This window comes from Paracoccus aminovorans (genome assembly GCF_001546115.1).
Taxonomy (GTDB): Bacteria; Pseudomonadota; Alphaproteobacteria; order Rhodobacterales; family Rhodobacteraceae; genus Paracoccus; species Paracoccus aminovorans_B.
This window is the reverse complement of the sequence record NZ_KQ955209.1, coordinates 1,116,375-1,173,228: the sequence shown is the minus strand read 5'-3', so window position 1 is coordinate 1,173,228 and position 56,854 is coordinate 1,116,375. Positions and strand designations below refer to the sequence as shown.

Here is a 56,854-nt window from a genome sequence, read left to right as displayed (position 1 = left end):
GCCGTTCTTCAGCACCTTCTTGAACACCTGGCGGCTTTCGCAGCGCTCGGCGGCATGGGTGATGAAGACGGTGTCGTCGTGGTGGAAGGCACCCTCGTCGCCATCGCCCAGAACGGCGGCGGCGATATGGGCCACGGCATCGTCGCCGGCGATCTCGATCACGCCCTCGTTGCGCATCATCCGGCCGTTGACCGACAGCGCGAAGGACTTGAACAGCGCGCCCTCGCCCACGCGGGCGAAGATGTGGCCGATGCCCAGCTTGGCGTCATCGGCACGCTTGCTGGAGATGTGGTGGAAGCGCGCGCCCGCGGCCAGATCCACCTCGAGCATCGTGTTCGAGCGGGCGCCGATGCCGCCGGTTTCCAGCAGCGTCAGCTCGGCGCCGGGTTCGAGCTTGACGACATGGTGCAGCACCACGTCCGCCGCCGCGTCCTGGCGGCGGTAAAGCACATGCAGCGGGCGCGAGACCGGGCCGGTGACACGGATCAACAGCCCGTCGCGGGCGGCGAGCGTGTTCAGCACCGCGAAGGGCCGCTTGACCGGGACCTGGCCGGCGGCCTCCAGCGTGCCGTAAAGCCCGACCGCCCAATGGTCGGCACCCCTGTCGGCAGCGGCGAGGCTTTCGATCTGCAAGCCCTCGGCCGACAGATCGTCCGAGGCGGCGGCATCGAAGACGCCGTCGACGAAAACCAGCGTCAGCCGGTCGATGTCGCTGAACAGCGAGGCATCGCGCGCCGGCACCGACAGCGGTTCGGGGCGCGGGGCGTTGAAGGGCGCGGGGTCGGTATAGCGCCAGTATTCGTCGCGGGCGCCGGGCAGGCCCATGGAAGCGAGCCGCTCGGCCGCATCCCGGCGCGCGGCTGCGGTGAACCCGCCCTGCGGCAAGTCCAGCGCCTCAAGCCGGGCCGACAGCGCCGAGGCGCCGGGCCGTGCCTTGCCCTCGACCGCCGGGGTCTGGGCCGACAGAACAGCCGTGTCCGCCATCAGCCGACCTCCGCCAGCAGGTCGCCATAGCCGTTCCGCTCGACCTCCAGCGCCAGCTCGGGGCCGCCGGTCTTGACGATGCGGCCGGCCGACATGATGTGGACCACGTCCGGTTTGATATGGTCCAGCAGGCGCTGGTAATGGGTGATGACCAGGAAGCTGCGCTCGGGCGAGCGCAGCGCGTTCACGCCATCGGCAACCAGCCGCATGGCGTCCACGTCCAGGCCCGAATCGGTCTCGTCCAGGATGCACATGCGCGGCTCCAGCATGGCCATCTGCAGGATCTCGTTGCGCTTCTTCTCGCCGCCCGAGAAGCCGACGTTCACCGGGCGCTTCAGCATCTCGCCGTCGATCTTCAGCGTCTTGGCCTTTTCGCGCACCAGCTTCAGGAACTCGGCCGAGCTGAGCTCTTCCTCGCCGCGCGCCTTGCGCTGCGCATTCAGCGCCGTGCGCAGGAAGGTCAGGTTGCCGACGCCGGGGATCTCGACCGGATACTGGAAGGCCAGGAACAGGCCAGCGCTCGCGCGCTCCTCGGGCTCCATGTCCAAGAGGTCGTGGCCGTCCAGGCTCGCCTCGCCCTCGGTCACCTGATAGCCGTCGCGGCCCGACAGCACATAGGACAGGGTCGACTTGCCCGAACCGTTCGGGCCCATGATCGCATGGACCTCGCCCGCCGGCACGGTCAGGTCGACGCCGTTCAGGATCTGCTTGTCCTCGTCTTCAAGTTTGACGTGCAGGTTCTTGATTTCCAGCATTTTTATTCCCTCAAACGGTCGTGGCGGCGCGCGCGGCGGGCGCCCTTGTGTTCATGTCGCGGCGGCGGCCGGTCATCCGACCGAGCCTTCGAGGCTGATCGCCACCAGCGATTGCGCCTCCATGGCGAATTCCATCGGCAGGGCCTGCAAGACCTCGCGGCAGAACCCGTTCACCACCAGCGCCACGGCGGCCTCCTCGTCGATGCCGCGGGCGCGGCAATAGAACAGCTGGTCGTCGTCCACCTTCGAAGTCGTCGCCTCGTGCTCCACCCGGGACGAGGTATTCTTCACCTCGATATAGGGGACGGTATGGGCGCCGCATTGATCGCCGATCAGCAGGCTGTCGCATTGCGTGTAGTTGCGGCTGTTGGTGGCGCGCGGGTGCATCGACACCAGGCCGCGATAGGTGTTCTGCGCCTTGCCGGCGGAAATCCCTTTGGAAACAATGCGCGAGCGGGTGTTCTTGCCAAGATGGATCATCTTGGTGCCGGTATCCGCCTGCTGCATGTTGTTGGCGATGGCGATCGAATAAAACTCGCCCTGGCTTTCCTCGCCGCGCAGGATGCAGGAGGGGTATTTCCAGGTGATCGCGCTGCCGGTTTCCACCTGCGTCCACATCACCTTGGCGCGGGCCTCGCGGCAATCGGCGCGCTTGGTGACGAAGTTGTAGATGCCGCCCTTGCCTTCCTCGTCGCCGGGGAACCAGTTCTGCACGGTGGAATATTTCACCTCGGCATCCTCGAGGATGACGATTTCCACAACCGCCGCGTGCAGCTGCGCCACGTCGCGCTTGGGCGCGGTGCAGCCTTCCAGATAGCTGACATAGGCGCCCTTGTCGGCGATGATCAGCGTGCGCTCGAACTGGCCGGTATTTTCGGCATTGATGCGGAAATAGGTCGAAAGCTCCATCGGGCAGCGCGTGCCCGGCGGCACATAGACGAAGCTGCCGTCCGAGAAGACCGCCGAGTTCAGCGTGGCGAAGAAATTGTCCGATTGCGGCACGACCGAGCCGAGGTATTTCTTCACCAGTTCGGGATGCTCGCGGATCGCCTCGCTGATCGAGCAGAAGATGACGCCGGCCTTGGCCAGTTCGTCCTTGAAGGTGGTGCCGACGCTGACGCTGTCGAAGACCGCATCGACCGCGACCTTGCGCCCTTCGGCCGGCGCGCCCTCGGCGCCCTCGATCCCGGCCAGGATCATCTGTTCCTTCAGCGGGATGCCCAGCTTTTCATAGGTCGCCAGCAGCTTCGGATCGACCTCGTCCAGCGACTTCGGCTTTACCGCCATGCTTTTCGGCCGGGCATAGTAATACTGGTCCTGGTAGTCGATTACCGGATAGTTCAGCATCGCCCATTTCGGCTCGACCATGGTCTGCCAGCGGCGGAAGGCGGCCAGGCGCCATTCCAGCATCCACTCCGGCTCGGCGTTCTTTTCCGAGATCAGCCGGACGATGTCCTCGTTGATGCCCTTGGGGGCATAGTCCATCTCGATCTCGGTATCCCAGCCGTATTTGTAAGACCCCATGTTCTGGACGGTCTCGACGGTCTCGCGGTCTACGCCCTCGCGGACTTCGATGGCCTCGCCGGTCTCAACAGACATCTCACACCCTTCCCGCGGTTTCCCGCTGATCATTCCTTTGCCGCCAGCGGTCGCGCGCCGCCAGCCAGGCATCCGCGAAACGCTGAACGTCCCGAGGGTCCGTCGTCGGACCGATCGAGACGCGGATCGCATCGCCCGCCCATTCCGGCGCGATCCCCATGGCCGTCAGGACGGAGCTTGGCCGGACCTTGCCCGAGGAACAGGCCGAGCCTGCCGAAACGGCAAATCCGGCGAGGTCCATCTGCATCACCTGCGTCTCTCCGCGCCATCCCGGCGTCAGGATCGACAATGTATTCGGCAGGCGGCGGGATTCGCGCCCCGGAAATGTAACCATTTCTGTCCGGGATTCCAGAGCACCCATCAGTGAATCGCGGATTTCACCCATTTTTTCACCGATTCCTTGATCCAGATCATTCTGCGCCGCCTTTGCGGCCGCGGCAAAGCCCAGAATGCCGATCAGGTTCTCGGTCCCGGCGCGGCGACCCTGCTCTTGCCCGCCGCCCTTGATGCGCGCCTCGATGTCGGTGCCGCGCCGGACGACCAGGGCGCCGATGCCGCGCGGACCGCCCAGCTTGTGGGCCGAGACGAAGCCCGCCTGCACGCCCAGCCAGTTGAAGGCAAAGGGAACTTTCCCGAAGGCCTGGGTCATGTCGCTGACCGCCAGCCCCTCGGGCAGGTCCTGGATCACCCCGGTCTCGGCATTGGCGAGTTGCAGCGTCGCGCCGGCCGGGTTGGGCACCGCCACGGTGCCCGCCGCATCGACCTGCAGGACGTCGCGGCACCAGGCCAGCACGGCGGCATGCTCGACCCCGGCGCAGGCCAGGTCGCGCCCGCCCAGGATCAGCGCCGCGCTTTCCGTCGCGCCCGAGGTGAAGATGACATCCGCGCCTTCGGCCCCCAGCGCCGTGGCGATCTCCTCGCGCGCGCGCTCCAGCGCCGATTTCGCCGCCCGCCCCTCGGCATGGACCGAGGACGGGTTGCCGACGATCTCGCTCGCCTCCAGCATCGCCGCGCGCGCCTCGGGGCGCAGCGGCGCGGTGGCGTTCCAGTCCAGATAAACCCTGTTCATGCCCGATCCCCCGGCAAGGTGTCGCCCGCATGGTTCAGGGCATCGGCCAGCCGCGCCGCCAGCCGGCGCGCCACCTCGTCCTTGCCAAGCCGCGGCCAGCTTTCCGTCCCGGCGGCCGAGATCAGCGTCACCGCATTCTCGGCCCCGCCCATGATGCCGGTCGAGGGGCTCACGTCATTCGCCACGATCCAGTCGCAACCCTTGCGCATCAGCTTGGCGGTGGCATTGGCCAGCACATCGTCGGTCTCGGCCGCAAAGCCCACGACCAGTTCGGGCCGGCCCTGCCGCAACTGGCTGATCCAGGCCAGAATATCCGGGTTCTCCGCGAATTGCAGCTCGGGCAGCTGGCCCGAGCCGTCCTTCTTGATCTTGCCGTTGCGGGCATTGGCGACATGCCAGTCGGCCACGGCGGCGGCCATCACGGCGGCATCGGCGGGCAGCGCATCCTCGACCGCGTCGCGCATCTGGCGCGCGGTCTCGACGGCGATCACCTCGACGCCCTCCGGCGGCGGCACCTCGGCCGGGCCGGTGACGAAGCTGACCCGCGCGCCCAGGTCGCGCAGCGCGGCCGCGATGGCCGTGCCCTGTGCGCCGCTGGACCGGTTGGCGATATAGCGCACCGGGTCGATCGGCTCATGCGTCGGGCCCGAGGTCACGATGACATGCCGCCCGGTCAGCACCCGCTGCGGCAGCGACACCACCGCTTCGGGCGGCAGGCGCAGCGGCTTGTCGTGGCCAAGCGCGCTGCGGATCGCCGAAAGAATCGCCTCGGGCTCGGCCATGCGGCCGGGGCCGTATTCGCCGCAGGCCATGTCGCCCTCGTCCGGGCCGACGAAGCGGATGCCGTCGTTCTCCAGCGTGTCGAGGTTGCGCTGCGTCGCCGGATGCTGCCACATGCGCACGTTCATCGCCGGCGCCACCAGCACCGGCTTGTCGGTCGCCAGGAGCAAGGTCGAGGCAAGGTCGCCCGCCAGCCCCGCCGCCATCTTCGCCAGCAGGTCCGCCGTGGCCGGCGCCACCACGACCAGATCGGCGGCGCGCGACAGCTGGATATGGCCCATCTCGGATTCGCGGGTCAGGTCGAAAAGCGCGGTATGGCACGGCGATTCCGCCAGCGACGACAGCGTCAGCGGCGTCACGAACTCGGCCCCCGCTGCGGTCAGCACCGGCACCACCGCGCCGCCCTCGCGCCGGATCATGCGGATCAGCTCGGGGATCTTGAAGGCGGCGATTCCTCCGCCGACGATCAGCAATATGCGGCTGCCCTGCATGGTCGCTTCCTTTGCCGTGACGCTTGGCAAGGACATAGGCCGAAGCGGGGGCCGGAACAAGCGAGCCGCGCCCGTTAACCAATCTTTAAGCCTTGCTGGGTTAATCCGGGCCGGGGTGACGTGGGGACGACGATGGTGGCGATTGCCTATACCGTGGCCTTCGACGGGGTCGAGGCGCGGCTGGTCGAGGTGCAATGTTCGGTCTCAGCCGGGCTGCCGGGCTTCGGCATCGTCGGCCTGCCCGACAAGTCGGTCAGCGAGGCGCGCGAGCGAGTCAAGGCCGCCTTCGGCGCGCTGTCGATCGCCATGCCGTCGCGACGGGTGACGGTGAACCTGTCGCCGGCCGACCTGCCGAAAGAGGGCTCGCATTTCGACCTGCCCATTGCGCTCGCGGTGCTGGCCGCGCTGGAGGTGGTTCCGGCCGAGGCGCTGGAGCGCGTGGTCTCGCTGGGCGAGCTGGCGCTGGACGGCCGGCTTTCGCCGGTGACGGGCGCCCTGCCCGCCGCCATGGCCGCGGCCGAGGATGGCCGGGCGCTGATCGTGCCGCGCGCCTGCGGCCCCGAGGCGGCCTGGGTCGCCGCCGTCCCCGTGCTTGCGCCGCGCACGCTGCGCGAGGCGGTGGACCACCTGACCGACCGCGCACCCCTGCCCCGCGCCCAGCCGGGCGAACTGGCCGAGACCGCGCGCGCCGCCGATCTGTCCGAGGTCATAGGCCAGGAACGCGCGCGCCGCGCCATCGAGATCGCCGCCGCCGGCCGCCACCACCTGCTGATGGTCGGCCCCCCCGGCGCCAGCAAGTCGATGCTGGCGACGCGGCTGCCCGGCATCCTGCCGCCGCTGACCCCGCAAGAGGCGCTGGAGACCTCGGTCATCCATTCCGTCGCCGGCCAGCTGGCCGAGGGCGGCATCTCGCGCAGTGCGCCCTTCTGCCAGCCGCATCACACCGCCTCGATGGCGGCCATGGTCGGCGGCGGGCGCGGCGCCCGGCCCGGCCAGGCCAGCATCGCCCATAACGGCGTGCTGTTCCTCGACGAACTGCCGGAATTCGAGCGCCGAGTCATCGACGCCCTGCGCGAGCCGATCGAAACCGGCGAGATCCATGTCTCGCGCGCCAATGCCCATATCCGCTATCCGGCGCGCTTCCTGCTGGTCGCCGCCGCGAACCCCTGCCGCTGCGGCGAGATCGCCGATGCCGGCCAGACCTGCAGCAAGGCGCCGCGCTGCGGGGCGGATTACCTGGGGCGGATCTCGGGGCCGATGATGGACCGCTTCGACCTGCGCTCGAGGTGCCGCAGGTTTCGATTGCCGACCTGGGCCTGCCCGCGACCGGCGAAAGCTCGGCCACGGTCGCCGAGCGGGTGACGGCGGCCCGCGGCATCCAGGCCCGGCGCTTTGCCGACCACCCGCGGGCGCGGGTCAATGCCGACGCCTCGGGCCGGCTGCTCGAGGAGATCGCGCCGCTCGACAGCGAGTGCCGGTCGCTGCTCGCGCTCGCGGCCGAAAAGCTGGGGCTGACCCCGCGCGGCTACCACCGCATCCTGCGCAGCGCCCGCACCATTGCCGACCTCGACGATTCGCCGGCGATCCGCCAGCCGCACCTGGCCGAGGCGCTGTCCTATCGCCTGCCCTTCGGCCGCCCCGACTGACGAGAGTTGCGGGATGGCTGGCAGGGCGCTCCGAAGCCACCCGGTTGCCACCCGCTATGACCGCTGTCCGAAGGTCTTCTTTCCGCCATAGCCCGCGCCGCCACCGTCATGTTCTGGCTATGACACGTGAACGAGATGCCGTAACGGGGCCTGCGTCGCGACCCGCCCGTTACCGTTGCAAGATTGAGGGCAAGCTGGCGCCATTCCCGTATCGGATCTACATGGAGGACTGCGGGATGAAGCTGTTTGTCGGGCTGGATGTGTCGCTGGAGAAGACCGCGATCTGCGTGATCAGCGAGCATGGGAAGATCGTGAAGGAGGCGCAGGTGGCCAGCGAGCCCAAAGCGCTGTCGTGCTGGATCTGCGACCAGGACGGCGCAATTGCCGCCGTCGGGCTTGAGGCTGGCCCCTTGTCGCAGTGGCTGCATCGCGGGTTGTCAGATGCGGGACTACCTGTCGTTCTAATGGAAACCAGACAGGTAAAAGGCGCCCTGAAGGCCATGCCGATCAAGACGGACCGGCGGGATGCAGAGGGTATTGCACGTCTGATTCATCTTGGTTGGTTCCGACCCGTTCATTGCAAATCGGTGTCTGCACAGGAGGTTAGAGCGGTGCTCAGCGCTCGTAAGGCTGTGCAACAAGGGTTTATCACGCTGGAAATGTCACTGCGCGGGCTGCTGCGGAACTTCGGGCTCAAGGTTGGCACCATATCCCGCGGCAGGTTCGAACAGCGTATCCGCGAACTGGCGGCGGGCAACCCGATGCTGGAAGCGGCAACCGAACCCATGCTTCGCGCGCGCGCGGCGCTGCGGCGAGAGCTGGCGGGTCTTGAACGCAATGTCCGTCAACTCTCCCAGGAAGATCCGGTCTGTCGTCGGCTGATGTCGATGCCCGGGATCGGCGCCGTCGTGGCGTTGACCTATCGATCCGCTGTCGATGATCCCGCCCGCTTCACATCCTCGAAGAAGGTCGGACCATGGGTCGGCCTGACGCCGTCTCGCAACCAGTCGGGCGAGCGCGACATCTCGGGCGGGATCACCAAGGCAGGCGACGTCAACCTTCGACGCGCGCTGTGCCAGGCCGCAACCGTCATGATGCATCGTGGACGGGCGAGCTGGCTGCGAACCTGGGCGGCAAAACTTGCGCGCCGTCGGGGTGCCAAGCGCGCGATGGTTGCGCTGGCCCGCCGCATCGCCGTGATCCTGCACCGGATGTGGAAGGATGACACCGACTTCCGTTTTGACATTCCCGTGCTTCATGCCGGCTGAAGACACAGATTCCAGACTGCTGCCCGCCTGATCGCGGGCCTTCGAGGTCCCCACGGGACGCGGTTCCGGTGATGCCGTGCTCAGGACTGATGCCGATCGTATCGAGCACGCCAATGAGATGGGCACATCGGAATTGCATTGAACCAGCATCATGTTGGCAGCCACAGCGCTGACCACGGACCGAAGCATGCACCCGGGTCGATCTCAGGCGAAGGCTGCCGAACAGGGAAGCAGATCACTTTCTCAAAGAACAAGACCGCGCGCTCCGGCGGCACATCCCGTATGCGCAAAACCGCTTGACTGGGACGACCCCGTTACCGAAGTCCTGACACTAGCGATGGGCCTGGGCTTGCGGGCGGGGTTGCTTCAAACCACCGCTTGGATATCCGCGCTAAAGCGATGCACGATGCTCGGGTTACGAAAACGGCATCCGAATCATTCCGGCCGTCAGCCTTGAGGCGCTTGCCCACGGGCAGCCAGCCTGCGCTCGATGGCTTCCCAGATCAGCGCGGCGGCATTGATGCCGTCGAACCGCTCCAGTTCCTGGATGCCAGTGGGCGAGGTCACGTTGATTTCGGTCAGCCAGCCGTCGATGACGTCGATGCCCGTGAAGAGTAACCCCTTTTCGCGCAGGACCGGGCCGATGACCGCGCAGATCTCGTGTTCGCGTGCGGTCAGGCCGATCTTCTCCGGACTGCCGCCGACATGCATGTTCGAGCGGACCTCGCCGGCGGCAGGCACCCGGTTGATGGCACCGACCGGATCGCCGTCGACAAGGATGATGCGCTTGTCGCCCTTGACCACGGCGGGCAGATATTTCTGCGCGATGATCGGCTCGCGGCTGCTCGCGAGAAAGGTCTCGACCAGAGAGGACAGGTTTGGATCGTCCGGCCGCATGTGGAAGATGCCGACGCCGCCATTGCCGTAAAGCGGCTTCAGGATGAAATCGCCATGCCGCCGCCGGAAATCGCGGATCTGCGCCAGGTCGCGGGTAATCAGGGTCGGCGGCGTCAGTTCGGGGAAATCCAGAACCAGCAGCTTCTCGGGGCTGTTGCGGACCCAGAACGGGTCGTTCACCACGAAGGTGTCCGGATGCACGCGGTCCAGCAGATGGGTCGTGGTGATGTAGCCCATGTCGAAAGGCGGATCCTGACGCAGCCAGACGACGTCGAAATCGCCCAGGTCGACATCCGCCCAGTCGCCGAAATCGACGTGATTGCCCTGTTCGCGGCGCAGGGTGACCGGCCTGCCCCGGGCGACGATGCGACCTTCGACATAGCTCAGCCGGTCGGCAGTATACTGGAACAGCCGATGGCCGCGCGCCTCGGCCTCGAGCCCCAGCCGGAAGGTGCTATCCCCATCGATCGAGACATGCTCGATCGGGTCCATCTGCAGGGCCACGTAAAGACTCATGCGATCATCTCCCGCCTGTTCCAGCGGAGTTCTGGCCCGGCTATCGGGCCATTGCAAGCGTGCCGTCAGTTGCCGCCGAAGGCATTCTCGTGAATCTCCACCCGCCCGAACTGGTCGACCAGCGCGGCATCGAATCGCATCGGGGTCAGCAGGCCGGTCGACAGGCGGCCGCAGAATTCCATCGCGGCGTTGCAGATACGCATGATCTGCCGGCGTCCGATCCGCTCGGCCGCCCAATGGTGAAAGCTGGCCTTCTTGACCTCGACAAAGACATATTCGCCGTCCTTGCACAGGATCAGGTCGATCTCGCCGCCCTGGCCGCGCCAGCGTTCGGCGATGAGATCATAGCCGCGCATGCCGTATTCCCGCGCGACGGAGTCCTCGGCCATCCGGCCGCCCGAGCAGGCCACCGTGCCGCGCCAGGCCCGGGCATCCAGGGCCACCGCCGGCGTGAAATCCCTTTCATGCTTCATTCCCGTTCCTTCCTCATCTGCACGGCCAGCGCATAGACATCGCGGCGCGGCAGGCCGAATCTCGTGGCGATCTCGGTCGCGGCGGCCTTGACCGGCATGTCTTCGGGCAGGTCGGCCAGCGCATCGCGCAGATTAGCTTCGCTGGGCGCGAGAGGCTGCGGATGGCCGAACAGCACGACGATTTCGCCGCGCAAGCCTTCCTCCGGTATCCGTTCCGCCAGTTCCGCCGCCGTCCCGCGCATCACCTCTTCGAATTTCTTGGTCAGTTCCCTGCAGATCACTGTAGCCCGATTCGCCTCAGCATCGCAGACATTCTCCAACAATTGCTTAACGCGCCTGGGGCTTTCGAAGGCGATGACCGTGGCCTCGACCGCGCGCCAGCTTTCGATCCATTTGCGCCGTGCCCCGGCCGCCGCCGGCGGAAAGCCGACGAAAAGGAAACGGTCGCTGGGCAGGCCCGAGACCGAGAGCGCCGCCAGCGCCGCCGAGGGGCCGGGCAGCGCCCGCACCGCATGACCGGCCTCGGCCGCGTCGCGTGCCAGCCGGTAGCCCGGATCGGCAACCAGCGGCGTGCCCGCGTCCGAGGCATAGGCCACCGACTTCCCCTGCTCCAGCGCCGCCAGCACCGCCGGGCGGGCCCGGTCGGCGTTATGGTCGTGATAGGCGATCAGGCGCCGGCCGCGCAGCGCGATGCCATGGATGTCCATCAGGTGGCGCAGGTTGCGGGTGTCCTCGGCCGCCAGCACGTCGGCGGTGTTCAGCACGTCGAGCGCCCGCAGCGTGATGTCGCGCGCCGCGCCGATCGGCGTCGCCACCAGATAGAGCCCGGCTTCGGGCGCACTGGCCGAAATCGAGAGCGAGACCGCCCGCGCGCCCGTCCCGGTTGTGCTGGCGCCATTCTCCATCGCGGATCCTTTCTGTCTGCCCACAAACGGGCCGCCCGCATGGGGCAAGTTGCCTTGTCCGGAATATGCCAATAACCTGCCCCCATCAAACCCCCAGCCTCGATCCAACAGGGAATCACGCCATGACCGTCCTGAAAACGATCCGCGGCGCCTTCGATCTGCGCCGCCCGGCCGCGCGTATCGCAGCCGTGCTTGCCGCCATGACGCTTGCCGCCTGCGAGCCGGTCGGGACGGGGGCCTCGGGTCCGCAGACCGGCCAGGCCATCGACCCGTCGCAGCCGGTGCCGGTGGCGCTGCTGGTGCCGGGCGGCAATGCCGACCTGGACTGGCTGGCGCGCTCGCTGACGAATTCCGCCAGGATGGCTGCGGCCGATGCGCGCGGTGCCACCATCGACCTGCGCGTCTACAATGCCGGCTCCGAGCCGGGCGCCGCCGTCGCTTCGGCCAACCAGGCGGTCAGCGAAGGCGCCAAGATCATCCTGGGCCCGCTGTTCGCCGACAGCGCCAATGCGGTCGGCAATGCCATGGCGCCCCGGGGCGTCAACGTGCTGTCCTTCTCGAATAACACCGACATCGCCGGCGGCAATGTCTTCGTGCTGGGCAATACCTTCGACAATGTCGCCGACCGGCTGGTGAAATACGGCGTCCGGAATGGCAAGCGCCGCATCCTGATGGTGGCCGAGGACGACGCGGCGGGCCAGGTCGGCGCCCGCGCCATCGAGCGTGCCATCCAGCGCAATGGCGCGAGCCTTGCCGGCAGCGCGGTGCATCCGGTGTCGAAACAGGGCATCGACGGCATCATCCCGAATGTCACCGCGGCGGCGCTGTCGGGCAATGTCGACGCGGTCTTCCTGACCGCCAACCAGGGCGCGGTGCTGCCCTATCTGACCGACAGGCTGGCCGATGCGGGCGTCACCTCGGCCTCGGTGCAGATGATGGGGCTGACGCGCTGGGACCAGCCCTCGGCCCGGTTGCAGCTGCGCGGGGTGCAGGGCGGCTGGTTCGCTATTCCCGACACGACGATGAAGGCGCAGTTCGACCAGCGCTATCGCGCCGCCCATGGCGAGACGCCGCACGAGCTGGGCTCGCTGGGCTATGACGGGGTCGCGGCCATCGCCGCCCTGGTCCGCGCCGGCAAGCGCAATGCGCTGACCACCGCCGGGCTGACCCAGAACTCGGGCTTCGCCGGGATTCAGGGCGCCTTCCGCCTGCGCCGCGACGGCACCAACGAACGCGCGTTGGCCGTGGCCACGGTGCGCGGCAACCAGCTGGTGGTGCTGGACCCGGCCCCGCGCAGCTTTGGCGGCTTCGGGTTCTGATCTTGAGCGCAGGCAAGACCGAGACCCTGCCGCAAAGCGCCCCGGCCCTGCCCGGGGCGCATTCCCTCTTCGCGCCCGAGTCCTTCCTGCCGGCGCTGACTGCCGCCCTGCAAGGCGCGGGCGACCCGCGCGAGATCCGCGCCCGCGCCGTCGCCCTGCTGACCCAGGCCCGCACCGCCGCCATGGCCGACATCGCCGCAGGCTTCATGTCCCACCCGCGCGCCGCGCGCGAGACGGTGCGCGCCATCGCCAGCCTGACCGATGCGACCGTCATCGCCATCCACCACGTCGCCACCACCATCCTGCACCCGCTGGCCGATCCGACCGATGCCGAGCGGCTGTCGGTGCTGGCCATCGGCGGCTACGGCCGCGCCGAGATGGCGCCGCAATCCGACGTCGACCTGCTGTTTCTGACCCCCTGGAAGATCTCGGGCTGGGTCGAGAGCGTGGTCGAATCCATGCTCTACATGCTGTGGGACCTGAAGCTGAAGGTCGGGCAATCCACCCGCTCGGTCGACGATTGCATCCGGCTTGGCGCCGGCGACATGACGATCCGCACCAGCCTTCTGGAGCACCGGCTGATCTGCGGACATGCCGCCACCGCCGAGACGCTGCGCGACCGGCTGTGGAGCGAGCTCTTCGACAAGAGCGTGCCGCAATTCATCGAGGCCAAGCTCGCCGAGCGCGCCGAGCGCCACCGCCGCCAGGGCGGCCAGCGCTATGTGCTGGAACCGAACGTCAAGGAGGGCAAGGGCGGGTTGCGCGACCTGCAGACCCTCTACTGGATCGCGAAATACATCCACCGCGTCGACCGCGCCGTCGAGCTGGTCGACCTGGGCTTCTTCACCAAGGAAGAGCACCTGACCTTCTGGCAGGCCGAGGATTTCCTGTGGGCGGTGCGCTGCCACCTGCACCTGATCGCCGGCCGGCCGCAGGACCAGCTGACCTTCGACATGCAGGTCGAGGTGGCAATGCGCATGGGCTATCGCGACCTCGGCGGCCGGCGCGCGGTCGAGATCTTCATGCAGGACTATTTCCTGCACGCGACCAAGGTGGGCGAGCTGACGCGCGTCTTCCTGGTCGCGCTCGAGGCGCGCCACCTCTACCGCGCGCCGATCATGAACCTGCTGTTCCAGCGCCGCCGCCGCATCCGGCCCGGGTTCCGGCTGGACCGCGGCCGGCTGAACTTCGTCGATGAAAAGCAGTTCCTGTCCGACCCGCTGAACATCCTGCGCCTGTTCGAGGAGGCCCTGCGCACCGGCATCCTGATCCACCCCGACGCCATGCGCGCGGTGGCGGCGAACCTCGATCTGATCGACGACCGCATGCGCTCGGACCCCGAGGCGGTGCGGATCTTCCTGGACCTGCTGCTGAAGCACGGCAACCCGGAACGCTCGCTGCGGCGGATGAACGAGCTTGGCGTTCTGGCCGCCTTCATTCCGGAATTCGCCCCGGTCGTCGCGATGATGCAGTTCAACGTCTATCACCATTACACGGTCGACGAGCACCTGATCCAATGCGTCGCGGCCTTGGCCGCCATCGAGCGCGGCGACGATGTCGAGGATCTGCCCATGGTCAGCAAGATCATGAAGGGCAAGGTCAACCGCCGGGTGATCTACCTGGCCGTGCTGCTGCACGACATCGGCAAGGGCCGGAGCGAGGATCACTCGATCCTGGGCGCGCGGCTGGCGCGGCGGATCTGCACCCGCTTCGGCCTGCCGGTGGATGAGATCGAGACCATCGAATGGCTGATCCGCAACCACCTGCTGATGTCGGACGTGGCGCAAAAGCGCGACATCGCCGATCCGCGCACGCTGCGCGACTTTGCCAAGGCGGTGAAGACGGTCAAGCGGCTGGACATGCTGCTGGTGCTGACGGTCTGCGACATTCGCGGCGTCGGGCCCGGCACCTGGAACAACTGGAAGGCCATGCTGCTGCGCAAGCTGCACCGCGAGACGGCGCTGGCGCTGCAGAACGGCCTCGAGGAGCTGAACCGCGACAAGCGCACCGGCGAGGCGAAACGCTCGCTGCGCCACCTGCTGGCCGCGAAGTCCTGGGAGCCGAAGGCGATCAAGGCCGAGCTGGCGCGCCATTACGACGCCTATTGGCCCGGCCTGCCGACCGAGACGCAATCGGTCTTTGCCCATCTGCTGGCGGGCGTCGGCGATGACGAGATCCGCATCGACCTGCACCCCGACACCGACCGCGACGCGACCCGCGCGGCCTTCGTGCTGGCCGACCATCCCGGCATCTTTTCCCGCATGGCGGGGGCCCTGGCGCTGGTCGGCGCCAATATCGTCGATGCGCGCACCTATACCACCAAGGACGGATTCGCCACCGCGGTCTTCTGGCTGCAGGACGCCGACGGCCATCCCTATGCCGCCGACCGCCTGCCGCGCCTGCGCAAGATGATCGAGCGCACGCTGAAGGGCGAGATCGTCGCGCGCGAGGCGCTGGCCGGCCGCGACAAGCCGAAAAAGCGCGAGGCGGCCTTCCGCTTCCCGACGCATATCACCTTCGACAACGAGGCCTCGGACGTCTACACGGTGATCGAGGTCGACACCCGCGACCGCCCCGGCCTGCTTTACGACCTGACCCGGACCCTGGCCGAGAACCACATCCAGATCGCCAGCGCGGTCATCGCCACCTTCGGCGCCCAGGTCGTCGACACCTTCTATGTCAAGGACATGTTCGGGCTGAAGCTGCACCAGCAGGGTCGCCGCGACACGCTGGAAAAGAAGCTGCGCCAGGCCCTCAAGGACGGGACCGAGCGCGCGGAAAAGGCCGAGCGCCCGCTTGGCGGGACGTTCTGAAGGGACAGCGATGCAACCGATAAGACTGATCCGGGGCTTCCTCTCGGTGGGGGCGTGGACGCTGGCCAGCCGCGTCGTGGGCTTTGTCCGCGACGTTATGATGGCGGCCTATCTGGGCGCCGGCCCGGTGGCCGAGGCCTATAACGTCGCCTTCCGCCTGCCCAACATGTTCCGCCGCTTCTTCGGCGAGGGCGCCTTCAACACCGCCTTCGTGCCGATGTTCGCCAAGCGCCTGGAGGGGGAAGAGGATGCCCGCGCCTTCGCCGAAGAGGCGTTCTCGGGCCTGTTCACCGTGGTGCTGGTCGTCTCGGTCATCGCACATTTCGCCATGCCCTGGCTGGTCTTTGCCATGGCGGCCGGGTTCTACGGCGACCCGCGCTTCGACCTTGCGGTGATGTATGGCCGGATCTGCTTTCCCTATATCCTGTTCATCTCGCTGACGGCGCTGCTTTCGGGGCTGCTGAACGCGGGCGGGCGCTTCGTCGCGGCGGCGGCGGCGCCGGTGCTGATGAACTTCATCCTGATCGCCGCCATGCTGCTGGCGCATCGCTATGGCTGGGACATGGGCGGTGCCATGGCCTGGTCCACGCCGGTCTCGGGCATCGCGCAATTCCTGACCGTCTGGTGGGCGGCCAAGCGCATGGGCTTTCCGCTGCGGCTGCGCCTGCCCCGGCTTTCGCCCGACATGAAGCGGCTGATCGCGGTGGCGGGACCCGCCGTGCTGGCCGGCGGCGTGGTGCAGATCAACCTGATGGTCGGACAGCAGGTCGGCTCGTTCTTCGACGGCGCGGTGGCCTGGCTGACCTATGCCGACCGGCTGTATCAGCTGCCGCTGGGCGTGGTGGGCATCGCCATCGGCATCGTGCTGCTGCCCGACATCTCGCGCCGGCTGAAGGCGGGCGACACCGGCGGCGGCCGGCACGCCTATAACCGCGCCGCCGAATTCGCGCTGTTTTTGACCGTGCCGGCGGCGGTGGCGCTGGTGGTGGCGGCCGGGCCGCTGATCGCGGTCCTGTTCGGGCGGGGCAAGTTCCTGGCCTCGGACGTCGGCCCGACGGCGCAGGCGCTGGCGATCTATGGCCTGGGCCTGCCGGCCTTCGTTCTGCAAAAGGTGCTGCAGCCGCTGTATTTCGCGCGCGAGGACACGAAGAAGCCGTTCCGCTTTGCCGTCTGGTCGATGGTGGTGAACGCGGTGCTGGCCTTGGGCCTCGCGCCGCTGATCGGCTTTTCGGCCGCCGCCTGGGGCACGACCGTCGCCGGCTGGACCATGGCGGCGCAGCTCTGGCACGGCACCCGCGCCTTTGGCGAGGCGGCCGAGCTCGACGATCGGTTGCGCCACCGCCTGCCGCGCATCGCGCTGGCCTCGGCGGTGATGGGCGTGGTGCTGTGGGGGCTGATGGCGGCGCTGGACCAGGCGCTGGTCACGCCTGGCACCCGCTACCTGGCGCTGGCCGCACTGGTCCTTGGCGGCATGGCGGCCTATGGGCTTGCAGCGGTGGCCTGCGGCGCCGTGCGCCTGTCGGACCTGCGCGCCGGCTTCCGGCGTCAGCGCTGACGGATCTGGCGGACCACCCGGGCGATTCCGCCGGGCACCAGCACGAAGGACAGGATGAAGCCGGCGGCAAAGCCCGCCACCTCGGCGATCCAGGTCAGGCTGCCGTCCTGGAACAGGATGCCGAACACCAGCTGGAAGGCCAGCAGCATGCCGATCAGCGTGAAGGCGCGCAGCCGGTTGGCGTTTTCCTGGCCGAGCCGGGTCCACAGCAGGAAAGTGAAGGCGCCGACGAAGCCATAGACCGCCGGATAGCCGCCGATCAGCGGCTGGAACCGGAACTGCGGCAGAAGGCCCGCGCAAAGCGTATAGACCAGCGCCCCGCCGATGGCCGAGCCGAAGAACAGCGCGATCACCGCCCAGGGCCGGAACTGATGCGCGATCAGGTTGCCCAGGGCCAGCGTGAAGACGATGACGAACAGCGCATGCGTCAGCGACAGATGGACGAAGGGATAGGTCAGCACGCGCCAGCTCTGGTCCAGCAGGAAGACCTTCATCTGCCACAGCCGCAGCACGAAATCGGGGATATAGGCGGTGCGCTCGACCGCGATCTGGCGCATGGCCATGCCGCCGCCCTGGCCGCCGCCCAGAAAGCCCAGCTGGCCCAGCCCGAACACCGCCTCGCAGGCGATCATCGGCAGGGCGATCATCCAGACCACGGCGGGCACGGGGTTCAGCGGCGATTCATCGTAACCGGGGCGCATCTTGCTTCCTTCCATTGCGGGCAGTTGCGCCCGAACCGGCCAAGGGGTAAGCCAGCCCCCGGGATTTTCCAAGCAGGTAGTGCCATGACCACGAGCTTCACCAAGCGCATCTTCTCCGGCATCCAGCCCTCGGGCGGGCTGACGCTGGGGAACTATCTCGGCGCGCTGAAACGCTTTGCGGACTATCAGGGCAAGGGGGCCGAGACGATCTATTGCGTCGTGGACCTGCACGCGATCACCGTCTGGCAAGACCCCGAGAAGCTCAAGCACAACACCCGCGAGGTCGCGGCGGCCTTCCTGGCCTCGGGCGTGGACCCCGAGGTTTCCATCCTGTTCAACCAGAGCCAGGTGCCGCAGCATGCCGAATTGGCGTGGCTTTTCAATACGGTGGCGCGCGTTGGCTGGATGTACCGGATGACCCAGTTCAAGGACAAGGCCGGCAAGAACAGCGAGAATTCGTCGCTGGGCCTGCTGGCCTATCCCTCGCTGATGGCGGCCGACATCCTGGCCTATCACGCCACCGCCGTGCCGGTGGGCGAGGACCAGAAGCAGCACCTGGAGCTGACCCGCGACATCGCCGCGAAGTTCAACCACGATTACGGCCAGGCGTTCTTCCCGATCACCGAGCCGCTGATCGAGGGCACCGCCACCCGGGTCATGTCCCTGCGCGACGGCAGCAAGAAGATGTCGAAATCGGATCCCTCGGACGCGACGCGCATCAACCTGACCGATGATGCCGACGCCATCGCGCAGAAGATCCGCAAGGCCCGCACCGATGCCGACCCGCTGCCCGGCACGATGGAGGGCCTCAAGGACCGGCCCGAGGCGAAGAACCTCGTCAATATCTATGCCGCGCTTTCGGGCGAGACCGGCGACGAGGTGCTGTCGCGGTTCGAGGGCCAGGGCTTTGGCGCCTTCAAGCCGGCGCTGGCCGAGGTGGCGGTCGAGGCCTTGGCGCCGATCACCCGGCGCATGACCGATTTCATGGCCGATCCGGCCGAGATCGACCGCATCCTGGGTCGCGGCGCCGGCCAGGCCCAGGCCATCGCCGAGCCCATCGTCGAGCGCACCAAGGAGATCATGGGCATGATCCGCTCGCGCTGAGCGGGTGCCCAATGTTTCAATGACTTCCGCGCAGGATCGGCTATGATTCCTCGATCCTGCCGGCAAGCCGGGCCCTCTCCAGACGGGAAAGACCATGCCTGACCAGCTTTCGCGCGCGCTCGGCGAACGCCCCTGGCTTCTGGCCGACGGCGCCACCGGGACCAATCTCTACAACATGGGGCTGGCGCCGGGACAGGCGCCGGATCTGTGGTGCGAGACCCATCCCGACAAGGTGCGCGAGCTGCACCGCCGGATGATCGCCTCGGGCGCCGACGTTATCCTGACCAACAGTTTCGGCGCCAATGCCAGCCGGCTGCGGCTGGCCGGCGCCGCCGACCGCGTGGCCACGCTGAACCGCGCCGCCGCGCGGCTGGCGCGCGAGGCCGCGGCCGAGGCACGCCGCGCGGTGGTCGTCGCCGGCTCGATGGGTCCGATCGGCGAGATCATGGCGCCGATGGGCCGGCTGACCGAGGCCGAGGCCACCGCCATGTTCACCGACCAGGCCCAGGCGCTGAAGGACGGCGGCGCCGACGTGCTGTGGATCGAGACCATCAGCGCCGCCGAGGAAATGCGCGCCGCCGCCCGCGCCGCCCAGACCGTCGGCATGCCCTGGTGCGGCATGATGAGCTTCGAGCCGGGCGGGCGCAGCATCATGGGCGTCAGCCCGCCGCAGCTTGCCGCGCTGATCGAGCGGCTGCCGCATCCGCCGCTGGCCTTCGGCGCCAATTGCGGCACCGGCCCGGCCGAATTGCTGCACGCCATCGCCGGCTTCGCGGCCTCGGGGAACGAGCGCCCGCTGATCGCCAAGCCGAATGCCGGCGTGCCGCGCTATCAGGACGGCGGGCTGGTCTATGACGCCACGCCCGAGGTGATGGCGGAATTCGCCGTGCTGGCCCGCGACCTCGGCATCCGCATCATCGGCGGCTGCTGCGGCACCACGCCGGCGCATCTGGCGGCGATGCGCGACGCGCTGGTCGGCGCGCCGCGCGGGCCGCGGCCGACGCCGGATGCGATCTCGGCCCGGATCGCGCAGGTCATGGGGCCGGGAGAATAGTCAGAACAGCGACAGCTGGTCGCCCTCCCGCGGCGGCGGGCCGAAGCGGCTGCAATCCAGCGCCTCGGCTTCGCGCGTCAGGCCCAGCCGCTTGCGGGCCAGGCGGAAGCGCTGGTGCAGAAGCTCCGCCTCGACCCCTTCGCCGCGCATGCGCGAGCCGAAGCGCGGATCGTTGTCGCGCCCGCCGCGCATGGCCTGGATGCGGGCCATGACATGCGCCGCCTTGCCCGGGTGGTGGCGTTCCAGCCAGTCGCGGAACAGCGGCGCCACCTCCAAGGGCAGGCGCACCGGGATCATGCTGGCGGCCGTCGCGCCGGCGTCCCGCGCCGCCTGCATGATCGATTCCATCTCATGCGCGGTCAGCACCGGGATCATCGGCGCCACCATCACCCGCACCGGCACGCCGGCATCGGCCAGCACCCGGATCATGCGCAGCCGGGTCGCGGGCGCCGGCGCGCGCGGCTCCATGGCCCGCGCCAGCGCGGCATCGAGCGTGGTGATCGAGACCCCGGCCATCGCCTGCCCCCGCGCCGCCATCGCCCCCAGCAGATCGGCATCGCGCATCACCGTGGCGCCGCGCGTGACCAGGCTCAGCGGGTGGTTCCAGTCATGCAGCACCTGCAGGCAGGCGCGCATGATGCCAAGGCCCGCCTCGGCCGGCTGATAGGGGTCGGTGTTGGTGCCGAAGGCGAGCGGCGCCACCTGATAGCCGGGCTTGGCGATCTGCGCCGCCAGCACCTCGGCCGCATTGGGCTTGGCGGTGATGCGGGTTTCGAAATCCAGGCCCGGCGACAGGCCGAGATAGGCGTGGCTGGGCCGGGCGAAGCAATAGATGCAGCCATGTTCGCAGCCGCGATAGGGATTGACCGAGCGGTCGAAGGGCACGTCGGGCGAGGTATTGCGGGTGATGACCGAGCGCGCCCGCTCCATCGCGATCTCGGTGCGCAGCAGGTCCTGGTCCTCGGGGATGTCCCAGCCGTCATGCTCGCGCTCGGCCCGATAGGGCTCGAACCGGCCGGCGGGGCGCGAGTCGGCACCGCGGGCGCGCAGGATCTCGTCGGGGTTGCGGGGCGGCAGGGTCATGCCCCATGCTAGAACATTCAGCGAACATTGACCAGCGCCGCGTGGCGCTGCGCCGGATTATCGCCGATTTTCCGTCCCGGGGCTTTTCGCCGCCGCGCCGGCGGCCCATATTGAAGGGAACGGAGGATGTCATGCCGCTGCCGCATTTCCTGATCCTGATGCTTGCCGTGATCCTCGCCGCCGGGCTGACGATCTGGGCGGCCAGCGCCGTGGGCATTCCGCTGTTCGCGCTGGCGCTCTTGGCGCTGGCCGCCGCCGGCATCGCGCATCTGAGCACGCGCGACGATCACCCGCATTAGCCGGCGTCCAGCAGCCGCGCGATCTCGGCGCGCAATTCGTTCAGCTCGAAGGGTTTGGCGATGAAGCCGTCGGCACCCAGTTCCAGGCCCTTGCGCCGCTCGACTACCGAGCCGCGCGCGGTCATCATCAGCACGCGCATGCCGCGCAGGGCGGGATCGGCGCGCAGGGTCTCGATGATCTCATAGCCCGAAATGTCGGGCAGCATGATGTCCAGCAGCACCAGGTCGGGGCGGGCCTCGCGGATGCTGGCCAGGGCGTCGCGGCCCCGGGCGACCCGGCGATGGGCATAGCCCTGGCGGGCCAGCACGAATTCGATGGCCAGCGCGATGCTGTCCTCGTCCTCGACGATCAGGACCGAATGCCTGTGCGAATCAGCCGTCATCCCGTCCTCGCGATGCTGCGGCAAGGCAGAAGGCCGGGGCGCGCGCGCGTGGGCACGCCCCGGCCGATCTTGCTTAGTGCGACGAGGCTTCGGACGCGCCGATCCCGGTTTCCGAGCGCACCTGCTGGGCCAGGAAGCCCGCGCGGTCGATCTGCGCCCGACGGCTGTTGTCCAGCTTCGAGAACAGCCAGATCCCCACGAAGGCTAGCGTCATCGAGAACAGCGCCGGCGAGGTATAGGGGAAGGGCGCCGAGCCTTCAGGATTGCCCAGCGTCGCTTCCCAGACCGAGGGCGACAGCACCGTCAGCACCACCGAGGAGATCAGCCCCAGGAAGCCGCCGATCACCGCGCCGCGCGTGGTGCAATCCTTCCACAGCACCGACATGAACAGCACCGGGAAGTTGGCCGAGGCGGCGACGGCGAAGGCCAGCGACACCATGAAGGCGATGTTCTGGTTCTTGAAGGCGATGCCCAGCACCACCGCGACGATGCCAAGCGCGATGGTGGTCATGCGCGACACGCGCAGCTCGCTGCCCGGCTCGGGGTTGCCCTTCTTGATGACGGTCGCATAGAGGTCATGGCTGACCGCCGAGGCGCCCGAGAGCGTCAGGCCGGCGACCACCGCCAGGATGGTGGCAAAGGCCACGGCCGAGATGAAGCCCAGGAAGACGTTGCCGCCGACGGCATGGGCCAGATGCACGGCCGCCATGTTGTTGCCACCCATCAGCTTGCCGTCCGCGCCCAGGAAGCCCGGGTTGGTCAGCACGAAGGTGATGGCGCCGAAGCCGATGATGAAGGTCAGCAGGTAGAAATAGCCGATCCAGCCGGTCGCCCACATCACCGACTTGCGCGCTTCCTTGGCGCTGGGGACGGTGAAGAAGCGCATCAGGATATGCGGCAGGCCGGCGGTGCCGAACATCAGCGCCATGCCGAAGCTGATGGCCGAGATCGGGTCCTTGATGAAGGTGCCCGGACCCATGATCGACTGGCCGGCGGTGGCGGCTTCCTCGGGGGTCTTGCCGGCGGCGGTGGCAAGATCGGCCTTGACGCGCACGGCATCGGCGAACATGGCCTCGGGCGAGAAGCCGTATTTCCACATCACCATGAAGGCCATGAAGGATGCGCCGCCCAGCAGCAGGCAGGCCTTGATGATCTGCACCCAGGTCGTCGCGGTCATGCCGCCGAACAGCACATAGATCATCATCAGCGCGCCGACGATCACCACCGCGATCCAGTAGTCGAGGCCGAACAGCAGCTCGATCAGCGAGCCGGCGCCGACCATCTGCGCGATCAGATAGAAGGCGACCACGACCAGCGTGCCCGAGGCGGCAAAGATCCGCACCGGCGTCTGGGCGAAGCGGAAGGCCGCCACGTCGGCAAAGGTGAACTTGCCGAGGTTGCGCAGGCGTTCCGCCATCAGGAAGGTCAGGATCGGCCAGCCGACCAGGAAGCCGATGGAATAGATCAGCCCGTCATAGCCCGAGGTCATCACCGCGGCGGAAATGCCCAGGAACGAGGCGGCGGACATGTAGTCGCCCGCGATGGCCAGCCCGTTCTGGAAGCCCGAGATGCCGCCGCCGGCGGTATAGAAATCCGCCGCCGACTTGGTCTTGGCCGCGGCCCATTTGGTGATGAACAGCGTCAGCACCACGAAGCCCGCAAACATGATGATCGCGGTCCAGTTGGTGGCCTGCTTCTCGCCGCCGCCCTGGATGGCGTCGGCCAGCGCAAGGCCCGGGGTCAGCGCCAGCGCGGCCGCGGCCGCGAAGCGTTGGGTGATGCGGCTCATTTCAGCGCCTCCCGCTTGATCTTTTCGTTGAGATCGTCGAACTCGCTGTTGGCGCGGCGCACATAGATGCCGGTCACGACGATGGTGAAGATGATGACGCCGAAGCCGATGGGGATGCCCCAGGTCATCACGCCGTCGCCGATGCGCGCGGCCAGCGCCTCCTTGTCGAAGGCGATCAGCGTGATGTAGCCGTAATAGACCACCAGCATGGCCAGGGTCAGAATCCAGCCAAAGCGGGACCTGCTTGATTTCAGCTGCTGATAGTTCGGATCGGCGGCGATCCGGTCTGCGAGGTTCTGTTCCATGTCCGTCGTGTTCCTCCTGCACGGGCTGCGGTCAGGTCGTCCGGGCGGTCCTCCTCGGCCGGATGATCTGGTCCCTCATTGCATGGGATCGCGGCGCGGGCGCGCAATCGGCAGCCAAGCCGCGACCGGTCCGCGGGCAGCGTGCCGCCCGCGGGGTCGGAAAGGCGAAGGTCCGGCGCGAGGTTGTCGCGCCGGGCCCCGCGTCAGCTGCGGTTCATCCGGTTCTCGATCAGCTCGTCCACGACGCCCGGATCGGCCAGCGTCGAGATGTCGCCCAGGGCGCCGAAATCGTCCTCGGCGATCTTGCGCAGGATGCGGCGCATGATCTTGCCCGAGCGGGTCTTGGGCAGGCCCGGCGCCCATTGGATCAGGTCGGGCTTGGCGATGGGGCCGATCTCGGTGCGGACCCAGGTCTCCAGCTCCTTGCGCAGGTCGTCGCTGGGCTCGATGCCGTTCATCAGCGTGACATAGGCATAGATGCCCTGCCCCTTCAGGCTGTGCGGATAGCCGACCACCGCGGCCTCGGCGACCTTGGCATGGGCGACCAGCGCCGATTCCACCTCGGCCGTGCCCATGCGGTGCCCCGAGACGTTGATGACGTCATCGACCCGGCCGGTGATCCAGTAATAGCCGTCCTCGTCGCGCCGGCAGCCGTCGCCGGTGAAGTAATAGCCCGGATATTGCTGGAAATAGGCCTCCATGAAGCGCTGGTGGTCGCCCCACAGCGTGCGCATCTGCCCCGGCCAGCTGTCGGCGATGCAGAGCACGCCCTCGGCCGGGTCGCCCTCCTGCACCGCGCCGGTCGCGGCGTCCAGCACCTCGGGCTTGACGCCGAAGAAGGGCAGCGTCGCCGCCCCGGCCTTGGTTTCGATGGCGCCGGGGATCGAGGTGATCATGTGGCCGCCGGTCTCGGTCTGCCACCAGGTGTCGACGATCGGGCATTTGCCCTTGCCAACATGCTTGTCATACCAGTTCCAGGCCTCGGGGTTGATCGGCTCGCCGACCGAGCCCAGCACGCGCAGGCTGGACAGGTCGTATTTCTCGACCCATTCCGGCCCCTGGCCCATCAGCGAGCGGATGGCGGTCGGCGCGGTGTAGAACTGGTTGACCTTGTGCTTTTCGCAGACCGCCCAGAAGCGGCCTGCGTCGGGATAATTCGGCACGCCCTCGAACATGACGGTGGTGGCGCCGTTCGCCAGCGGGCCATAGACGATATAGCTGTGGCCGGTGACCCAGCCCACGTCCGCCGTGCACCAGAACACGTCGCCGTCCTTGTAGTCGAAGACATATTGATGCGTCATCGCGGCAAAGACCAGGTAGCCGCCGGTGGTATGCACCACGCCCTTGGGCTTGCCGGTCGAGCCTGAGGTGTAAAGGATGAACAGCGGATCCTCGGCATTCATCGGGCGCGGCGGACAGTCGGGGCTGACCTCCTCCATCAGGCGCAGCACGTCCACGTCGCGGCCGTCGATCCAGGTGGTCTGGTCGCCGGTATGCTTGACGACCAGGCAGCGCACCCGGTCCGAGCAATGCAGAAGCGCCGCGTCGGTGTTCGACTTCAGCGCCGTGCGCCGGCCGCCGCGCGGCGCGGTGTCGGCGGTGATGACCAGCTTGGCGCCCGAGTCGTTGATGCGGTTCGCCAGCGCGTCGGGCGAGAAGCCGGCGAAGACGATGGAATGGATGGCGCCGATGCGGGCGCAGGCCAGCATGGCATAGGCCGCCTCGGGGATCATCGGCAGATAGATCACCACCCGATCGCCGCGCATCACGCCCTGGCTCAGCAGCACGTTGGCGAAGCGGTTCACCTTTTCCGACAGCTCGGCATAGGTGATGTGACGCGCCGGCGCGCCCGGATCGTCGGGTTCGAAGATGATCGCGGTCTGGTTGGCGCGCTTGGGCAGGTGGCGGTCGATGCAGTTGACCGAGGCGTTCAGCACCCCGTCCTCGAACCACTTGATCGAGACGTTGCCCATGGTGAAATCCGTGTCCTTCACCTTGGTATAGGGCTGGATCCAGTCCAGGCGCTGACCCTCGCGGCGCCAGAACCCCTCCGGGTCGGAAATCGATTCGGCATACATCCGCGCGTAACCGTCGGGCAGAAGATGGGCATCCTCGAAACCGGCGGGGATGGGGTGTTTCGCAACATTTTCAACAGACATGACGGGCTCCTCTCCTGGCGATGCGGCTGGCGGCGGCACGGCGGCACCCTCCTCTGGCGCCTGTGCCGGCCTCGACACTCCGAATATGTCGAATGTTAATCCTAGAATGCAATTTTAGTAAACCATTTTTTATTAAAGGGAATTTTGTAAAATAATTGACGGAACCGACATAGCTTCTGTAAATTATTCACAGAAGCGCGAGCGGCGCGGCGGCTGGACAGGCGACACCGGGCCAAGCTAGACATGGCCGGCGCGGGAACCACCCGCAGGGCGGAAGGCGAAGCGATGTCGAACCAGGGCCGGAAACTGGAACAGGCCGCCAAGGCGGCGTGGCTTTCCCATGTCGCCGGCAAGACCCAGGACGAGATCGCCGGGATCATGGGCGTGTCGCGCCAGACCGCGCAACGGCTGGTGGCGCAGGCCATGGCCGAGGGCATCGTCAAGATCCGCATCGACCACCCCTTTGCCCATTGCATGGACCTGGCCGAGGCGCTGCGCCGGCGCTGGCGGCTGGCCTTCTGCGAGGTGGCGCCCGCGGACGCGCCCGAGGCCGGGGTGGCCTTGATGCTGGCCGACACCATCGAGCAATGGCTGCGCCGGCCCGAGCCGATGACCATGGCGATCGGCACCGGCCGCACCCTGCGCGCCGCCATCGCGCAGCTGCCGCATATCGACTGCCCGCAGCACCGCATCGTGTCGCTGACCGGCAATATCGCTCCGGACGGCTCGACCGCCTATTACAACGTGCTGTTCACCCTGTCGGACCTGGTGACGGCGCGCAGCTTCCCGATGCCGCTGCCGGTGATCGCGCCCACCGTGCATGAGCGGCAGGCGGTGAACGGCCAGCCCAGCATTCAGCGGCTGATCCGCATGTCCTCGGAAGCCGCCGTGGCTTTCCTGGGCATCGGCACCGTGGGGGCGGCCGCGCCGCTGATGCTGGACGGGTTCCTGTCGCAGCCGGATCTCGACGCTCTGGTCGCCGCCGGCGCGGTGGGCGAGATCACCGGCTGGGCCTATGACGCCCAAGGCCGGCTGATCGAGGGGCTCAGCAACGACCGCGTCGCCTCGGCGCCGATCCCGCCCCGGGCCAGCACGCTGGTCATCGGCGCGGCGCATGGGCTCGACAAGCTGCCGGCGATCCGGGGCGCGCTGCAGGGCGGGCTGGTCAGCGGGCTGATCACCGATGCCGCGACCGCGGCCGGGCTGCTTCAGGACTGAGCCGGAAGCATGGCCGCGATCTCGGCGCGCTGCTCTTGCAGGCGCTGGAAGATGCGCCAGTCGGCCTCGCGCCGAGCCCGGGCGGCGGGGTCCGGGCGGGTGATCTCGACCGGGCGGGCAAAGCGGGCGCGGGCGGCGCGCAGGCCCCCGGCCAGCGGCGCCGCGGCGGCGATGGCGGTGCCGCGCAGCACGGCATCCTCGGGCTGCCAGTGGATCTCGGCCCCGGTGGCATCGGCATAGAGCTGGCGCATGGCGGGCGCCCGCGCCTGGCCGCCAGCCATGGCCAGCCGCTGCGGCGTCAGGCCCATATGGGCGATGACCTGCCGCGTTCCCAGCGCGATCCCGACCGCCGCGCGCCAATAGAGCCCGTCCAGCGCCGCGATGCTGCCGTCGAGCGCAAGCCCGTGGACGGTGCCGCGCATCAGCGGGTCGGCAAAGGGCGTGCGGCTGCCCTTGAAGTCCGGCAGCACATGCACCCCCTGCCCCGGCTCGTCCGGCGCCCGCGCGATCCGGGCCAGGATCTCGTCATGGCTCTGCGGCTGCGGATACAGCCGGCGGATCTGCTCCAGCGCCGCGCCGGTCGCGGACTGGCCGCCCTCGCTGACCGCCTCGTCGGGCAGGATGGCGCCGGGATAGGGCCCCCACAGCGCGGGCGCCGGCCCGAGCCCGGTCGCCATCACGCAATTCGAGGTGCCGGCGATCAGCGCCGGCATCTCGGGCGCCGCACCGAGCGCGCCGGCAAAGGCGTCGATCAGCCCGGCCGCGACCATGGTGTCGCGGTCGAGCCCCAGTTCCGCCGCACCCGCCGCCGACAGGGGCCCGATCGGCGTGCCGGCCGGCAGCACCGCGCCGGGGCGCGGAAAGCCGTCGATGCCGGCGCGGGTCATCAGGTCGGTCTGCCAGCCGCCCCGGTCGGGCAGCCAGGGCCATTTCGCCACCGTCGCGCAATGCGAGCGCGCCTCGATGCCGGTGGCGCGAAAGGCCAGCTGGTCGCAGAGGTCGCGGATGCCGGTCAACCCTGCCCAAGCCTCGGGCCGGTGCCGGGCGAGCCACATCAGCTTCGGCGTCTGCATCTCGGGCGAGACGGCGCCGCCGGCGCGGGTGACGATCTCATGGCCCATCGCGTCCAGTTCGCGCGCCTCGGCAATGGCGCGGTGGTCGTGCCAGGCGATGACATCGGGGGCGAAGCCCGGCGCCTCGACCACCAGCGAGCAGGTTGCGTCAAAGGCCAGCGCCCGGATCTGGCCCGGGCTGGCGCCGGCCTGGCGGCGCGCCTCGGCCAGCGCCTCGGCCACGGCGCGCCAGATCTCGGCGAAATCGTGGCCGGCCTGCTGGTCCGGGCCGGCGATGGCGGCAAAGCCCTGGCTGGCGCGGGCCAGAAGCCGCCCCTCGGCCGAGAACAGCCCCGCCCGCGCGCGGGCCGAGCCCACATCCACCGCCGCGATCAGCAAGCCCGTCCTCCCCTAGCGCAGTTCGGCCAGAGTGTTGGGCAAATCGCGGGCATGGTCAATCAACGCATCCGGCGCCTCGGCGGCCAGCTTGTCGCGCAGACGCGCGGCGCCGGCATGGCTGCCGCCCAGAAAGCCGATGGCGCGCATGCCGGCGGCGCGGGCGGCGCGCAGCCCGGCCGGGCTGTCCTCGATCACCACGCAATCGCCGGGCGCCAGGCCCAGCCGGTCGGCGGCCAGCAGGAACAGGTCGGGCGCCGGCTTGCCCTGCGCGACCATGGTCGAGGAATAGACATGCGGCCCGAAGACCGGCGCGAGCCCGGTCAGCGCCAGCGACAGCGCCAGCCGGTCGGGGGCGCTGGACGAGGCCACGGCGCGCGGCCCCGCGATCCCGGCCAGCGCCTGAGACATCCCCTCGACCGGGCGCAGGTCGCGGCGAAAGCGGCTAAACAGCGCCTGCGAAAAGCCCGGCAGCGCCGGCGCCATGTCGACGCCGTGAACGCGCGCCGCCTCGACGATGGTCAGGATCGAGCGGCCGAGGAATTCGTCATAGATCCGCGCGCTGTCGATCGGCACGCCCAGACCATGCAGCAGGGCCTCGAGCTCGGCCACGGCCAGCGGCTCGCTGTCCACGAGCACGCCGTCGCAGTCGAAGATCAGCCCCCGCGCCACCGCTCACGCCCCGAGATAGGCGTCGAGCGTGGCCCGCGTGCCCTTGTCCCACAGCATCGCCAGCCAGCGCGCGAAGGGTTCGGCAAAGCGCGGGTCCTGCCCGGTCGCGCCATAGATCTCGGCCATGCCGAGCCAGGCCGAGGGATCGGTCCGCGCCGCCTGCGCCTTGGGCACAAGGCTATCCCAGTTCGGGTCGTTCGGCTCGATCACCGCGCCGCTGTCGGTGACGCCGGCGCAATAGCGGCACCACAGCGCCGATTCCAGCGCCAGCCCCTCGACCGGCAACCCCCGTTCCAGCCGGTGCGCAATGGTCGGCACGATGAACTTCGGCTGCCGGTTCGAGCCGTCGAGGCAGAGCCTGCGCACGGTGTCGCCGATCTTGGGATTGGCGCAGCGCTCGGCCACCTTGGCGAAATAGGCCTGCAGGTCGGTGCCCGGGACCGGCGGCACGGCCGGGATGATCTCGTCGGCCTCGATCTTTTCCAGGAAGGCGCGGACCTGGGCGTCCTGCATCGCCTCATGCACGAAATGGATGTCCAGCAGGCCGGCCGGATAGGCGATCACCGCATGGCCGCCGTTCAGGATGCGGATCTTCATCAGCTCCCAGGGCGTCACGTCGGCGACGAACTCGACGCCGGCTTTCTCCAGCGGCGGGCGGCCGGCGGGGAAATTGTCCTCCAACACCCATTGGATGAAGTCCTCGCAAAAGACCGGCGCCGCGTCGGGAATGCCGAAATCCTCGCGCACCATGCGGCGTTCGCGGTCGCTGGTCGCGGGGGTGATGCGGTCCACCATGGCGTTGGGGAAGGCGACATTGGCCAGGATCCACTCGGCCAGTCCGGGGTCCGAGAGTCGCGCGGTCTCCACCACCGCCTCGCGGGTGACCTTGCCGTTATGCGGGATGTTGTCGCAGCACATCACGGTAAAGGCCGGATGCCCGGCCGCGCGGCGGGCCTTCAGCCCCGCGACGATCAGGCCGAAAACGGTCTGCGGCGCCTCGGGCGTCGCCGCATCGGCGGCGATGGCGGGATGCGCGGGGTCGAAATGGCCGGTGGCGGCGTCGATGAAATAGCCGCCTTCGGTGATGGTCAGCCCGACGATGCGGATCGCCGGATCGGCCAGGGTGGCGATGACGCGCGCATGATCGCCCGGCGCGATGTAATCGACGATCGGCCCCAGCACGCGGGCGTCCGAGCGTGTGGCCGATTGCTCGACCAGCGTATAAAGGTGATCTTGCGCCGCCAGCGTGTCGCGCATCCTGGCGTCGCCCGGCATGACCCCGGCGCCGATGATGGCGAAATCCTGGGCCAGCCCCATGTTCATCAGCCGGTCGAGGTAGAACGCCTGATGCGCGCGGAAGAAATTGCCGACGCCGAAATGCAGGATGCCGGGGCGCAGGCCGGCGCGGTCATAGCCGGGGCCGGGCTGGGCGAGTTGCGCAAGCGTCTGGTTGGAAAGCCTGTCCATCTTGTCCCTCACAGCGCCAGGCCGTTCTGGTCGAAGCGATAGACCCGTCCCTCTTGCGGGGTCAGGAAGATGCGGTCGCCATGATGGACGGGAAATTCCCCCGCCGCCCGGGCGACGATATGCGAGCCGTTGTCCAGGTCGATGTGCAGGAAGGTGTCCGAGCCCAGATGCTCGGCCACGCCCACGGTGCCGGCCAGCAGGCCCTCGGTCGTGGACATGGCGAAATGCTCGGGGCGGACGCCGATGGCATGGGCGCCCAGGCGCGCCGCCGGCTCGCCCTCGATGAAGTTCATGTTCGGGCTGCCGATGAAGCCGGCGACGAAGCGGTTCGCGGGCGTGCGGTAGAGTTCCAGCGGCGAGCCCACCTGTTCCACCCGGCCGGCGCGCAGCACGACGATCTTGTCGGCCATGGTCATCGCCTCGACCTGGTCATGGGTGACATAGACCATGGTCGTGGCAAGTTTCTTGTGCAGTTCCGAGATTTCCACGCGCATGTTCACGCGCAGCGCGGCGTCGAGGTTCGACAGCGGCTCGTCGAACAGAAAGGCCGAGGGCTCGCGCACGATGGCGCGGCCGATGGCGACGCGCTGGCGCTGGCCGCCCGACAGCTGGCCGGGGCGGCGGTCCAGGTAGTCGGTCAGGTTCAGGATGCCCGCGGCATGCTTCACCCGCGCCTCTTGCTGGGCCGCGTCCATGCCGGCCATCTTCAGCGGAAAGGCGATGTTCTTCCTGACCGACATATGCGGGTAAAGCGCATAGCTCTGGAACACCATCGCCAGCTTGCGCCGCGAGGGCGCCGCCTGGGTCATGTCCTGGCCGTCGATCAGGATCTGGCCCGAACTCACGTCCTCGAGCCCGGCGATCAGCCGCAACAGCGTGGACTTGCCGCAGCCCGAGGGGCCGACGAAGACCACGAATTCGCCGTCGTTGATTTGCAGGTCGACGCCCGGAATGACCTCGACATCGCCGAAAGCCTTGCGGACCTGCTTGAGCGTAATGCTTCCCATCGTGTTACCTCACTTCACCGCGCCGAAGGTCAGGCCGCGCACGAGTTGTTTCTGGCTGAACCAGCCCAGGATCAGGATCGGGGCGATGGCCATGGTGCTCGCCGCCGAGAGTTTCGCGTAGAAAAGCCCCTCGGGGCTGGAATAGCTGGCGATGAAGGTCGTCAGCGGCGCCGCCTTGGAGGTGGTCAGGTTCAGCGTCCAGAACGCCTCGTTCCAGGCCAGGATGACGTTCAGCAGCAGCGTCGAGGCGATGCCGGGCACCGCCATGGGCGTCAGGACGTGGATGATCTCCTTGGACAGGCTGGCGCCGTCCATGCGCGCGGCCTCCAGGATCTCGCCCGGGATCTCGCGGAAATAGGTGTAGAGCATCCAGGTGATGATCGGCAGGTTGATCAGCATCAGCACGACCGTGATGCCGATGCGGGTGTCGAGAAGCCCGAAGGACCGGAACATCAGATACATCGGGATCAGCACGCCGGCCGCCGGCATCATCTTGGTGGACAGCATCCACATCAGCAGGTCCTTGGTCCGCTTGGCCGGCTGGAAGGCCATCGACCAGGCGGCCGGAATGGCGATCAGGAGGCCCAGCAGGGTCGAGCCGACCGAGATGATGACCGAGTTCATGAAATGCCGGAAATAGGGCGAGCGGGACTGCACCTCGGCATAGTTCTCGGTCGTCCAGTCGAAGAACAGGAACTTCGGCGGGCTGGCGATGGCATCGGCCTCGGACTTGAAGCTGGTCAGGATCGTCCACAGGATCGGGAAGAAGATCGCCAGCGCGACCAGCCATGCCAAGATGGTGAAGGTCCAGCGGCGGGTTTCGGAAACGCGACGGGCCATGGGATCACTCCAGCGTCTTGCCGATCATCCGCATCAGGAAGATCGCAACGATATTGGCCAGGATGACGGCGATGATGCCGCCGGCGGAGGCGCCCCCCACGTCGTATTGCAGCAGCGCCTGCGAATAGACGAGGTAGGTCAGGTTGGTCGAGGCATAGCCCGGCCCGCCATTGGTGGTGACCAGGATCTCGGCAAAGACCGAAAGCAGGAAGATGGTTTCGATCAGGATCACCACGGTGATGGCGCGCGACAGGTGCGGCAGCACCAGATGGGTGAACTTGGCCCAGGCGCCGGCGCCGTCCATCTCGGCCGCCTCCATCTGCTCGCTGTCGAGCGACTGCATCGCGGTCAGCAGGATCAGCGTGGCAAAGGGCAGCCATTGCCAGGCGACGATCAGGATGATCGACATCAGCGGATATTGCGCCAGAAAATCTATCGGTTGCGCGCCCACGGCCTTGGCCATCCAGGCGAAAAGCCCGTTGACCGGGTTCATGAACATGTTCTTCCACACCAGCGCCGAGACGGTCGGCATGATGAAGAAGGGCGCGATCATCAGGATGCGCACCATGCCCTGGCCGCGGATCGGCTGGTCCAGCAGCAAGGCCAGCAGGATGCCGCCGCCGACAGTGATGACCAGGACGCCGCCGACGATCAGCAGCGTGTTCGCCATCGCCTGCCAGAAGGCCGGGTCGGACAGGAAATACCTGTAGTTGGTGAAGCCGATGAATTGCTCCATCCCGGGCGACAGAAGGTTGTAGCTTTGGAAGCTGAACCACAGCGTCATCGCCAGGGGCACGATCATCCAGCCCAGAAGCAGCAGGACCGAGGGCGCGACCATGAAGCGCGCCAGTGTTCTTTGATGTTGGGTAGCCATCGGCGCGCCTCCCTACGCGGGCGATGAAAATCGAGGCATGAAAACGGGAAGGCTGGGGCAAGGGGCGGCGTGCCGCCCCTTGCGGCAACAGGTTACCGATTACTCACTTCGGATAGCCGGCCTTGGCCATCTCGCGCTCGGCGATCTGCTGGGCCATCTGCAGCGCCTGGTCGACGCTGGCCTGGCCGGCCAGCGCGGCCGAGAACTGCTGGCCCACGGCGGTGCCGAGCGCCTGGAACTCGGGGATGCCGACCCATTGCGTGCCGATATAGGGCACCTCGACCGTGGTCGGGTTCTTCAGGTCGGCCGACATGATGCTGTCCAGCGTCGGCTTCGCAAAGGGCGCGGCCTTCTGGTATTCCGCATTCTCGTAAAGCGAGGTGCGGGTGCCGGGCGGGACGTTGGCCCAGCCCTCGGCGGCCGCGACCTGCTCGGTATAGGCTTTCGAGGTCGCCCAGGCGACGAACTTCTTCGCCGCGTCCGGCGCGTCGGTCGAGGACGGCACGGCCAGGGTCCAGGCCCAGAGCCACATCTGCGGCTTCTCGCCCTCGGGCGCCAGCGCATAGCCGACCTTGTCGGCCACGGTCGATTCCTTGGGGTTCGACACGAAGCTGGCGGCGACGGTGGCGTCGATCCACATGCCGCATTTGCCGGTCTGGAACAGCGCCAGGTTCTCGTTGAAGCCGTTCGACGAGGCGCCGGGCGGGCCGGCCTCGGTCATGATGGCGACGTAATCGGTCAGCGCCTTCTTCCAGGCCTCGCCCGAGAACTGCGGCTTCCATTCCATGTCGAACCAGGGCGCGCCATAGCTTGCCGCCATCGAGGTCAGGAAGGCCATGTTCTCGCCCCAGCCGGCCTTGCCGCGCAGGCAGATGCCATAGACCTCGGCCGATTTGTCGGTCATCTTGCGGGCGGCGTCATAGACGAAGTCCCAGGTCGGGCGCTCGGGCATGGTCAGCCCGGCCTTCTCCATCAGGTCCTTGCGATACATGATCATCGCCGATTCGCCGTAGAAGGGCGCGGCGTAAAGCTTGCCGTCCAGCGACAGCCCCTCGCGGATCGGGGGCAGGATGTCGTCGGCGTCGTAATCGGCGCCCATGTCTTCCAGCGGGGTCAGCCAGCCCTGCTTGGCCCAGATCGGCACCTCGTAATTGCCGACCGTCACGATGTCATACTGGCCGCCCTTGGTGGCGATGTCGGTGGTGACGCGCTGGCGCAGCACGTTTTCTTCCAGCGTGACCCATTCCAGCTGGATGTCCGGGTTCGCATCCGTGAAGGGCTTGGTCATCTTCTGCATGCGGATCATGTCGCCGTTGTTCACGGTGGCGATGGTCAGCGTCTCGGCCATGGCCGGAACGGCCAGCGCCGTCATGGCGCAGGCCCCCATCAGGCCGCGCAGCATCATGCTCATTCGTCTATCCTCCCTGCGGATCAGCATTTGCTAATACGATGGGCAAATGCTCACACATCACGGCGGCGAGAGTCAAGCAAAAATCTATGAGCCCGCTGCGGCGTTTTGCGCAGGCACTTTCCGCACCATCTGACAGGGCTTATCACGGCATTATATGCAATTTATTCAGCGTATTGCGATGAATGTCTGTCGTGGTTTCAAGGATGCGAAAGACGCTCGATCAACGCCATGGCGGCCTGCGGATTGCGTTCCTTGTAACCGCTGATGACATAAAGGAACACGTCGCGCGCCTTGGCCTTGACCGGCTTGCCGACATAATCCAGGCCCTTGGGCAGCCCGCCGCCGGCCCAGGTCCGTGCCCGTTCGGCCCACAGATCCAGTTCGGCCGCGGCATAGCCCAAGGGCTCGTCCTCGCGCGTGCCCATGATCCGGGCATAGACGAAATCGGCCGTCGGGTCGGCGATCTGCGGATGCGGGCTGTCCGCCGCGACCACCACGCCGATGCCCCGGCTGCGCGCCAGTTCCAGCAGCGCGGGGTCGCGGAAGCTGGCGTGGCGCAGCTCGACGACATGGCGCAGGCGCCGGCCCTCGGCCTCGGGCGGCAGCAGGTCCAGGAAGGCGGCGAAATCCTCGGGATCGAATTTCTTCGTCGGCATGAACTGCCAGTTGATCGGCCCCAGCTTGTCGCCCAGCAGCAGGACGCCGCTGTCCATGAAGCGCGCCACGCTGTCGCCCGCCTCGGCCAGCACCCGGCGGTTGGTGGCAAAGCGCGGGCCCTTCAGCGAAAACACGAAACCGTCCGGCGTCTCGTCATGCCACTTGCGAAAGCTGTCGGGCTTCTGGCTGCCGTAATAGGTGCCGTTGACCTCGATCGAGCTCAGATGGCGGCTGGCATGTTCCAGCTCGCGCCGCTGCGCCAGGCCGGGCGGGTAGAAGCTGCCGCGCCAGGGCTCATAAGTCCAGCCGCCGATGCCGATGCGAATCCGTCCCGCCATGCCTGCCTCCTGATGCCTCGGGCCAGGCACAACGCGCGAGGCGCGGTCCGGTTCAGCCCGCCAGCCGCTTGCGCGTCAGCGAGAACTTGTGCGGCGAGATGCCGTAATGCCCGCGGAACACCTTGGAGAAATACGAGGCCGAGCCGAAGCCGCAGGCCACCGCCACCTCCATCACGCCGAGGTTGGTTTCCGTCAGCAGCGAACGCGCGTGCTGCAGCCGCACCTTGTTGAGATATTGCAGCGGCGTGGTGTCCAGATAGCGCTGGAACAGCCGCTCGAGCTGTCGGCGCGAGATGCCGAGATAGGCGGCGCATTCGGCCAGGTCCACCTCATCCTCGACATGGGCCTCGATATAGGCGACGGCGCGGATCAGGTGGTCGTTGCGGGTGCCCAGGCGCACGGAAAGCGAGCTCAGCTGCTCTTCCTCGCCGCGCCGGATCTGGCCCAGCAGGCACATGTCCATGACGGCCTGCATCAACTCGCTGCCGTAGTAATCCTCGATCAGCTTCAGCGCCAGCTCGGTCGAGGCGACGCCGCCGGCGCTGGTCACGATGCGCTCGTCGATGCAGAAGATGCGCCGCTCGGGCAGCAGGTCGGGGTGCTTTTCGCTGAAGTTCGGGATGTTTTCCCAATGCAGGGTAAAGCGGCGCCCGTTCAGGATGCCGGCGCGGGCCAGGGCATAGGCGCCGGTGCAAAGCCCGCCGACGGTGCGGCCGTGGCGCCATTGCTTGCGCAGCCAGTCGGTCAGTTCCGCGCTGCAGCCGGCATCGGGCTCGACCCCGCCGCAGACCAGGACATAGTCGCTGGCCGGCGCCTGGGCCAGGGCGGCATCGGGCACCAGCGGCACGCCGTTCGAGCAGGCGATGGGCTGGCCGGTGTCGCTGAGCACGTGCCATTTGAACAGCAGCTTTTCCGTCAGCTGGTTCGCGACCCGCAAGGGCTCGATGGCCGAGGTGAAGGCCAGCATGGTAAAGCGCGGCATCAGCACGAAGGCGACGCTGACCGGCGCCTCGACCGGCGCGGCCAGCTTCAGATGCGCGATGCCCTTGGCGATGTAGCGTTCGCTGTCGCCGGCTGCCGATTGCTCCACCTTCGCCCCCTGCGGATGCCTGTCCCGAGCCATGGCCTTTGCCACAAACCATGCGGCCCCGCCACGGGTTTCGTCAACGGGGGCCGAGCGTTTGCAGCCGTTCCAGCGGATCGCCACGACATCGGCGCGGGCCAGCAGGTCCTGCACGGCAGCGGCCTCGGCGAGGTTCACGCAAGGCCGCGCCTGCTGTCGGCGGGCACGCCGATGGCCCGCCCTTGCCGCCAGCACGCTTTAGACCGCCGGGATGCCGACGCCGCCCGCCGCGGCGGCGCTCAGCTTGATGTAGTTCACCGCCTGGTCGCGCAGCGCCGCGGCCAGTTCCTGCCGGGCCGACAGCAGGCTGCGCTCGGCGTCGAGCACCGGGAAGAAGTCGGATTCGCCCAGGTCCCAGGAGCTGCGGGTCAGGTTCACCGTCTCGCGCGCATTCTCGACCAGCCGCGATTGCGCGGCGACGGCGCGGGCATCGCGGTTATAGCCGGCCAGCGCATTCTCGACCTCTTCCACCGCGTTCAGGACCGAGGCCTGCCAGGCCAGCCGCGACTGCTCGGCCCGGGCCTGCGCCGCCGACAGGTTGGCCTGGTTCGCGGCGTTGAACAGCGGCAGGGTGATCTGCGGGCCGAAGCTCCAGGTCTTGGAACTGCCGCCGCCGCTGATGTTCGCCGGCGTGACCGAGCCCGAGAGCGTGAGCTTGGGATAGAAGGCCGCCTGCGCCTCGCCCACGCCGGCGACGGCGGCGGCCAGGTTGCGCTCGGCCACGCGCACGTCGGGGCGGACGCGGATCACCTCGGCCGGCACGCCGACGCTGGCCTTGTAGGCAGCGCGCGGCTGGCCGCCGCCCCGGCGCAGCTGCGCGGCGATGTCGGCGCTGCGCCCGGCGGTCAGCGTGGCGAGCCGGTTCACCGACTGGTCGAAGCCTACCTCGAGCCCGGGCAGCGCCGCCTCGGCCTGGGTCACCAGCTGCTCGGCCTGCAGGACCTCCAGCCGGGTGGCGCTGCCGAATTCGTCCTGGGTCCGGGTCATCGACAACGAGCGCTTACGGCTGTCGAGGCTCTGCCGGGTCAGGGCGACCGCCTGCTGGTAATAGCGCGCATCGACATAGGCCTGGGCGATGGCGCTGGCCACCGTCAGGCGCGAGACCTCGGCCGAGAGATAGGCGGCGTCGAGCTGGGCCGAGGCCCCGGCCCGCGCGGCGCGGTTCTGGCCGAAGAGATCGACCAGCCAGGACACGCCCAGCGTCGCCGAGCTGCTTTCGCTGACGCCGGTGGTCTCGCTGCGCGAGCGCCCGGCCGAGCCCGAGGCATCGACCTGCGGCAGGTCGTTCGCGCCGACCAGCCGGGCGTTGGCCTGGGCCTCGCGGATGGTGGCGACGGCGGTCAGCACGTCGAGGTTGCGCTTCAGCCCGGCCGCGATCAGCGCGTCCAGCTGCTTGTCGCGGAAGGCCGCCCACCAGGCATTGGCGCCGGCGCGGCGCGCGGGCGAATTGCCGGCAAAGGCATTGGCCAGCTCGGCCTTGGGCGCGGTGTAGCTGACCTGGGCGCAGGCGGCCAGCGCCAGGGTCGAGGCCAGCCCGGCCAGGATGCCGCGGCGGGAAAGCGAAAGGGTCTGGGTCATCGGTTCTCTCTGTCTGTCGCGGCCCGAGAGGCGCCGCCGATGGGAAACGGCTGCGGGCGGCCCGAAGGTCGCCCGCAGCGCGGCGGGGCCGGAGCTCAGCCCGCCTTACGGGTTGCCGCCTGGGTTTCGTCGTCCTGCGCCCGCCGGCCGGCAAAGCGGCTGAACAGGCCCAGCACGAAGACGAAGAAGACCGGCACGAAGAAGATCGCCAGCACCGTCGCCGCCACCATGCCGCCGATCACCCCGGTGCCGATGGCGTTCTGGCTGGCGGCCGAGGGGCCGGTGGCGATGGCCAGCGGCACCACGCCCAGCGTGAAGGCCAGCGAGGTCATCAGGATCGGCCGGAAGCGCAATTTCGCCGCCGTCACCGCCGCCTCGATCAGGCTTTGCCCCTGCTCGCGCAGGTCCTTGGCGAATTCGACGATCAGGATGGCGTTCTTGGCGGATAGCCCGATGATGGCAATGAGGCCGACCTTGAAATAGATGTCGTTCGGCATGTCGCGCAGCATCACCGCGGCGACGCAGCCCAGGACGCCCAGCGGCACCACCAGCATCACCGACAAGGGGATCGACCAGCTTTCGTAAAGCCCCGACAGCAGCAGGAACACGAAAAGGATGCTCATCGCGTAAAGCAGCGTCGCCTGGCTGCCGGCCTGGATTTCCTCGAGCGATTGCCCGGTCCATTCATAGCCGAAGCCCTGCGGCAACTCGCCCGCCAGCCGCGCCATCTCGTCCATGGCCGCGCCCGAGCTGTAGCCCGGCGCCGCCGATCCGGCGATGCGGATCGAGGGATAGCCGTTGTAGCCCACGACCTGCGACGGCCCCTGCTCCCAGGTGACGCTGGCGAAGGACGAGAACGGCACCATGCCGCCGTTCGTATTGCGCACGGTCAGCGCCAGGATGTCCTCGGCCTGCATGCGGCTGTCGTCCTCGGCCTGCATGACCACGCGCTGCATCTTCCCGGCATTGGGGAAATCGTTGATATAGGCCGAGCCGAGGTATTGCGAGATCGTGGCCGAGATGTCGGCGAAGGTCACGCCGAAGGCATTGGCCTTTTCGCGGTCGATGGTGACCAAGACCTGCGCGGCCGAGGGCAGGCCCTCGATGCGCAGCCCGGTGACGACGCCGCCCTCCTGCGCCTTGGCCATGATCTGCTGGGCGGCAGCCAGCAGCGCCTCTTGCCCCTGCCCGCCGCGGTCCTGCAGCCGGAAGCTGAAGCCGCCGGTGGTGCCGAAGCCTGGGATCGGCGGCGGCGACAGCGCGAAGGCCTGTGCATCCTGCTGGCCGAACAGCTGCATGTTCGCGGCATTGGCGATATCCTGCGCCGACTGGTCGCGCTCGGCCCAGTCCTTGAAGGTGACGAACATCAGCCCGGCGTTCGGCCCGCGCCCCGAGAAGCTGAAGCCGCGGATCGAGACCACGTTCTCGACCGGCTCCATGCCGCCGAAGATGCCGGTCGCCGTCGCCAGCACCTCGTCGGTGCGGTTCGAACTGGCGGTGGCCGGGGTCTGGATGTCGGTGATGATGAAGCCCTGGTCCTCGTTCGGCAGGAAGCTGGAAGGCAGGCGCAGGAAGCCCATGGCCGTGGCCGCGACCAGCCCGACATAGAACAGCATCATCACCGCGCGCCGGCGCGTGACCAGCCCGACGCCGCGGCTATAGCGTTCGGTCAGGGCGTCGAAGCGGCGGTTGAACCAGCCGAAGAAGCCCTTCTTCTCGTGATGGCCGTGGATCGGCTTCAGGAAGGTCGCGCAAAGCGCCGGGGTCAGCGTCAGCGCCAGGAAGGCCGAGAACAGGATCGACACCACCATGGTCAGCGCGAACTGGCGATAGATGATGCCCGAGGAGCCGGGGAAGAAGGCCATCGGCACGAAGACCGCCGCCAGCACCAGCGTGATGCCGACGATGGCGCCCGAGATCTGGCCCATGGCCTTCTGCGTCGCCTCGCGCGGGGGCAGGCCCTCGGTCGCCATGATGCGCTCGACGTTCTCGATCACCACGATGGCGTCGTCGACCAGGATGCCGATGGCCAGCACCATGGCGAACATGGTCAGCACGTTGATGGAAAAGCCCGCGACCAGCATCACCGCCACCGTGCCCGCCAGCGCGATGGGCACGACGATGGTCGGGATGATGGTATAGCGGAAGTTCTGCAGGAACAGGAACATCACCACGAAGACCAGCACCATCGCCTCGACCAGCGTGTGCAGCACCTTCTCGATCGAGGCCTCGACGAAGGGGGTGGTGTCATAGGGGATCTGGTAGCTGACGCCCTGCGGGAAGAAGCGCGCCAGTTCCTGCATCTTCTCATGCACCGCTTCCGAGGTGTTCATGGCGTTGCCGGTGGTCGAAAGCTGGATCCCCAGCGCCGCCGCCGGCTTGCCGTTCAGCTTGGAGGCGAAGCTGTAGTTTTCCGCCCCGACCTCGAGCCGGGCCACGTCGCGCAAAAGCACGGTCGAGCCGTCGGGATTGGCGCGCAGCACGATCTTGCCGAATTCCTCGACGCTGTCGAGCTGGCCCTTGATCAGCACGGTCGCGGTCAGCTGCTGGCCGATGGGGTTCGGATCGGCGCCGACCTTGCCGGCCGCGACCTGGGCGTTCTGGGCGCGCACCGCTGCGACGATCTCGGCCGAGCTGAGGTTCAGGCCGGTCATCTTGGCGGGATCGACCCAGATGCGCAGCGCGCGTTCCGGCGCGAAGACGGTGGCGCTGCCGACGCCCTCGATGCGGCGGATCTCGCCCACCACGTTGCGGTTGATGTAGTCGCCAAGCGCGATGTCGTCCATCGAGCCGTCGTCCGAGGTCAGCGCCACCATCATCAGAAAGCCCGAGCCGGCCTCTTCGATCAGCACGCCCTGGTCCACCACGCTTTGCGGCAACAGCGGCTCGACGCGCGAGACGGCGTTCTGCACGTCCACCTGGGCGCGGGCGACGTCGGTCCCGGGCTCGAAGGTCGCGGTGATCTGCATCGAGCCCGAGCTGTCCGAGACGGATTCGTAATAGGCCAGGCCCTCGACGCCGTTCAGCTCATCCTCGATGGGCTGGGCGACGGCCTGGTTGATCTCGGCCGGCGACGAGCCGGTGTAGCTGGTCGAGACGGTGATCTGCGGCCAGGCCACCTGCGGATATTGCGCGACCGGGATCTGCGGCAGCGCCAGAAGGCCGGCGATGACGATGAAGATCGACAGCACCCAGGCCAGCACCGGCCTGCGGATGAAGAACTGTGCCATGCGGTTATTCCTTGGCCGGCGCGACAGGCGTTTCGGCGGGAGCTTCGACGGGCGCCTCGGCCACGGCGGCGGCACCGGCGGGCACCGGCTTGGCCGCGACCGGCTGCGCCACCACCTTGGCGTCGGGATAAAGCTTCTGCGCGCCCGCCACGACCACGCGGTCGCCCGGGGCCAGCCCCTTCTCGACCAGCCAGCGGTTGTCGCTGGTCTGGCCCAGGGTCACGTCGCGGCGCTCGACCATGTCGTCGCCCTTCAGCGCATAGACATAGGCCTGGCCGGACTGGTCGCGCTGCACCGCCATCTGCGGCACGGTCAGGGCGTTGTCGCGCACCGCCTGTTCGATGCGGACGCGGACATAGAGGCCGGGCAGCAGGTTGCCGTCCGGGTTCGGGAATTCCGCCCGCAGGGTGATCTGGCCGGTGGTGCTGTCCACGCTCGCCTCGGAAAACAGCAGCTTGCCGGGATGTTCGTATTCGCTGCCGTCGTCGAAGATCAGCTGCACACGGGCCTCGCCCGCAGACATCATCGCCAGCTGGCCGGCGGCCAGAGCACGGCGCAGCGCGAACAGCTCCGAGGACGACTGGGTGAAGTCGACATAGACCGGGTCGAGCTGCTGGATCGTCGCCATGATGTCGGTCTGGGCGTTGACCAGCGCGCCCTCGGTCACCAGCGCGCGGCCGACCACGCCCGAGATCGGCGCCGTGACCTCGGTATAGCTGCGGTTCAGTTCCGCCTCTTGCAGCGCGGCGCGGGCGATGGTCACGTCGGCCCGGGCCTGGGCCAGCGCGGTCGCGGCATTGTCCAGGTCCACCCCGGCCGTCACCTTGCGCTCGCGCAGCGCGCGGGCCCGCTTTTCCTGGTCGGCGGCGTTCAGCTCGGTTGCCTCGGCGCGGGCCAGCGTGCCCTTGGCGCTGGCGACGCGCACGTCGAAGGGCGCCGGGTCGATGCGATAGAGCACATCGCCCGCCGCGACCTTGCCGCCCTGTTCAAAGACCCGCTCCAGCACGATGCCGCCGACGCGGGGGCGCACCTCGGCGGTGCGGGTGGCGGCGACGCGGCCGGGCAGTTCGTTCACCACCGGCAGCGCCTCGGGGGTCATCACCTGCACGCTGACCTGCGGCGGCGGCAATTGCTGCGCCAGCGCGGGCACGGTCGTCAGGCAAAAAAGCACCAGCCCGGCGCCGAGGCCGGGAAAAGATCTGTTCGTCATGAGAGGGGTCTTTCTTGGGGGAGGTCTTAGGGGTCCGGGTCTCCGTCGGCGCCGGGGTCGCTTTCCGCGACCGCCATCAGTTCATCGAGGATCTCGTTGCGGGTCTTGTCATCGAAGCGGTAGAAGCCGAAGAATTCCAGGAAGGCCATGCCGTGCAGCGTCAGCAGGGCGCGCAGCATCTTGGCCTTGTTGCCGGCCTCGAGCGCGATCTGGTCGGCGTCCTCGGCCAGGCAGCCGCGCATGATCTCGCGGCATTCGGCATTCTCGCCCATGCTGGCGGAAACCAGCAAGGCCATGGCAGTCTCTTCCTCGGTCGGCGCGGTGCGGAACTTTTCGATCACCGCGCGCAGCCGGGCGTTGGGCTGGTCCTGGTGGCGGGCCAGCATCTCCTGGAAATCGGCGCGGTGCTGGGACATGCGGTGGCGGGTGAAGGCGGCTAGCAGCCCGGCCTTGCTGTCGAAGTCATAGACCACGCTCGACTTGCTGATGCCCGCCTCGCGCGCCACGGCATCGATGCTGAGCCCGGCGATGCCCGAACGCCGCGCCACCCTTTCGATGGCCAGCATCAGTTCGTCGCGGTCGATCGAGCGTTTGCGTCCCACGGGCGGCACCCATAATTTCAATACGACCGTTCGAATATAATTCGCCCAGCCGCTTGTCAACCGCCGCGCGGCCCGTCGCTGGCCAGCAGCCACAGCCAGAACAGCCCATGCGGCAGCACCGCCAGCTTGGCGCCAAGGGCCGCCGCGCCGAACATCCAGCCGGCCAGCGCACCGATCTCGACGCAAAGCGCCAGCGACAGCGCATACCAGATCACCCCGCAGGCAAGGCGCAGCAGCCATTCGCTGGGTCGCAGCAGCGTCATGGCGCCGCCGCCGGGGTTGCATTCATCGCACCTTCCACTGGCAAAGCACGGCAGCCGCGACGGCCGCCTGTCCCGATGATGGTCGGATCGCGCGGCATCGTGCGGAAAGTTTTGTAACGAATTGTTTCCCTGTTCCGGATCGCAACATTCGGTTACAAATTCGGCCCTTGGAGAAACGCCGGTTCACCGGCAAGACAACGCTGCGATACAAGCCCTTCCTAGATCGGGTTGCGACGGCGCCCGTCCCCCGCCCCGATTCGGCCGCTTGACCGCCGCCAAGGAGAAGCAATGCGCAAGGCTGTCCTGACCGTTCTGATCCTTGTCGCCGTTGTGGCGGGGCTGGCTGCGGCGGTTTGGCGGGGCGAGGGCCAGGCGCAGGGCCAGAGCTACCTGACCGCGACCGTCGCGCGCGGCGATGTCGAGGTCACGGTGCTGGCCGAGGGCAAGCTGAAGCCCTCGAACCTGGTCGCGGTCGGGGCGCAGGCCTCGGGGCGGATCACCCGGCTGGCGGTGAAGCTGGGCGACCGCGTGGAAAAGGGCGACCTGATCGCCGAGATCGACTCGGTCACGCAGCAGAACCAGCTGCGCACCGCCGAGGCCGCGCTGGCGAACCTGCGGGCGCAGCACACCGAGAAGCAATCCGTGCTGGCCCTGGCCGAAAAGACGCTGGAGCGGCAGCAGAACCTTGTGCGCACAGCCGCCGCGTCGCGCAGCGATTTCGACAGCGCCGAGCAGGCGGTCGCGGCGGCCCGCGCCCAGCTTGCCGCGCTCGAGGCCCAGATCGCCGAGGCCGAGGTCGCCATCGAGACCGCCGAGGCGAATCTCGGCTATACCCGCATCACCGCCCCCAGCGCCGGCACGGTCCTGGCCATCGTGAACCAGGCCGGGCAGACGGTGAACGCGGTGCAATCCTCGCCCACCATAGCGGTGCTGGGCGGGCTCGACCGCATGAACGTCCATGCCGAAATCTCCGAGGCCGACATCGGCAAGGTCCAGCCCGGCCAGCGCGTGCGCTTCACCCTGCTCGACGACAGCGGCCGCAGCTACGAGGGCCGGCTGGAATCCATCGCGCCGGCGCCGCAGAGCATCGTCAACGACAGCGCGGTCAATCCCGACAGCACCACCGACAGCGACAGCAGCGCGGTCTATTATATCGGCATCATCCCGGTCGAGAACCCGGACGGCGCGCTGCGCACCTATATGACCGCGCAGGTCAGCGTGCTTCTGGGCGAGGCGCGCGACGTGCTGACCGTGCCGGCCACCGCGCTGGGACCGCAGAGCCGCGACGGCAGCCATAGCGTGCGGGTGCTGGCCGGCGGCGTGGCCGAGACGCGCGAGGTCCGCATCGGGTTGAACGACAAGGTCGTGGCCGAGGTCGTCTCGGGCCTTGCCGAGGGCGAGCAGGTGATCCTGGGCGAGCCGGCCGCCGACGCGGCTTCGGGCGCGGGATCAAGCGGTGGTTCGACGCGCGGCGGCCGGATGATGGGCCCGCCGCTGGGAGGCTGAGCCATGGCCGCGCCGCTGATCCAACTCACGGGCATCTGCCGCGACTACCCCTCGGGCGAGGGCGTGCTGCAGGTGCTGCGCGACATCGACCTGGAGATCGCGCAGGGCGAATTCGTCGCCATCACCGGCGCCTCGGGCTCGGGCAAGTCGACGCTGATGAATATCCTGGGCTGCCTCGACCGCCCCACCACGGGCAGCTATCGGCTGGACGGGCGCGAGGTGGCGCAGCTCGACCCGAACGCGCTCGCCTCGCTCAGACGCGAGTTCTTCGGCTTCATCTTCCAGCGCTATCACCTGCTCTCGGAAATGACCGCGCTCGGCAATGTCGAGGTGCCGGCGATCTATCGCGGCCTGTCCGCCGAGGCGCGGCGCAGCAAGGCGCGCGGGCTCCTGGACCGGCTCGGCATGGGCCAGCGGCTGGACCACCGGCCGGGCCAGCTTTCGGGCGGCCAGCAGCAGCGGGTGTCGATCGCCCGGGCCCTGGTCAACGACGCCCGCGTCATCCTGGCCGACGAGCCGACCGGCGCCTTGGACAGCCGCAGCGGCGAGGAGGTGCTGGCGATCCTCGACGAGCTCAATGCCGAGGGCCGCACCGTCATCATCGTCACCCACGACCCCAAGGTCGCGGCCCGCGCCCGTCGCGTGATCGAGATCGCCGACGGCCGCATCGTCGCCGACCGCGGCAACCGCCCCGCCACCGCGGCGTTGGCCGCGCCGGCACCCGCCCGGGCGGCGGCGCCGATCCTGGGCCGGCTGGCCGAGGCGCTGCGCATGGCGCTCCTGGCGATGCGCGCCCACAAGCTGCGCAGCTTCCTGACCATGCTGGGCATCATCATCGGCATCGCCTCGGTGGTCTCGGTCGTGGCCTTGGGCGAGGGCTCGCGCCAGCGGGTGCTGTCGAACATCTCGGGGCTGGGCACCAATACGCTGCAGATCTATCCCGGCCGCGACTTCGGCGACATGCGCTCGGGGCGGGTGACGACGCTGGTCATGGCCGATGCCGAGGCGCTGGCCCGGCAGGCCTGGGCGGCCTCGGTCAGCCCGACGGTCAGCTCCAGCCAGACCCTGCGCCACGGCGCGACCGAGCTTTCCGCCCAGATCAGCGGCGTCGGCGAGCAATATTTCGACGTGGCCGGCATCACCCTGACCCAGGGCCGCGCCTTCGACGCCGGCGACGTGGCGGCGATGAGCCAGAATGTCGTCATCGACGAGAACACCCGCAACAGCCTGTTCGGCGAGGGTGGCGATGCGCTCGGCCAGGTCTTCATGGCCGGCAAGGTGCCGCTGCGGGTGATCGGCGTCGCCAGCGTGCGCCAGCAGGGGCCGGGCGGCAGCCGCAACCTGACCGTCTATGCCCCCTATACCACGGTGCAGGCGCGCTATCTGGGCACGACCAGCGTCAGCGGCCTGACCCTGCGCGTGCATGACGCGGTCGACATGGCGCTGGCCGAGCAATCCGTGACCGAGCTTCTGACCCGCCGCCACGGCGCTAAGGATTTCTTCACCATCAACAATGACGAGATCCGCCAGACCATCACCGCGACGACGCAGACGCTGACGCTGCTGATCTCGGCCATCGCGGTGATCTCGCTTCTGGTGGGGGGCATCGGAGTGATGAACATCATGCTGGTCTCGGTCACCGAGCGCATCGGCGAGATCGGGCTGCGCATGGCGGTGGGGGCGCGGCGCGCCGACATCCGCTCGCAATTCCTGATCGAGGCGGTGCTGGTCTGCATCATCGGCGGCGTGGCCGGGATCCTGGCGGCGCTGGGGTTCGGCCTGGTCTTCGACCGGCTCAGCAGCGACTTCAGCCTGGTCTATTCGGCCATGTCCATGGTCCTGGCGCTGGCCAGCTCCTGCGGCATCGGCCTGGTCTTCGGCTATCTGCCCGCGGTCAGCGCCTCGCGCCTCGATCCCGTCGCGGCCCTGTCGCGCGACTAACAGGGGGACAGACCATGGCAACCACCGCGCAACCCGCCAGCCCGAAGGAGGCAGCCGCATGTCCGCGTCCCGGCATATCCTGATCGTCGACGACGACCCCGAGATCCGCACCCTGCTGCGCCGCTATCTCGAGGGCCAGGGCTTCCGCGTCTCGACCGCCGCCGACCGCCGGGAATGCGAGGCGCGGGTGGCGGACGGCAATCCCGACCTGATCGTGCTGGACGTGATGCTGCCCGACGGCTCGGGCCTCGACATCTGCCGCAGCCTGCACGAGCGCCGGCCCGAGCTGCGCGTCATCCTGCTGACCGCGCTCAAGGAGGACGTGGACCGCATCATCGGGCTGGAGCTTGGCGCCGACGACTACCTGGGCAAGCCCTTCAACCCGCGCGAGCTGGTCGCCCGCATCAAGGCGGTCCTGCGCCGCAGCGGCGGCGACGAGGCGCCCGCGCCCGAGCCCCGCATCTACGGCTTCGCCGGCTTCGAGGTCGATCCCGGCCAGCGCCGCGTCCTGGCCGCGGACGGCAGCGAGATCGAGCTGACCGGCGCCGAATTCGACCTGCTGCGGGTGTTCCTGGAACGGCCCGGGCGGTTGCTGTCGCGCGACCAGCTGCTGGACCTGACCCAGGGCCGCGACCGCGATCCGCTGGACCGTTCCATCGACGTGCTGATGAGCCGGCTGCGCCGCAAGCTGGCCGAGCGCCACGACGCGCCGATCTTTCGCACCGTCCGGAACGGCGGCTATCAGATGGCGGTGCCGGTCACCAGCCAGGGGGTGGCTGCGCCGTGAACTCGCTCCAGACCCGGATCGCGGCGCTCTTGATCGCGGCCATCGTCTCGGTGGTGGTGCTGGCGAGCTTTGCCGCCACCTGGGTCATGCAGCCGCCGGCGCCGCAGGCGACGATGGAGCCGGTGGCGCGCCAGATCCGCATGACCATCGCGCTGATGGGCCACGGCCCGGCGCAGGACCGGCCCGGCCGGCTGCAGGCGGTGCCGGCCGGCGGCACGGCCGATCCGCACATGACCCGCTTCCTGCAAGGCGCGCTGCGGCGCACCGGCGCGCCGCTGCAGGCGCTGGTGACGCGCGAGGGGCCGCGCCAGCCGCTGACCGCCTCGGTCCGGGTCGGCGCGCAATGGCTGATCCTGCAGATCCCCGACCTGTCGCCGCCGCCCGGGCGCTGGAACGTGCTGGCGCTGTGGCTGAGCCTGATCGTCGCGGGCAGCGCCGCGATCTCGATCCATGCCGCGCGGCGCCTGACCCGGCCCTTGCAGCTGATCGAGGATGCCGTCGACCGCGTCGGCCCGGACGGCACGCTGGAGACCATTCCCGAGACCGGCTCGGGCGAGGTGCAGGCCGCCGCCAAGGCGCTGAACCGGCTGTCGCGCCAGCTGCGCGGCGCCATGGAAAGCCGCATGCGTCTGGTCGCGGCGGCGGGCCACGACCTGCGCACGCCGATGACCCGCATGCGGCTGCGCGCCGAGTTCATCGAGGACGAGGCCGAGCGGACGAAATGGCTCTCGGACCTTGAGGAGCTGGACATGATCGCCGACAGCGCCATCCGCCTGGTGCGCGAGGAGGTCGGCGTGGACGGCGTGCAGGTCCTGCGGCTGGACCGGCTGCTTCTGGACACCGCCGCCGAACTGCGCGCCCAGGGCCACGCGGTCGAGACTGCCGCTCTGCCCCCGCTTCAGGTCAGCGCCGGCCCGATCGCGCTGAAGCGGGCGCTGCGCAACCTGATCGTCAATGCAGCGACCCATGGCGGCGGCGCCCGCGTGGCGCTGGTCCGCGATGGCCGCAACGCGGTGATCCGCATCGAGGACGACGGCCCCGGCGTGCCGCCAGACCTGATCGAGCAGATCTTCGAGCCCTTCTTCCGCGTCGACCAGGCCCGGCGCAAATCCTTCCCCGGCGCGGGCCTGGGCATGGCGATCTCGCGCGAGATCATCGAGCGCCACCAGGGCAGCATCGCCGTCCGCAACCGCCAGCCGCACGGGTTGGAGCAGGTCTGCACCCTGCCCTGCGCCTAGGCCCCGGCCGCCTCGGCATGGTCGTGGGCGCAGAGCGCATGGTTGCCCAGCACCTCGATCACCCGGCAATCGGCGATGCGCCCGCTGGTGCATTGCGCCAGCATGCGCTGCAATTCGTCGCGCAGCGCCTCGAGCCGGCGCAGCCGGGCATTGACCGCGGCCAATTGGCGCCCGGCGATCAGGTCGGCGGCGGCGCAGGGCTTTTCGGGGTCGTCGGCCAGCGCCAGCAATTCGCGGATATCCTCGAGCGAGAAGCCCAGTTCGCGCGCGTGGCGGATGAAGGCCAGCCGCTCGACCGCCGGCCGATCATAGAGCCGCTGGTTGCCGGTGCTGCGCCCGGCCCGGGGCAGCAGCCCGATCTGTTCGTAATAGCGGATCGTGGGCACCTTGACCCCGGTCGCGCCGCTCAGCTTGCCGATGCTCAGCATGGAATGCCCCGTCTAAACCTGTATCGACTATAGATATGGGGCGCCCGGCCCGGGCGGCAAGCGGCGATTCCCGGTGGCGGCGCCGGGCCTGCCCGGAAAATCTGGCCGGAAATGTCAAATTCGCCGCTTGCCGCCCGAGTCGCGCGTTTCCGGCAAACCGTGGGAATTGCGGCGTTTTCGTGACGATCCGCCCTCCTCCGGCGCGGCAAGGCTTTTCTGTGGATCGGGGCGGCTTTGTGATAAGCTCGCCCAACCAACAGGGATAGCCGGGCCAAGGCGCGAAACAGCGGCCAGCCGGCGCAGCCACGGGAAACGCCATGCAAGCGTCATGGATTCGCGGAGCCGTCGCATCGATGCTTCTGGGGCCCGAGGCCGACCCCGCCCAAGCGGCGGTCGAAATGCCCATGCCGCTGGAAACCTTCGTCAGCCGCCTGGAACAGGAACGCGCCGGCACCACCGACGGGACGCATTGCTGGCGCTCGGGCCAGCAGATCAGCCTGCCCAGCATCGGCGTGCTGGGCGAGGCCATCGCCCCCCGCCGCACCCTGGGCGAGGCGCTGCGGCTTTTCGCGCGCGGCTTTCCGGTGCTGCAATCGAACAGCTCGGTCACGCTGGAGGTCACCGGGGACGAGGCGCATGTCTCCTACCGCGTGCTCGACCCGCGCATCTGGCCGCGCCGCGCCGATGCCGAACTGACGCTGGGCCTGATCCGCGGCATCTGCGACCGCTATGCCGTCCCGCGCGAGGCGATCCAGGACCTGTGCTTCGAACACCAGCCCGACCGCGACCTGCGCGCGCTGGCCCGGCACCTGGGCCGGATGCCCCGTTTCGGCCAGGACGAGAACCGGATCACCTTTTCCGCCAGCGCGCTGTCGCACCGGCTTCGCACCGAACCGCCGGGGGATGCGATGGAGCCCGCGAAGCGCCTGGACGAGGCCCTGGTCGAATTGCGCCGCCAGACCCCGGTGTCGCAGCGCGTCCACGCGCTGATCCTGTCGCAGATGCAGCACGGGCTGGTGAACCAGGCCGACGTGGCCGCCCTGCTCGGCATGTCGGAACGCGGCTTGCGCCGGGCGCTTGCCGCCGAGGGCCAGCCCTTCCACGCCATCCTCGAGGAATGCCGGCGCGCGCATGGCTTCGCGCTGCTGGTGCGGGGCGACCGGCTGTTCGGCGAGATCGCGCTGCTGCTGGCCTATTCCGATCAGACCGCGTTCTCGCGGGCGTTCTCGCGCTGGTACGGGGTTTCGCCGCGCGAGATCAGGAAGATGGGCGCCGAGGAGGTCAGCGTGATCCGCTGATCGAAGCAGCCCTCGCGCGCCGGGCCGCTATGGGCGATGAAGATGCGCGTGACCGGCCGGCGGTCGATGGCGGCCAGGATGCGCCGGCAGGCGGCATCGTCGATTTCCGAGAAGGCTTCGTCGAAGACCAGCACATCGGCGGGGCGCAGCAGCGCGCGGGCGATGGCGATGCGCTGGCGCAGCCCGCCCGACAGGTTGGCGCCGGTTTCGCTGACCGGCGTGTCGAGCCCGGCCTCGGCCCGCGCCCAGGGCGCCAGGTCGGCATCGGCCAGCGCCTGCCACAGCGCCGCATCCGAAGCCTCGGGCGCGGCCAGCCGCAGGTTCTGCGCCAGCGTGCCGCGCAGGATCGCCGGGCGTTGCGCCAGATGCAGGATGCGCCCGGCTAGCGCCAGCGGCCGCAGGCTGGCCGCGTCCTGGCCGCCGACCAGCGCCCGGCCCTCGGCCAGCGCCGCGTCGCGGGTCAGGGTGGCGACCAGCCGCGACTTGCCGATGCCCGAGGGGCCGTCGATCAGCACCCGCGCGCCGGGCAGGATGGTGGCACTGACCGGGTGGTGGTCGGCATGGGCGGCGCGGGCCTGGGCGAAGGCCAGGACCAGCGGCCCGTCGGGCGGCGCGGCGCCGTCGTCCGGGCGGGCGCTGGCAATGACCGCGCCCAGCCGGTCGGCGGCCACGCGCGCGCGGGCCTGGGCGTGATAGAGGCCCAGAAGGTTCCGCAGCGGCCCCGACATCATCCCGGCATAGGCCAGGAAGGCGACCAGCGTGCCGATCTGCCATTCGCCGCGCACCACCTGCCAGCCGCCGACCAGCAGGATGGTGCCGCGCATCAGGGCGGTGATGGTCTGGCTGACCGCGCCCACCGTCTCGGACCACAGCCGCTGCCGCATCAGCCCGTCGATCTGCTGCCCCTGAGCGGTGCGGAAACCGGCCTCGCGCTGGTCGAGCGCGCCGAGCCCGCGCAGCGTCGCCCGCGCTGCCAGCGTCTCGGCCATCTGCGAGGACAGCGCGCCGCGCTGGCCGCGCACCGTTTCGGCCAGGGCGCGCGTCCTGGGCCGGGCGCGGGACAGGAACCACAGCTCGAAGGGCGCGGCGATCAGCGGCAGCGCCGCCATGCGCCAGTCGAGCGCCAGCATCAGCGCAAACCCGCCGGCCAGCCGGAACACCGCGCCGACCGCGACCAGCACCGTGTCGAAGGCAAAGCTCTGGATCTCGGCGCAATCGCCGTCGAGCCGCGCCATCGCCTCGCCCAGCGGCAGGTCGGGGCGTTCGGGGTCGCGCGCCAGCGCGGCGCCGAACAGCCGGCCGCGCAGGTCGGCCAGCATCCGCGCCGAGGCGCGCAGGTGCAGCATGGCATTCGCCATGCCGAAACCGACCGCCCCCAGCCCCAGCGCAAAGGACAGCCCGGCCCAGAACATCAGCGCACCCATGTCGCGCGCCATGATGCCGGCGTCGATCACCTGCCGGGTCAGCATCGGCATCGCCAGTCCCAGCGCCGCCGCCGCCAGCGAGGCCGCCAGCACCAGGGCCGCCGAGGGCAGCGCCCGGGCCATGACCGGCGCGATCCAGGCCGCGGCCTCGGGGCCAAGGATCAACCGGGCCAGCCGCGGCGCGGCCTTGGCGGCAAGCCTAGCCATCGGCGCGCTTCCTTTCCGCACCGTGATGGCAGGCACGGGCCGCAAGCGCCGCCACCGCGGCAGTCCCGTCCAGCGGCCCGGTCGCGGCCAAGATCGCCGCCAGGTGTCCGGCGATGCGGGCCGCGCCGATGCTGGCGCCGCCCATGCCGATGGCGCCATGCTCGGGCGAATTGCACCAGGCACCGAACAGCGCCGGGCCGAGTTGCGAGAGTTCGTCCCAGCCGCAGCGGGCGTCGCCGGTGGCGGCGATCACGCCGGGATAGGCGGCGGGGAAACAGGCCGCGCCGCGCGCGGGATGGGCCGCGACCAGCACGGCGCCCTGCCCCAGCAGCGCCGCGCAGGCCGCGCGCAGCGGCGCGCGGTCGGCGGCCAGGCCCAGGCTCATGCAGATCACCTGGGGCCGTTCGGCGCCCATGGCGTGAAACCAGCGCAGCGCGGCGGCGATGCGCAGCGCGCTGGTCACCGGGCGGTCGTCGAAGACCTGCGCATGCAGGATCGCCGCGCCCGGGCAGGCGCGGCGGATGATCGCGGCGACGGCGGTGCCATGGCCCAGCCCGTCGGGCCGCGCCGGCGCGACCGAGCCGTCGGCCAGGAAGGCGCGGGCCGGGTCCAGCGGATCGTCGGGGCCGGGGCCGCTGTCGATCACGCCGACCCGCAGCATGTCATTCGTCCCGCTGGAACAGCCGCACCGAGGCGAGCGACATCGAGGCATTCGCCGGCAGGTCGACCTGGCCCTTCTTTTCCAGCGTCTCGGCGTCATAGGCCGCCAGATCCCCCAGCGCGCCGCCGAGCCAGACCGTCTTGCCGTCCGAACTGACGTTGACCGAGTAATAGCTGTGCGGCAGGTCCACGCGCTTGAGCGACGTGTCGTTCACCAGGTCGAAGCTTTCGAGCACGTTATAGGCGCCGAAGGCGCGGTCCTTGGCCGGGTTCACGGCGGTCGAGAAATAGAACACGTCCATCACCCGGACCTCGCGCATGGCCATGTCGCCGCTGCCCAGGTCCATGGTCAGCATGCCGGTGCGATAGGCCTGCGGATCGGCCGCATCCATGTCCTTGCGCGAGGTGTAGAACGGCACCGCCATCACGCCCGAGCTTTCATGCTGGCTCCAGACCGCCAGCACGTCGGGCTGGGCATAGGTCTCGGGTTGCCAGCTCTGGATCGGCTTGTCCTCGATCGGCTTGCCGGTGGCGGCGTCCAGCACATGCATGGCGCGGCCCAGGCCGTAAAGCCTGGTCCCGTCCAGCGAATAGGCCAGCAGCGTGACCTGGCGCGGCGCTTCGAAGCGGGTCTTCAGCGCCAGCGTCTCGGCGTCGTAAAGCGCGATGCGGGTGGGCTGGACCTCGAAATGCGTCGGCGCCAGCTTCACCGGGCTTTCATAGACCGCCAGCGTCTTGCCGTCGGGGGAAAGCGTCGCGCCGAACAGGCTTTTCACCCGCTCCTCGGGGGTGGACAGGTCGATGCGGCCCAGCGTCTCGCCGGTCACGAGATCGACCTTGACCAGGCTTTCGGACTTGTTGACGGTGGCATAGGCGATCCTGCCGCCCGGCGCGACCATCGGCACCATGGGCGTGGGGCCGGCGTCGTCGATCTCGATCACCTTCTCGACCGCCATCTTCTGGGTATCGACCACGACCAGCTTGTTGGGCCGCGCCGGTGCCAGGATGTAGTCATGCGCGGCGGCCGGGCCGGCCAGCGCCAGCGCGGCCGCAAGCATCAGGGATTTGCGCATCAGGACGAGCCTTTCGTTTCCGGGAACACCGATTGCAGCTTGCGCCAGTCCTGCATGACGTCCTCGGCGCCGGCGCTCCAGTTCGGATAGGTGTTGAGCGTGTCGGCCACCTGCGCCGGCCACCAGCAGGGATCGGCGCAGCCATACAGGTCGGCCTCCATCGGCTGGCACAGGTTCGAGACGGCGCCGAAGGCGTCCACCTCCCAGCCCGGGTCGAAGGAGGTGGTGCAGCCGACCAGCGAATTCATTGCCACGACCTCCTCCTCGCGGCCCAGGGCCTCGGCTTCGACGAAGGCCTTCGCCTTGGCGTTGGCGGGGATCAGATGTTTCATTGCAGATGCTCCCTTGCTGGGCCGGACCGGGTGATCCGGGGTTCCAATTGGCTGCGGAAGAAGGACGGGTTGGCCTGCATGATGCGGACATAGGATTCGATGCCGAAATCGACCCAGTCCCGCATCAGGTCGCAGTAATGCCAGACCGGCGCGAAGGGATCGCCTTGCCGGGCATAGCTTTCGTGATAGCAGCCGCCGGCGCAGATGCTGCGGATGCGGCAGGTCTTGCAGCCGAAGGCGCTGCGGTCCTGCGCGGTCTCGATGAAGCCGGCGAGCTTGGGGATGTCGATGCCGGTCTCGACATTGCCATAGGTCGGCTGGTTCGAGCCGACGAAGCGGTGGCAGAGGTGCAGCTCGCCCTCCTTGTCGACGGCGAGCATCCCCAGGCCCGCACCGCAGGGCACCGCCTTCTTGGTGCCCTGGGCGATATCGGTCAGAAGCTGGTGCATATTCGAGAATCCGATGTTCTCGCCCCGGCAGGCGGCCTCGACATAGCGCCGGCCCAGGGTCTTCATGTCCTCGAAGGCGCGCTTCAGCGCCTCCTGGTCCAGGTTGAAGACCGCGATCGGCCCCGAGGTCGCCGGGCCGAAGCCGACCTCGTGAAAGCCCAGTTCGTTCTTCAGGTGGTCGTGGATGCCGATGACGTCGGTCACGCCGCGCGTCAGCGTCACCCGCACGCCGACCGGGCGCGAGCGATAGCGCGAAAGCAGCATGCGCACATTGCGCGCCACCAGGTCATAGGTGCCCTTGCCGCCCACGGTCTTGCGGTTCGCGTCATGCAGCGCCTTGGGGCCGTCCATGCTGACCGTCAGCGCAAAGCGATGCGCGTCGAACCAGTCCACCAGTTCCGGCGTCAAGAGCGTCGCATTGGTGGTCAGCGAGAAATCGACCGTCTTGCCCAGCTCGGCCGCGCGCGGCAGCGCATAGGCCACCACCTCGCGGATCAGCGGCATGTTCGACAGCGGCTCGCCGCCGAAGAACACCACGTTCACCCGGTCGCGGGCATGGGCCTGCTTCAGCAGCAGCTCGAAACTGGCGCGCGCCGTCTGAAAGCCCATCTTCTGGCCCTTGGCGGGGGTGGTCAGGTCTTCCTTGTAGCAATAGGTGCAGGCCAGGTTGCAGCCGGTGTTCACGTTCAGGATGATCGTGGACAGCGGGATCTCCTCGACCTTCGCGATGGGGCGCGGGGTGTCCGCCGCATCGGCATCGCGCAGGATGTCGAGCGCCAGGAAGCTGTGCAGGCAGTCGGCCAGGGTGTCGGGGGCGTGATGCGCGCCCAGCTCGGCGCGCATCACATCGGGATCGACGGCGGGCGAGCGGCGGAACAGGTCGTAGACGTCGCGCGCCACGCCGTCGAGCTCGAACAGGCTGGTCGTCGGCACATGCATCAGCATGGCATGGCCGTCGACATCGACACGGTAGGCATTGTGGCGGATCAGGGTCAGGGCTCCCATGGCGTCACCGGATCGGCGCGTCGACGAAGCGCTGGACCGTGGCGTAGAGATGCGCCTCGGCACTCAGCGGCTGATCGCCCTCGGTGACGGTGGCGATCACCTTGAGATTGCCCGCGTTGTTGGTCTGGCGCGGGCGCTCGGGGTTCGGCCCGGCGTCGGCCGGCATGAAGAGCCCGGTGTCGTCGATCGAGCCCGAATATTTCGCGTCCTGCATCGCAATGGCCTCCTCGTCGAAGTTGTCCACCGCCCAGGCGGCCGGGAAGGCGCCCAGCGGAATGTCGTCCTCGGTCGCCGGCTTGCCGTCGGCGCCGTCAAGCCAGCCCAGGGCCTCGAACTGCGCCGGCGCCTTGGGGATCGGCCCGCCATTGCCGCCAATGCGCGCCATCGCCATCTCGGGCGAGATGCTGATGCGGTCGGGGCGGTCATAGGCGACCAGTTCGACCGCCTGCCCGCCCAGCTGGACCGAGACCGGCCCGGCCGCGCCTGCCGCCGTCAGTTCCAGCACCGCGACGCCGTCCTTGACCGATTGCACCCGGCCGGTCACGCCTTCGGGCAGGGTCAGCGCATCGGAGAGGCCGGCGCCCGCAACCCGGATCTCGGTCGGGGCGCCGATCTTCAGCC

At 68.7% G+C, this 56,854-nt stretch carries 48 protein-coding genes and 1 pseudogene (2 of these 49 only partly in view); 14 read left to right on the top strand and 35 right to left on the bottom strand.

All coding sequences use genetic code 11. The features are described from left to right. The 5 genes from ASV56_RS17245 to coaBC form a co-directional block, all read right to left on the bottom strand. Positions 1-984, bottom strand: partial view of a SufB/SufD family protein gene (locus tag ASV56_RS17245; RefSeq protein WP_082724891.1) — the 5' portion only. The gene continues 351 nt to the left of window position 1, outside the view; the window shows 984 of its 1,335 coding nt (coding positions 1-984); its start codon is at positions 982-984; the stop codon falls past the left edge of the window. Further along, positions 984-1,739 (bottom strand): Fe-S cluster assembly ATPase SufC, encoded by a 756-nt coding sequence (gene sufC, locus ASV56_RS17240; protein WP_062563190.1) that lies wholly within the window; start codon positions 1,737-1,739, stop codon positions 984-986. The genes ASV56_RS17245 and sufC overlap by 1 nt, the downstream gene beginning before the upstream one ends. 72 nt (positions 1,740-1,811) lie before the next feature. Beyond that, positions 1,812-3,338, bottom strand: coding sequence for a Fe-S cluster assembly protein SufB (gene sufB / locus ASV56_RS17235; RefSeq protein WP_062563189.1), 1,527 nt, complete (start codon positions 3,336-3,338; stop codon positions 1,812-1,814). Between the two features lies 1 nt (position 3,339). Then, positions 3,340-4,407 (bottom strand): cysteine desulfurase family protein, encoded by a 1,068-nt coding sequence (locus tag ASV56_RS17230; RefSeq protein ID WP_062563188.1) that lies wholly within the window; start codon positions 4,405-4,407, stop codon positions 3,340-3,342. Then, entirely contained in the window at positions 4,404-5,678 is a 1,275-nt protein-coding gene (gene coaBC / locus ASV56_RS17225; RefSeq protein ID WP_062563187.1) for a bifunctional phosphopantothenoylcysteine decarboxylase/phosphopantothenate--cysteine ligase CoaBC, read from the bottom strand. The genes ASV56_RS17230 and coaBC overlap by 4 nt, the downstream gene beginning before the upstream one ends. Before the next feature lie 132 nt (positions 5,679-5,810). Here coaBC and ASV56_RS17220 point away from each other — a divergent pair. Together ASV56_RS17220 and ASV56_RS17215 are read left to right on the top strand one after the other, a co-directional pair. Beyond that, positions 5,811-7,324 (top strand): annotated as a pseudogene (locus ASV56_RS17220) (YifB family Mg chelatase-like AAA ATPase). A gap of 236 nt (positions 7,325-7,560) precedes the next feature. Continuing rightward, entirely contained in the window at positions 7,561-8,592 is a 1,032-nt protein-coding gene (locus ASV56_RS17215) for an IS110 family RNA-guided transposase (RefSeq protein ID WP_062560594.1), read from the top strand. A 447-nt stretch (positions 8,593-9,039) separates the two neighbouring features. Here the strand turns inward: ASV56_RS17215 and gshB are convergent, their stop codons facing one another. The 3 genes from gshB to rsmI all read right to left on the bottom strand — a co-directional run bounded on the left by gshB (position 9,040) and on the right by rsmI (position 11,383). Continuing rightward, on the bottom strand, positions 9,040-10,005 hold the full coding sequence (gshB, locus tag ASV56_RS17210; RefSeq protein WP_062563186.1) for a glutathione synthase: 966 nt from the start codon (positions 10,003-10,005) through the stop codon (positions 9,040-9,042). Between the two features lie 65 nt (positions 10,006-10,070). Further along, positions 10,071-10,478 carry a YraN family protein gene (locus ASV56_RS17205; protein WP_062563185.1) on the bottom strand — a complete coding sequence of 136 codons (408 nt, stop codon included), beginning with the start codon at positions 10,476-10,478 and terminating at the stop codon, positions 10,071-10,073. Next, entirely contained in the window at positions 10,475-11,383 is a 909-nt protein-coding gene (gene rsmI, locus ASV56_RS17200; RefSeq protein WP_082724890.1) for a 16S rRNA (cytidine(1402)-2'-O)-methyltransferase, read from the bottom strand. The genes ASV56_RS17205 and rsmI overlap by 4 nt, the downstream gene beginning before the upstream one ends. 122 nt (positions 11,384-11,505) lie before the next feature. On the opposite strand from rsmI, the gene ASV56_RS17195 reads away from it, so the two are divergent. From ASV56_RS17195 to murJ, 3 genes are read left to right on the top strand one after another with little or no spacing between them, the layout of a single operon-like run. Next, positions 11,506-12,702, top strand: coding sequence for a penicillin-binding protein activator (locus tag ASV56_RS17195; RefSeq protein ID WP_062563184.1), 1,197 nt, complete (start codon positions 11,506-11,508; stop codon positions 12,700-12,702). A gap of 2 nt (positions 12,703-12,704) precedes the next feature. After that, positions 12,705-15,515: a [protein-PII] uridylyltransferase gene (locus tag ASV56_RS17190; protein ID WP_062563183.1), complete on the top strand. Its 2,811-nt coding sequence runs from the start codon at positions 12,705-12,707 to the stop codon at positions 15,513-15,515. A 10-nt stretch (positions 15,516-15,525) separates the two neighbouring features. Beyond that, positions 15,526-17,070, top strand: coding sequence for a murein biosynthesis integral membrane protein MurJ (gene murJ, locus ASV56_RS17185; protein WP_062563182.1), 1,545 nt, complete (start codon positions 15,526-15,528; stop codon positions 17,068-17,070). Here the strand turns inward: murJ and ASV56_RS17180 are convergent. Next, complete coding sequence (locus ASV56_RS17180; RefSeq protein ID WP_062563181.1) at positions 17,061-17,771, bottom strand: rhomboid family intramembrane serine protease; 711 nt, start codon at positions 17,769-17,771, stop codon at positions 17,061-17,063. The two genes, murJ and ASV56_RS17180, sit on opposite strands and share 10 nt — an antisense overlap. Positions 17,772-17,855: 84 nt before the next feature. On the opposite strand from ASV56_RS17180, the gene trpS reads away from it, so the two are divergent. Beyond that, on the top strand, positions 17,856-18,875 hold the full coding sequence (gene trpS / locus ASV56_RS17175; protein WP_062563180.1) for a tryptophan--tRNA ligase: 1,020 nt from the start codon (positions 17,856-17,858) through the stop codon (positions 18,873-18,875). Between the two features lie 94 nt (positions 18,876-18,969). Beyond that, positions 18,970-19,929 carry a betaine--homocysteine S-methyltransferase gene (bmt, locus tag ASV56_RS17170; RefSeq protein WP_062563179.1) on the top strand — a complete coding sequence of 320 codons (960 nt, stop codon included), beginning with the start codon at positions 18,970-18,972 and terminating at the stop codon, positions 19,927-19,929. Here the strand turns inward: bmt and ASV56_RS17165 are convergent, their stop codons facing one another. After that, the gene (locus tag ASV56_RS17165; protein ID WP_062563178.1) at positions 19,930-21,012 is read right to left on the bottom strand and encodes a PA0069 family radical SAM protein; all 1,083 of its coding nucleotides are present in this window, start codon (positions 21,010-21,012) and stop codon (positions 19,930-19,932) included. Positions 21,013-21,143: 131 nt separating this feature from the next. Here ASV56_RS17165 and ASV56_RS24035 point away from each other — a divergent pair, with 131 nt between their 5' ends. Then, positions 21,144-21,311 carry a hypothetical protein gene (locus ASV56_RS24035; RefSeq protein ID WP_172823788.1) on the top strand — a complete coding sequence of 56 codons (168 nt, stop codon included), beginning with the start codon at positions 21,144-21,146 and terminating at the stop codon, positions 21,309-21,311. Here ASV56_RS24035 and ASV56_RS17160 read toward each other — a convergent pair. From ASV56_RS17160 to acs, 4 genes are all read right to left on the bottom strand, one after another. After that, positions 21,308-21,694: a response regulator transcription factor gene (locus tag ASV56_RS17160; protein ID WP_062563177.1), complete on the bottom strand. Its 387-nt coding sequence runs from the start codon at positions 21,692-21,694 to the stop codon at positions 21,308-21,310. The two genes, ASV56_RS24035 and ASV56_RS17160, sit on opposite strands and share 4 nt — an antisense overlap. Positions 21,695-21,767: 73 nt before the next feature. Next, on the bottom strand, positions 21,768-23,483 hold the full coding sequence (locus ASV56_RS17155) for a cation acetate symporter (protein ID WP_062563176.1): 1,716 nt from the start codon (positions 23,481-23,483) through the stop codon (positions 21,768-21,770). After that, positions 23,480-23,788, bottom strand: coding sequence for a DUF485 domain-containing protein (locus ASV56_RS17150; protein WP_018001287.1), 309 nt, complete (start codon positions 23,786-23,788; stop codon positions 23,480-23,482). The genes ASV56_RS17155 and ASV56_RS17150 overlap by 4 nt, the downstream gene beginning before the upstream one ends. A 203-nt stretch (positions 23,789-23,991) precedes the next feature. Further along, positions 23,992-25,947 (bottom strand): acetate--CoA ligase, encoded by a 1,956-nt coding sequence (gene acs / locus ASV56_RS17145; RefSeq protein ID WP_062563175.1) that lies wholly within the window; start codon positions 25,945-25,947, stop codon positions 23,992-23,994. A gap of 285 nt (positions 25,948-26,232) precedes the next feature. Here acs and ASV56_RS17140 point away from each other — a divergent pair, with 285 nt between their 5' ends. Continuing rightward, positions 26,233-27,165, top strand: coding sequence for a sugar-binding transcriptional regulator (locus ASV56_RS17140; RefSeq protein WP_062563174.1), 933 nt, complete (start codon positions 26,233-26,235; stop codon positions 27,163-27,165). Here the strand turns inward: ASV56_RS17140 and ASV56_RS17135 are convergent. The 14 genes from ASV56_RS17135 to ASV56_RS17070 all read right to left on the bottom strand — a co-directional run bounded on the left by ASV56_RS17135 (position 27,156) and on the right by ASV56_RS17070 (position 43,885). Then, on the bottom strand, positions 27,156-28,616 hold the full coding sequence (locus ASV56_RS17135; RefSeq protein ID WP_062563173.1) for an FGGY-family carbohydrate kinase: 1,461 nt from the start codon (positions 28,614-28,616) through the stop codon (positions 27,156-27,158). The two genes, ASV56_RS17140 and ASV56_RS17135, sit on opposite strands and share 10 nt — an antisense overlap. Positions 28,617-28,628: 12 nt before the next feature. Beyond that, the gene (locus tag ASV56_RS17130) at positions 28,629-29,285 is read right to left on the bottom strand and encodes an HAD-IA family hydrolase (protein WP_062563172.1); all 657 of its coding nucleotides are present in this window, start codon (positions 29,283-29,285) and stop codon (positions 28,629-28,631) included. A 3-nt stretch (positions 29,286-29,288) separates the two neighbouring features. Further along, entirely contained in the window at positions 29,289-30,752 is a 1,464-nt protein-coding gene (locus ASV56_RS17125) for a mannitol dehydrogenase family protein (protein WP_062563171.1), read from the bottom strand. Between the two features lie 8 nt (positions 30,753-30,760). Then, positions 30,761-31,759 (bottom strand): ABC transporter ATP-binding protein, encoded by a 999-nt coding sequence (locus ASV56_RS17120; protein WP_062563170.1) that lies wholly within the window; start codon positions 31,757-31,759, stop codon positions 30,761-30,763. Positions 31,760-31,768: 9 nt separating this feature from the next. Continuing rightward, the gene (locus ASV56_RS17115) at positions 31,769-32,599 is read right to left on the bottom strand and encodes a carbohydrate ABC transporter permease (protein ID WP_062563169.1); all 831 of its coding nucleotides are present in this window, start codon (positions 32,597-32,599) and stop codon (positions 31,769-31,771) included. Positions 32,600-32,603: 4 nt separating this feature from the next. Then, positions 32,604-33,473, bottom strand: coding sequence for a carbohydrate ABC transporter permease (locus ASV56_RS17110; RefSeq protein ID WP_062563168.1), 870 nt, complete (start codon positions 33,471-33,473; stop codon positions 32,604-32,606). Positions 33,474-33,576: 103 nt separating this feature from the next. Next, positions 33,577-34,884: an ABC transporter substrate-binding protein gene (locus tag ASV56_RS17105; RefSeq protein WP_062563167.1), complete on the bottom strand. Its 1,308-nt coding sequence runs from the start codon at positions 34,882-34,884 to the stop codon at positions 33,577-33,579. A 197-nt stretch (positions 34,885-35,081) separates the two neighbouring features. Continuing rightward, entirely contained in the window at positions 35,082-35,879 is a 798-nt protein-coding gene (locus tag ASV56_RS17100) for a DUF72 domain-containing protein (RefSeq protein WP_062563166.1), read from the bottom strand. Between the two features lie 52 nt (positions 35,880-35,931). Next, positions 35,932-36,969: a GlxA family transcriptional regulator gene (locus ASV56_RS17095; RefSeq protein ID WP_062563369.1), complete on the bottom strand. Its 1,038-nt coding sequence runs from the start codon at positions 36,967-36,969 to the stop codon at positions 35,932-35,934. A 231-nt stretch (positions 36,970-37,200) separates the two neighbouring features. Beyond that, entirely contained in the window at positions 37,201-38,580 is a 1,380-nt protein-coding gene (locus ASV56_RS17090; protein WP_062563165.1) for an efflux transporter outer membrane subunit, read from the bottom strand. 95 nt (positions 38,581-38,675) lie between these two features. Further along, a complete protein-coding gene (locus ASV56_RS17085; protein WP_062563164.1) occupies positions 38,676-41,810 on the bottom strand; it encodes an efflux RND transporter permease subunit in 3,135 nt (1,044 codons plus the stop codon). Positions 41,811-41,814: 4 nt separating this feature from the next. Then, complete coding sequence (locus ASV56_RS17080; protein ID WP_062563163.1) at positions 41,815-43,020, bottom strand: efflux RND transporter periplasmic adaptor subunit; 1,206 nt, start codon at positions 43,018-43,020, stop codon at positions 41,815-41,817. A gap of 26 nt (positions 43,021-43,046) precedes the next feature. Continuing rightward, positions 43,047-43,622, bottom strand: a complete 576-nt coding sequence (locus ASV56_RS17075; protein WP_253880133.1) for a TetR/AcrR family transcriptional regulator — start codon at positions 43,620-43,622, stop codon at positions 43,047-43,049. A gap of 56 nt (positions 43,623-43,678) precedes the next feature. Next, entirely contained in the window at positions 43,679-43,885 is a 207-nt protein-coding gene (locus tag ASV56_RS17070; RefSeq protein WP_062563162.1) for a hypothetical protein, read from the bottom strand. 288 nt (positions 43,886-44,173) lie between these two features. Here ASV56_RS17070 and ASV56_RS17065 point away from each other — a divergent pair, with 288 nt between their 5' ends. From ASV56_RS17065 to ASV56_RS17050, 4 genes are read left to right on the top strand one after another with little or no spacing between them, the layout of a single operon-like run. Then, positions 44,174-45,391 (top strand): efflux RND transporter periplasmic adaptor subunit, encoded by a 1,218-nt coding sequence (locus ASV56_RS17065; RefSeq protein WP_062563161.1) that lies wholly within the window; start codon positions 44,174-44,176, stop codon positions 45,389-45,391. A gap of 3 nt (positions 45,392-45,394) precedes the next feature. Continuing rightward, the gene (locus tag ASV56_RS17060; RefSeq protein ID WP_062563160.1) at positions 45,395-47,332 is read left to right on the top strand and encodes a MacB family efflux pump subunit; all 1,938 of its coding nucleotides are present in this window, start codon (positions 45,395-45,397) and stop codon (positions 47,330-47,332) included. A gap of 58 nt (positions 47,333-47,390) precedes the next feature. Beyond that, positions 47,391-48,119 (top strand): response regulator, encoded by a 729-nt coding sequence (locus tag ASV56_RS17055; protein ID WP_062563159.1) that lies wholly within the window; start codon positions 47,391-47,393, stop codon positions 48,117-48,119. Further along, the gene (locus tag ASV56_RS17050) at positions 48,116-49,357 is read left to right on the top strand and encodes an ATP-binding protein (protein WP_062563158.1); all 1,242 of its coding nucleotides are present in this window, start codon (positions 48,116-48,118) and stop codon (positions 49,355-49,357) included. The genes ASV56_RS17055 and ASV56_RS17050 overlap by 4 nt, the downstream gene beginning before the upstream one ends. On the opposite strand, the gene ASV56_RS17045 is transcribed toward ASV56_RS17050, so the two are convergent. After that, positions 49,354-49,785 (bottom strand): MerR family transcriptional regulator, encoded by a 432-nt coding sequence (locus tag ASV56_RS17045; RefSeq protein WP_062563157.1) that lies wholly within the window; start codon positions 49,783-49,785, stop codon positions 49,354-49,356. The two genes, ASV56_RS17050 and ASV56_RS17045, sit on opposite strands and share 4 nt — an antisense overlap. Before the next feature lie 353 nt (positions 49,786-50,138). Here ASV56_RS17045 and qhpR point away from each other — a divergent pair, with 353 nt between their 5' ends. Further along, positions 50,139-51,083, top strand: a complete 945-nt coding sequence (qhpR, locus tag ASV56_RS17040) for an AraC-like transcriptional regulator QhpR (protein WP_082724889.1) — start codon at positions 50,139-50,141, stop codon at positions 51,081-51,083. Here the strand turns inward: qhpR and ASV56_RS17035 are convergent. The 6 genes in view from ASV56_RS17035 to peaA are tightly spaced (at most 4 nt apart) and all read right to left on the bottom strand, a layout consistent with a single transcriptional unit that may run on beyond the window. Beyond that, on the bottom strand, positions 50,987-52,714 hold the full coding sequence (locus ASV56_RS17035; protein WP_062563155.1) for an ABC transporter ATP-binding protein: 1,728 nt from the start codon (positions 52,712-52,714) through the stop codon (positions 50,987-50,989). The genes qhpR and ASV56_RS17035 overlap by 97 nt on opposite strands. After that, positions 52,707-53,375 (bottom strand): subtilisin-like serine protease QhpE, encoded by a 669-nt coding sequence (qhpE, locus tag ASV56_RS17030; RefSeq protein WP_062563154.1) that lies wholly within the window; start codon positions 53,373-53,375, stop codon positions 52,707-52,709. Before qhpE ends, ASV56_RS17035 begins: the two co-directional genes overlap by 8 nt. A 1-nt stretch (position 53,376) precedes the next feature. Further along, entirely contained in the window at positions 53,377-54,447 is a 1,071-nt protein-coding gene (gene peaD / locus ASV56_RS17025) for a quinohemoprotein amine dehydrogenase subunit beta (protein ID WP_062563153.1), read from the bottom strand. Then, the gene (qhpC, locus tag ASV56_RS17020; protein ID WP_062563152.1) at positions 54,447-54,779 is read right to left on the bottom strand and encodes a quinohemoprotein amine dehydrogenase subunit gamma QhpC; all 333 of its coding nucleotides are present in this window, start codon (positions 54,777-54,779) and stop codon (positions 54,447-54,449) included. Before qhpC ends, peaD begins: the two co-directional genes overlap by 1 nt. Further along, a complete protein-coding gene (gene qhpD / locus ASV56_RS17015) occupies positions 54,776-56,233 on the bottom strand; it encodes a quinohemoprotein amine dehydrogenase maturation protein QhpD (protein WP_062563151.1) in 1,458 nt (485 codons plus the stop codon). The genes qhpC and qhpD overlap by 4 nt, the downstream gene beginning before the upstream one ends. A gap of 4 nt (positions 56,234-56,237) precedes the next feature. Next, positions 56,238-56,854, bottom strand: partial view of a quinohemoprotein amine dehydrogenase subunit alpha gene (gene peaA, locus ASV56_RS17010; protein WP_062563150.1) — the end only. The gene runs 922 nt beyond the window's last position; 617 of the gene's 1,539 nt are visible here — the last part of the coding sequence; its start codon lies off the right edge, out of view; it ends in the stop codon at positions 56,238-56,240.

Coding starts and splice junctions, on each gene's coding strand:
- ASV56_RS17090 (WP_062563165.1), bottom strand. CDS start 38,580: ATGACCCAGACCCTTTCGCTTTCCCGCCGCGGCATCCTGGCCGGGCTG.
- qhpE (WP_062563154.1), bottom strand. CDS start 53,375: ATGCTGCGGGTCGGCGTGATCGACAGCGGCCCCGGCCCCGACGATCCG.
- coaBC (WP_062563187.1), bottom strand. CDS start 5,678: ATGCAGGGCAGCCGCATATTGCTGATCGTCGGCGGAGGAATCGCCGCC.
- ASV56_RS17125 (WP_062563171.1), bottom strand. CDS start 30,752: ATGGACAGGCTTTCCAACCAGACGCTTGCGCAACTCGCCCAGCCCGGC.
- acs (WP_062563175.1), bottom strand. CDS start 25,947: ATGTCTGTTGAAAATGTTGCGAAACACCCCATCCCCGCCGGTTTCGAG.
- ASV56_RS24035 (WP_172823788.1), top strand. CDS start 21,144: ATGCCGCTGCCGCATTTCCTGATCCTGATGCTTGCCGTGATCCTCGCC.
- ASV56_RS17160 (WP_062563177.1), bottom strand. CDS start 21,694: ATGACGGCTGATTCGCACAGGCATTCGGTCCTGATCGTCGAGGACGAG.
- ASV56_RS17205 (WP_062563185.1), bottom strand. CDS start 10,478: ATGAAGCATGAAAGGGATTTCACGCCGGCGGTGGCCCTGGATGCCCGG.
- ASV56_RS17180 (WP_062563181.1), bottom strand. CDS start 17,771: ATGCGCCCCGGTTACGATGAATCGCCGCTGAACCCCGTGCCCGCCGTG.
- qhpC (WP_062563152.1), bottom strand. CDS start 54,779: ATGAAACATCTGATCCCCGCCAACGCCAAGGCGAAGGCCTTCGTCGAA.
- peaD (WP_062563153.1), bottom strand. CDS start 54,447: ATGCGCAAATCCCTGATGCTTGCGGCCGCGCTGGCGCTGGCCGGCCCG.
- ASV56_RS17230 (WP_062563188.1), bottom strand. CDS start 4,407: ATGAACAGGGTTTATCTGGACTGGAACGCCACCGCGCCGCTGCGCCCC.
- ASV56_RS17195 (WP_062563184.1), top strand. CDS start 11,506: ATGACCGTCCTGAAAACGATCCGCGGCGCCTTCGATCTGCGCCGCCCG.
- ASV56_RS17060 (WP_062563160.1), top strand. CDS start 45,395: ATGGCCGCGCCGCTGATCCAACTCACGGGCATCTGCCGCGACTACCCC.
- qhpD (WP_062563151.1), bottom strand. CDS start 56,233: ATGGGAGCCCTGACCCTGATCCGCCACAATGCCTACCGTGTCGATGTC.
- sufC (WP_062563190.1), bottom strand. CDS start 1,739: ATGCTGGAAATCAAGAACCTGCACGTCAAACTTGAAGACGAGGACAAG.
- trpS (WP_062563180.1), top strand. CDS start 17,856: ATGACCACGAGCTTCACCAAGCGCATCTTCTCCGGCATCCAGCCCTCG.
- ASV56_RS17035 (WP_062563155.1), bottom strand. CDS start 52,714: ATGGCTAGGCTTGCCGCCAAGGCCGCGCCGCGGCTGGCCCGGTTGATC.
- rsmI (WP_082724890.1), bottom strand. CDS start 11,383: ATGGAGAATGGCGCCAGCACAACCGGGACGGGCGCGCGGGCGGTCTCG.
- ASV56_RS17110 (WP_062563168.1), bottom strand. CDS start 33,473: ATGGCTACCCAACATCAAAGAACACTGGCGCGCTTCATGGTCGCGCCC.
- qhpR (WP_082724889.1), top strand. CDS start 50,139: ATGCTTCTGGGGCCCGAGGCCGACCCCGCCCAAGCGGCGGTCGAAATG.
- ASV56_RS17155 (WP_062563176.1), bottom strand. CDS start 23,483: ATGAGCCGCATCACCCAACGCTTCGCGGCCGCGGCCGCGCTGGCGCTG.
- ASV56_RS17045 (WP_062563157.1), bottom strand. CDS start 49,785: ATGCTGAGCATCGGCAAGCTGAGCGGCGCGACCGGGGTCAAGGTGCCC.
- gshB (WP_062563186.1), bottom strand. CDS start 10,005: ATGAGTCTTTACGTGGCCCTGCAGATGGACCCGATCGAGCATGTCTCG.
- ASV56_RS17070 (WP_062563162.1), bottom strand. CDS start 43,885: ATGACGCTGCTGCGACCCAGCGAATGGCTGCTGCGCCTTGCCTGCGGG.
- ASV56_RS17140 (WP_062563174.1), top strand. CDS start 26,233: ATGTCGAACCAGGGCCGGAAACTGGAACAGGCCGCCAAGGCGGCGTGG.
- ASV56_RS17150 (WP_018001287.1), bottom strand. CDS start 23,788: ATGGAACAGAACCTCGCAGACCGGATCGCCGCCGATCCGAACTATCAG.
- ASV56_RS17100 (WP_062563166.1), bottom strand. CDS start 35,879: ATGGCGGGACGGATTCGCATCGGCATCGGCGGCTGGACTTATGAGCCC.
- ASV56_RS17085 (WP_062563164.1), bottom strand. CDS start 41,810: ATGGCACAGTTCTTCATCCGCAGGCCGGTGCTGGCCTGGGTGCTGTCG.
- bmt (WP_062563179.1), top strand. CDS start 18,970: ATGCCTGACCAGCTTTCGCGCGCGCTCGGCGAACGCCCCTGGCTTCTG.
- ASV56_RS17055 (WP_062563159.1), top strand. CDS start 47,391: ATGTCCGCGTCCCGGCATATCCTGATCGTCGACGACGACCCCGAGATC.
- ASV56_RS17080 (WP_062563163.1), bottom strand. CDS start 43,020: ATGACGAACAGATCTTTTCCCGGCCTCGGCGCCGGGCTGGTGCTTTTT.
- ASV56_RS17215 (WP_062560594.1), top strand. CDS start 7,561: ATGAAGCTGTTTGTCGGGCTGGATGTGTCGCTGGAGAAGACCGCGATC.
- sufB (WP_062563189.1), bottom strand. CDS start 3,338: ATGTCTGTTGAGACCGGCGAGGCCATCGAAGTCCGCGAGGGCGTAGAC.
- ASV56_RS17120 (WP_062563170.1), bottom strand. CDS start 31,759: ATGGGAAGCATTACGCTCAAGCAGGTCCGCAAGGCTTTCGGCGATGTC.
- ASV56_RS17165 (WP_062563178.1), bottom strand. CDS start 21,012: ATGACCCTGCCGCCCCGCAACCCCGACGAGATCCTGCGCGCCCGCGGT.
- murJ (WP_062563182.1), top strand. CDS start 15,526: ATGCAACCGATAAGACTGATCCGGGGCTTCCTCTCGGTGGGGGCGTGG.
- ASV56_RS17105 (WP_062563167.1), bottom strand. CDS start 34,884: ATGAGCATGATGCTGCGCGGCCTGATGGGGGCCTGCGCCATGACGGCG.
- ASV56_RS17065 (WP_062563161.1), top strand. CDS start 44,174: ATGCGCAAGGCTGTCCTGACCGTTCTGATCCTTGTCGCCGTTGTGGCG.
- ASV56_RS17115 (WP_062563169.1), bottom strand. CDS start 32,599: ATGGCCCGTCGCGTTTCCGAAACCCGCCGCTGGACCTTCACCATCTTG.